At 42.3% G+C, this 57,671-nt stretch carries 48 protein-coding genes, 1 tRNA gene, 1 pseudogene and 1 CRISPR repeat array (1 of these 51 running past the window's edge); of the genes and pseudogenes, 22 read left to right on the forward strand and 28 right to left on the reverse strand.

All coding sequences use genetic code 11. The features are described 5' to 3' along the window. Positions 1-256: 256 nt before the first annotated feature. Positions 257-469, forward strand: a complete 213-nt coding sequence (locus tag A3775_RS17085; protein WP_066383294.1) for a photosystem I reaction center subunit IV — start codon at positions 257-259, stop codon at positions 467-469. A gap of 238 nt (positions 470-707) precedes the next feature. After that, positions 708-1,595: a DNA-formamidopyrimidine glycosylase gene (locus tag A3775_RS17090; protein ID WP_066425979.1), complete on the forward strand. Its 888-nt coding sequence runs from the start codon at positions 708-710 to the stop codon at positions 1,593-1,595. A 103-nt stretch (positions 1,596-1,698) separates the two neighbouring features. Here A3775_RS17090 and A3775_RS17095 read toward each other — a convergent pair whose 3' ends face one another. Both A3775_RS17095 and pruA read right to left on the reverse strand, forming a co-directional pair. Beyond that, complete coding sequence (locus tag A3775_RS17095) at positions 1,699-3,117, reverse strand: diguanylate cyclase domain-containing protein (protein ID WP_066425981.1); 1,419 nt, start codon at positions 3,115-3,117, stop codon at positions 1,699-1,701. A gap of 307 nt (positions 3,118-3,424) precedes the next feature. Next, positions 3,425-6,526: an L-glutamate gamma-semialdehyde dehydrogenase gene (pruA, locus tag A3775_RS17100; protein WP_066425985.1), complete on the reverse strand. Its 3,102-nt coding sequence runs from the start codon at positions 6,524-6,526 to the stop codon at positions 3,425-3,427. A gap of 535 nt (positions 6,527-7,061) precedes the next feature. Here pruA and A3775_RS17105 point away from each other — a divergent pair. Beyond that, entirely contained in the window at positions 7,062-7,427 is a 366-nt protein-coding gene (locus A3775_RS17105; protein ID WP_066383311.1) for a hypothetical protein, read from the forward strand. Positions 7,428-7,624: 197 nt separating this feature from the next. Here A3775_RS17105 and A3775_RS17110 read toward each other — a convergent pair whose 3' ends face one another. The 11 genes from A3775_RS17110 to A3775_RS17160 all read right to left on the reverse strand — a co-directional run bounded on the left by A3775_RS17110 (position 7,625) and on the right by A3775_RS17160 (position 16,569). Beyond that, positions 7,625-8,386, reverse strand: coding sequence for a phycobilisome rod-core linker polypeptide (locus A3775_RS17110; RefSeq protein ID WP_066383313.1), 762 nt, complete (start codon positions 8,384-8,386; stop codon positions 7,625-7,627). A 118-nt stretch (positions 8,387-8,504) separates the two neighbouring features. Beyond that, on the reverse strand, positions 8,505-9,221 hold the full coding sequence (locus A3775_RS17115; RefSeq protein WP_066383315.1) for a phycobilisome rod-core linker polypeptide: 717 nt from the start codon (positions 9,219-9,221) through the stop codon (positions 8,505-8,507). 35 nt (positions 9,222-9,256) lie between these two features. Continuing rightward, positions 9,257-10,000 carry a phycobilisome rod-core linker polypeptide gene (locus tag A3775_RS17120; RefSeq protein WP_066383316.1) on the reverse strand — a complete coding sequence of 248 codons (744 nt, stop codon included), beginning with the start codon at positions 9,998-10,000 and terminating at the stop codon, positions 9,257-9,259. Between the two features lie 139 nt (positions 10,001-10,139). Beyond that, complete coding sequence (locus tag A3775_RS17125; protein ID WP_066383317.1) at positions 10,140-10,979, reverse strand: phycobilisome rod-core linker polypeptide; 840 nt, start codon at positions 10,977-10,979, stop codon at positions 10,140-10,142. Between the two features lie 123 nt (positions 10,980-11,102). Beyond that, positions 11,103-11,705 (reverse strand): HEAT repeat domain-containing protein, encoded by a 603-nt coding sequence (locus A3775_RS17130; RefSeq protein WP_066383318.1) that lies wholly within the window; start codon positions 11,703-11,705, stop codon positions 11,103-11,105. 123 nt (positions 11,706-11,828) lie between these two features. Then, positions 11,829-12,659, reverse strand: a complete 831-nt coding sequence (locus A3775_RS17135) for a HEAT repeat domain-containing protein (protein WP_066383321.1) — start codon at positions 12,657-12,659, stop codon at positions 11,829-11,831. Between the two features lie 10 nt (positions 12,660-12,669). Then, positions 12,670-12,915, reverse strand: a complete 246-nt coding sequence (locus A3775_RS17140; protein WP_066383323.1) for a phycobilisome linker polypeptide — start codon at positions 12,913-12,915, stop codon at positions 12,670-12,672. Positions 12,916-12,951: 36 nt separating this feature from the next. Next, a complete protein-coding gene (locus A3775_RS17145) occupies positions 12,952-13,812 on the reverse strand; it encodes a phycobilisome linker polypeptide (RefSeq protein WP_066383326.1) in 861 nt (286 codons plus the stop codon). A 134-nt stretch (positions 13,813-13,946) separates the two neighbouring features. Continuing rightward, positions 13,947-14,438, reverse strand: a complete 492-nt coding sequence (gene cpcA / locus A3775_RS17150; protein ID WP_066383327.1) for a phycocyanin subunit alpha — start codon at positions 14,436-14,438, stop codon at positions 13,947-13,949. An 86-nt stretch (positions 14,439-14,524) separates the two neighbouring features. Continuing rightward, on the reverse strand, positions 14,525-15,046 hold the full coding sequence (locus A3775_RS17155; RefSeq protein ID WP_066383333.1) for a phycocyanin subunit beta: 522 nt from the start codon (positions 15,044-15,046) through the stop codon (positions 14,525-14,527). Positions 15,047-15,633: 587 nt separating this feature from the next. Further along, positions 15,634-16,569, reverse strand: coding sequence for an RluA family pseudouridine synthase (locus tag A3775_RS17160; protein ID WP_066383335.1), 936 nt, complete (start codon positions 16,567-16,569; stop codon positions 15,634-15,636). A gap of 598 nt (positions 16,570-17,167) precedes the next feature. Here A3775_RS17160 and A3775_RS17165 point away from each other — a divergent pair. After that, a complete protein-coding gene (locus A3775_RS17165) occupies positions 17,168-18,274 on the forward strand; it encodes a response regulator (RefSeq protein WP_066425986.1) in 1,107 nt (368 codons plus the stop codon). Between the two features lie 184 nt (positions 18,275-18,458). After that, complete coding sequence (locus tag A3775_RS17170; RefSeq protein WP_066383339.1) at positions 18,459-18,863, forward strand: response regulator transcription factor; 405 nt, start codon at positions 18,459-18,461, stop codon at positions 18,861-18,863. A gap of 45 nt (positions 18,864-18,908) precedes the next feature. On the opposite strand, the gene A3775_RS17175 is transcribed toward A3775_RS17170, so the two are convergent. From A3775_RS17175 to A3775_RS17195, 5 genes are all read right to left on the reverse strand, one after another. Beyond that, positions 18,909-19,526, reverse strand: a complete 618-nt coding sequence (locus A3775_RS17175) for a class I SAM-dependent methyltransferase (RefSeq protein ID WP_066426059.1) — start codon at positions 19,524-19,526, stop codon at positions 18,909-18,911. A 77-nt stretch (positions 19,527-19,603) separates the two neighbouring features. Next, positions 19,604-20,383 carry a uroporphyrinogen-III C-methyltransferase gene (gene cobA / locus A3775_RS17180; protein WP_066383341.1) on the reverse strand — a complete coding sequence of 260 codons (780 nt, stop codon included), beginning with the start codon at positions 20,381-20,383 and terminating at the stop codon, positions 19,604-19,606. Beyond that, complete coding sequence (locus tag A3775_RS17185; protein WP_066383342.1) at positions 20,380-21,093, reverse strand: sirohydrochlorin chelatase; 714 nt, start codon at positions 21,091-21,093, stop codon at positions 20,380-20,382. Before A3775_RS17185 ends, cobA begins: the two co-directional genes overlap by 4 nt. 138 nt (positions 21,094-21,231) lie before the next feature. Continuing rightward, positions 21,232-22,605: a serine/threonine-protein kinase gene (locus A3775_RS17190; RefSeq protein ID WP_339373730.1), complete on the reverse strand. Its 1,374-nt coding sequence runs from the start codon at positions 22,603-22,605 to the stop codon at positions 21,232-21,234. A 31-nt stretch (positions 22,606-22,636) separates the two neighbouring features. Next, positions 22,637-23,020 carry a DUF4359 domain-containing protein gene (locus A3775_RS17195; protein ID WP_066383343.1) on the reverse strand — a complete coding sequence of 128 codons (384 nt, stop codon included), beginning with the start codon at positions 23,018-23,020 and terminating at the stop codon, positions 22,637-22,639. Between the two features lie 138 nt (positions 23,021-23,158). On the opposite strand from A3775_RS17195, the gene A3775_RS17200 reads away from it, so the two are divergent. The 4 genes from A3775_RS17200 (at position 23,159) to A3775_RS17215 (ending at position 29,832) form a co-directional block, all read left to right on the forward strand. Then, positions 23,159-23,231, forward strand: a tRNA-His gene (locus A3775_RS17200). 581 nt (positions 23,232-23,812) lie between these two features. Continuing rightward, positions 23,813-24,799: a TIGR03885 family FMN-dependent LLM class oxidoreductase gene (locus A3775_RS17205; RefSeq protein WP_066383345.1), complete on the forward strand. Its 987-nt coding sequence runs from the start codon at positions 23,813-23,815 to the stop codon at positions 24,797-24,799. 44 nt (positions 24,800-24,843) lie between these two features. Continuing rightward, on the forward strand, positions 24,844-26,997 hold the full coding sequence (locus tag A3775_RS17210) for a glycogen debranching N-terminal domain-containing protein (RefSeq protein WP_082803775.1): 2,154 nt from the start codon (positions 24,844-24,846) through the stop codon (positions 26,995-26,997). A gap of 96 nt (positions 26,998-27,093) precedes the next feature. After that, positions 27,094-29,832: a cation-transporting P-type ATPase gene (locus A3775_RS17215; RefSeq protein ID WP_066425988.1), complete on the forward strand. Its 2,739-nt coding sequence runs from the start codon at positions 27,094-27,096 to the stop codon at positions 29,830-29,832. A 28-nt stretch (positions 29,833-29,860) separates the two neighbouring features. On the opposite strand, the gene A3775_RS17220 is transcribed toward A3775_RS17215, so the two are convergent. Both A3775_RS17220 and phnD read right to left on the reverse strand, forming a co-directional pair. Then, entirely contained in the window at positions 29,861-31,615 is a 1,755-nt protein-coding gene (locus A3775_RS17220) for an ATP-binding protein (RefSeq protein WP_066425990.1), read from the reverse strand. Beyond that, positions 31,612-32,643: a phosphate/phosphite/phosphonate ABC transporter substrate-binding protein gene (phnD, locus tag A3775_RS17225; RefSeq protein ID WP_066425992.1), complete on the reverse strand. Its 1,032-nt coding sequence runs from the start codon at positions 32,641-32,643 to the stop codon at positions 31,612-31,614. The genes A3775_RS17220 and phnD overlap by 4 nt, the downstream gene beginning before the upstream one ends. Positions 32,644-32,800: 157 nt before the next feature. On the opposite strand from phnD, the gene A3775_RS17230 reads away from it, so the two are divergent. Both A3775_RS17230 and A3775_RS17235 read left to right on the forward strand, forming a co-directional pair. Continuing rightward, the gene (locus tag A3775_RS17230; protein ID WP_066425993.1) at positions 32,801-34,312 is read left to right on the forward strand and encodes an FAD-dependent oxidoreductase; all 1,512 of its coding nucleotides are present in this window, start codon (positions 32,801-32,803) and stop codon (positions 34,310-34,312) included. Positions 34,313-34,556: 244 nt separating this feature from the next. Further along, positions 34,557-36,206: direct repeats of the CRISPR family, unit length 37 nt; unit sequence GTTGCAACATTAACTAATCCCTATTAGGGATTGAAAC. A 302-nt stretch (positions 36,207-36,508) separates the two neighbouring features. Next, positions 36,509-37,726, forward strand: a complete 1,218-nt coding sequence (locus tag A3775_RS17235; RefSeq protein WP_066383361.1) for a murein transglycosylase A — start codon at positions 36,509-36,511, stop codon at positions 37,724-37,726. Between the two features lie 69 nt (positions 37,727-37,795). Here A3775_RS17235 and A3775_RS17240 read toward each other — a convergent pair whose 3' ends face one another. The 5 genes from A3775_RS17240 to A3775_RS17260 form a co-directional block, all read right to left on the reverse strand. Further along, on the reverse strand, positions 37,796-38,236 hold the full coding sequence (locus tag A3775_RS17240; protein WP_066383362.1) for a hypothetical protein: 441 nt from the start codon (positions 38,234-38,236) through the stop codon (positions 37,796-37,798). A 344-nt stretch (positions 38,237-38,580) separates the two neighbouring features. Continuing rightward, complete coding sequence (locus tag A3775_RS17245) at positions 38,581-39,435, reverse strand: DUF72 domain-containing protein (protein ID WP_066383364.1); 855 nt, start codon at positions 39,433-39,435, stop codon at positions 38,581-38,583. Between the two features lie 332 nt (positions 39,436-39,767). Then, positions 39,768-40,436: a dienelactone hydrolase family protein gene (locus tag A3775_RS17250; RefSeq protein WP_066383366.1), complete on the reverse strand. Its 669-nt coding sequence runs from the start codon at positions 40,434-40,436 to the stop codon at positions 39,768-39,770. A gap of 15 nt (positions 40,437-40,451) precedes the next feature. Continuing rightward, complete coding sequence (locus A3775_RS17255) at positions 40,452-41,114, reverse strand: phosphoribosyltransferase (protein ID WP_066383369.1); 663 nt, start codon at positions 41,112-41,114, stop codon at positions 40,452-40,454. 432 nt (positions 41,115-41,546) lie between these two features. After that, positions 41,547-44,432: a zinc-dependent metalloprotease gene (locus tag A3775_RS17260; protein WP_066383371.1), complete on the reverse strand. Its 2,886-nt coding sequence runs from the start codon at positions 44,430-44,432 to the stop codon at positions 41,547-41,549. Positions 44,433-45,052: 620 nt separating this feature from the next. On the opposite strand from A3775_RS17260, the gene A3775_RS17265 reads away from it, so the two are divergent. The 6 genes and pseudogenes from A3775_RS17265 to A3775_RS17290 form a co-directional block, all read left to right on the forward strand. Next, positions 45,053-46,423, forward strand: coding sequence for a nicotinate phosphoribosyltransferase (locus tag A3775_RS17265; protein WP_066383373.1), 1,371 nt, complete (start codon positions 45,053-45,055; stop codon positions 46,421-46,423). A gap of 57 nt (positions 46,424-46,480) precedes the next feature. Further along, the gene (locus A3775_RS17270) at positions 46,481-47,083 is read left to right on the forward strand and encodes a nicotinate-nucleotide adenylyltransferase (RefSeq protein WP_066383576.1); all 603 of its coding nucleotides are present in this window, start codon (positions 46,481-46,483) and stop codon (positions 47,081-47,083) included. Continuing rightward, the gene (locus tag A3775_RS17275) at positions 47,044-47,790 is read left to right on the forward strand and encodes an NrtR DNA-binding winged helix domain-containing protein (RefSeq protein ID WP_066383375.1); all 747 of its coding nucleotides are present in this window, start codon (positions 47,044-47,046) and stop codon (positions 47,788-47,790) included. Before A3775_RS17270 ends, A3775_RS17275 begins: the two co-directional genes overlap by 40 nt. Positions 47,791-47,833: 43 nt before the next feature. Continuing rightward, a complete protein-coding gene (locus A3775_RS17280) occupies positions 47,834-49,573 on the forward strand; it encodes an NAD+ synthase (protein WP_066383377.1) in 1,740 nt (579 codons plus the stop codon). 112 nt (positions 49,574-49,685) lie between these two features. Further along, positions 49,686-49,958, forward strand: coding sequence for an ATP-binding cassette domain-containing protein (locus tag A3775_RS17285; protein WP_066425996.1), 273 nt, complete (start codon positions 49,686-49,688; stop codon positions 49,956-49,958). 439 nt (positions 49,959-50,397) lie between these two features. Beyond that, a pseudogene (locus A3775_RS17290) lies at positions 50,398-50,910 on the forward strand (AAA family ATPase); the annotation flags it as partial. 3 nt (positions 50,911-50,913) lie between these two features. On the opposite strand, the gene A3775_RS17295 reads toward A3775_RS17290, so the two are convergent. Then, positions 50,914-51,579 carry a tetratricopeptide repeat protein gene (locus A3775_RS17295; protein ID WP_369816001.1) on the reverse strand — a complete coding sequence of 222 codons (666 nt, stop codon included), beginning with the start codon at positions 51,577-51,579 and terminating at the stop codon, positions 50,914-50,916. A gap of 626 nt (positions 51,580-52,205) precedes the next feature. On the opposite strand from A3775_RS17295, the gene A3775_RS17300 reads away from it, so the two are divergent. After that, positions 52,206-52,532, forward strand: a complete 327-nt coding sequence (locus tag A3775_RS17300; protein WP_066383380.1) for a YbjQ family protein — start codon at positions 52,206-52,208, stop codon at positions 52,530-52,532. A 406-nt stretch (positions 52,533-52,938) separates the two neighbouring features. Further along, on the forward strand, positions 52,939-53,577 hold the full coding sequence (locus A3775_RS17305; protein ID WP_066383381.1) for a hypothetical protein: 639 nt from the start codon (positions 52,939-52,941) through the stop codon (positions 53,575-53,577). Positions 53,578-53,657: 80 nt separating this feature from the next. Here the strand turns inward: A3775_RS17305 and A3775_RS17310 are convergent, their stop codons facing one another. Both A3775_RS17310 and sufR read right to left on the reverse strand, forming a co-directional pair. Next, on the reverse strand, positions 53,658-53,918 hold the full coding sequence (locus tag A3775_RS17310; protein WP_066383382.1) for a hypothetical protein: 261 nt from the start codon (positions 53,916-53,918) through the stop codon (positions 53,658-53,660). 297 nt (positions 53,919-54,215) lie between these two features. Then, complete coding sequence (sufR, locus tag A3775_RS17315; RefSeq protein ID WP_066383392.1) at positions 54,216-54,881, reverse strand: iron-sulfur cluster biosynthesis transcriptional regulator SufR; 666 nt, start codon at positions 54,879-54,881, stop codon at positions 54,216-54,218. A 246-nt stretch (positions 54,882-55,127) separates the two neighbouring features. Between sufR and sufB the strand changes: the two genes are divergently transcribed. From sufB to sufD, 3 genes are all read left to right on the forward strand, one after another. Further along, positions 55,128-56,567, forward strand: a complete 1,440-nt coding sequence (gene sufB, locus A3775_RS17320; RefSeq protein ID WP_066383395.1) for a Fe-S cluster assembly protein SufB — start codon at positions 55,128-55,130, stop codon at positions 56,565-56,567. Between the two features lie 93 nt (positions 56,568-56,660). Then, on the forward strand, positions 56,661-57,449 hold the full coding sequence (sufC, locus tag A3775_RS17325; RefSeq protein WP_066383399.1) for a Fe-S cluster assembly ATPase SufC: 789 nt from the start codon (positions 56,661-56,663) through the stop codon (positions 57,447-57,449). Continuing rightward, positions 57,449-57,671 carry the 5' portion of a Fe-S cluster assembly protein SufD gene (sufD, locus tag A3775_RS17330; protein WP_066425998.1) on the forward strand. The gene runs 1,121 nt beyond the window's last position, so the window shows 223 of its 1,344 coding nt (coding positions 1-223); the start codon lies at positions 57,449-57,451; its stop codon lies off the right edge, out of view. Before sufC ends, sufD begins: the two co-directional genes overlap by 1 nt.

Consider the following 57,671-nt stretch of genomic DNA (forward strand, 5'->3'; position numbering starts at 1 on the left):
GATTGGGGACTGGGGGCAGGGGATTAGGGGGCAGGGGAAGATGAGGGAGATGGGGGAGATGAGGGGGATGGGGGCAGGGGAGGCAGGGGAGGCAGGGAGAGAAAAACTAATGACCAATGACCAATGACTAATGACTAATGACTGATGACTAATCAGATAAATAACTTAACAAAGACGCTAGTAACGACCTTCAAGTTGTAGAGTGAAATCAATTAGCCCTCATAATGGCGATTGATAAATAAAAGGGAAGATAATCATGGTTCAACGTGGTTCTAAAGTACGTATTCTTCGCCCCGAATCCTACTGGTTCCAAGATGTTGGAACTGTAGCTTCCGTAGACCAAAGTGGCATCAAATACCCCGTAATTGTCCGCTTTGATAAGGTAAATTACGCTGGCATTAACACCAACAACTTCGCTCTTGATGAACTCATCGAGGTAGAAGCACCCAAGCCTAAAGCCAAAAAATAATTAGCCAAGACTTCAGGGATTTATTTCATGGGATGATGAAGTGAAGGGTCAAATATGGATACGGAAGTCTGGAAATGATAATTTTTTCAGGCTTCACACCAGACTACCCTACTAAGTCAGCACTAACCTGCGGGTATTTACGGATGATTTTTTGTAGCTTGGTAGATGGTGGTATCTATATTTTCAATTCAATTTCTGATTCTTATAAGTAAATACAATCGCTTGCTAATCAGCTTAAATGCCTGAACTGCCTGAAGTAGAAACAGTCCGTCGGGGTCTAAATCAATTGACCCTCAATTGGCAAATTACGGGTGGAGATGTGTTGCTTAATCGCACCATCGCCTACCCTTTTTCTGTAGATGAGTTTGTGAATGCGATCGCAGGCAAAGCCATAGTTAATTGGCAACGTCGCGGTAAGTATCTCCTAGCAGAACTTTCTGAATTCAAAATTCAAGACTCCTTGGGAAAAAATCCCCCCAGCACCCCTGCACCCTCCGGCGGTTGGCTGGGTGTGCATCTGCGGATGACTGGACAACTACTATGGTTAAAGCCAGATGAACCATTGCACAAACACACAAGGGTAAGAATCTTCTTTGGGGATCAACAGGAATTGCGATTTGTTGATCAGCGTACTTTCGGACAAATGTGGTGGGTTCCGCCAAGTGTACCTGTAGAAAGTGTGATTACTGGTTTAGGTAAACTAGCTGTTGATCCCTTCTCGCCTGAATTCACTGTGGAGTATTTAGCCGATAAGCTGCATAATCGCCGTCGTCCTATTAAAACTGCACTATTAGATCAATCAGTTGTAGCGGGATTAGGTAACATTTATGCTGATGAAGCTTTGTTTAAGAGTGGAATCTTACCTGAAACTCTGTGTACAGATTTGCAGTTAGAGCAAATAGAGCCTTTAAGAACTGCGATTATTCAAGTTTTAGAAAACAGTATTGCGGCTGGTGGCACAACTTTTAGTAATTTCCTCAATGTTCAGGGTGTCAATGGTAACTATGGTGGTGTTGCCTGGGTTTACAATCGTGCTGGAGAACCCTGTCGGGTTTGTGGTGAGGTGATTCAGAGGATTAAGTTAGCGGGAAGATCCAGTCATTTTTGTCCCCAGTGTCAACATTAGGCTGGTGGCACACTAGGTTAAAAGTTACAGCAGGGAACAGGGAACAGGGAACAGGAAAGATTAGGGAACAAGTTTGAAAGTCTCTTAGCATCAGGCTTTGTTCCTAAAATTTGTACCTCATTTCTTCCAAATCTGTTGTAAATAGCTCATAACGCGCCTTACCCTGTGTTTTAGCTCGGTACATTGCCATATCAGCATCCCTAAGTAAATCTTCTGGTAGGTCATAGTCTAGTGTCGAACTTAAAGCAATACCAATACTTGCACTGATAAATACTTCTTGTCCATCCAGCTTACAGGGATGAGCCAATTCTTGTTGAATTCGTTCAGCAATCTGGATGGCATCTGAGAGATTCTTAATTCCCACAAGCAGGATGACGAATTCGTCTCCTCCCAGTCTTGCTGCTATATCTACTGAGCGTATACAATTAGATAACCTACTAGCAATAGCAACGAGAAGTTGATCACCTTGTAAGTGTCCCAGGCTGTCATTAATCTCTTTAAACCCATCTATATCTAGAAAGAGTACAGCAAATAAATAATCATTTTTTTGTTGAGCTTGTTGTAGCGAATATTTGATGTTCTCTGTAAGCAAAACTCGGTTTGGTAAACCTGTTAAAGAATCGTAAAGCGCATTTTGCTGTAATTTTAACTCTTTCTGTTTGCGCTCGGTAATATCATAAGTAATGCCCAAAATCTGCTGAATTTCACCCTGTATATTTAACATTGGGACATACTGAACAACAATGGTGTAAGGTTCCGTATCGGGTAAAGTAATGGTACATTCACCAGTTTGCTCAGTTTTAGTTTCTATTGCACGCTGTAGAATAGGCAAGTAAGAGGCGGTAACTTCCGGTGGGAAAACCTGATCATCTGTGCGTCCTAGTAAATCTTGTGGCTGTTTTCCACTCAAAGTAAGTCCAGCTTGATTCACGAATTGAAAACGCCGTTGAGCATCATAAATGACAAACACATCAGGGATATGATTAATAGCTAGGCGAAACAACTCTTCACTGTGTCGTAATGCTTCCCTGGCTGTATTTAACAACGCTTGATGTTGCAGTAAGTTTTCAGATGTTACTTCAACAAGAGAATGCTTCCCAGATTGCTGAAGTTTCTGCTGAGTAATATCATAAAAGCTAGTGACAACAGCGTAGGGAGAACTTCGATTAGCTTGAAACAAAGGCTGGGAATTAAGCCGTAACCACACCAACTTACCACTAGGCTGATAAAATCCCATAACTACGTTTAAGCATGGTTTACCTGTTTGTAATGCAACTATTGCTGGGTGCGTCTGATAAGAAACAGAAGATCCATCTTCATGAATCATTTGCCAAGGGAAATCGGTATTACTCCATTGTTGTATTTGTGAGGCAGTATATCCTAAAATGCGTTCAGCACTGGAGTTACAAGCAACCGTAGTTCCATCAGCAAGCTGAAGTAGCATCCCTTCTGCTGTTAATTGTGAAGAGTCACCCGATAGGCTACTTTTACTGGTTACATCAACAGGTAAATCATCAAACATTTATTTATATCAAATTTTTTGATATCTCAATCTTAAAATCAGAAAAACCTCGACCGCACAAAGCTGCGAAGTCATGCCTATCTTAAAATTTTATACATGAATGTTTTCAGTTTGGAAATGGTGTTATTACAGGAATAGGGAGAAGGCGTTTGTAATCAAATATCTCCTATCATCACTTTTTAAATACCTTCTAAGGTGCGTTGATAAAACGTGATGCGTAAATCCCCTGGTTTTAATGCGGCGAGTGTCAAGATACTTTGGTGTTGGTGAAAATAGGTAGGCATTACCCCACCTATTTTTATTTAAGTCAATCTGCGCCTTCTATGGGTGCAAAACCTTGGCGTTGAATGTTTTCGGTGATTGTGCGCGGTTCTAGGAATTGTAGGAGATAATCAGGGCCTCCGGCTTTGGAACCTACACCGGAAAGTTTGAAGCCTCCGAAGGGTTGCCGAGCAACGATCGCTCCTGTAATGGTACGGTTAATATACAAATTCCCGACTTCAAACTCTTGCTGTGCTTTTTGAATGTGGGAAGGTGTGCGGGAATACAGTCCACCCGTCAAGGCGTAGTTGGTATCGTTAGCAACTGCTAAAGCTGTGTCAAAATCTTTGACTTTAATGACTGCTAAGACAGGGCCAAAAATCTCTTGCTGGGCAATTATCCCATTGGGTGGAACTTCACTAAAAATTACTGGCCCGATAAAATAACCCTGTTCAGGTGCGGGTAATTCTAACGCTACTTGTGATTCTGCTTTACCCTTGTGAATATACTCGCGGATGCGATCGCGGGCATTAGCATCAATCACGGGGCCGACTTGGGTACTTGGTAACTCGGCTTCACCAATGTTCAGGGACTTGGTAGCTTCCACCAACCGACGCACAAAGGCATCATAAATTGCTTCTACCACTACTACCCGCGAACAAGCAGAACATTTTTGTCCACTGTAACCAAAGGCTGACTGTACCACACCTACCACAGCTTGGTCTAAATCAGCACTTTCATCAACAATGATGGCATTCTTGCCGCCCATTTCCGCGATTACCCGCTTGAGATGCTTTTGTCGAGGTTTGAGGGTAGCAGCTTCCGCATAAATGCGACAACCGACTTCTTGAGAACCAGTAAAAGCAATCAGATGGGTATCGGGATGACTTACCAAATAAGCACCGACTTGCGAACCCCTACCAGGAACGTATTGAAATACACCTTTAGGGATGCCAGCCTCTACTAAAATCTCTGTCAGTTTGGCAGTAATGACAGAAGAAGTTTCCGCAGGTTTGAGCAAGGTACAATTGCCTGAAACTAAAGCAGCCACAGTCATACCGCAAGCGATCGCCAAGGGAAAATTCCAAGGCGAAATGACCACAGCAATTCCCCGTGGTTGATAAATATAACGATTCGTTTCACCGGCAACATCATAATTTATACCTTGCTCCAGTCGTTCCATCTCATCGGCGTAGTAGCGACAGAAATCTATCGCCTCCGACACCTCCGCGTCTGCTTCCCGAACTGGTTTACCCACCTCCAAAACAATCCAAGCCGAAAGTTCCGCACGACGCTGTTCCATCAAATCAGCCGCCTTCCGCAAAATTCCCGCCCGTTCCTGTACAGGAGTTTTCTTCCAACCAGGGAAAGCCGCCTTAGCCGCCAGCATCGCCTGTTCCGCCTGTTCCACACTAATTAACCCAACCTTCCCAAGCACCTCACTAAAATTAGAAGGATTAACAGAATCAATCACCTCAGCAGTATTAACATACTCCCCATTAATCAAAGGTAAATAACTCCTACCAAATTCCCGACGCACAGCCGCAAAAGCCCGCGCCACCTCCTTCCTTTCCTCCTCCAAAGCATAATCCGTATCCGCCACACCCAAAAACCCTTCTTGTTTCTCTCTGCACGCCAGTTGCTTCTCCTGTCGGAGACGCTCCGCGAACAAGTCGGCAGAGCCGCCCAACGCACTGGCTTGCCTCTGCGCGACGGACACTTTGCTCAAGTCGGCAGAGCCGCCCACGCAAGTGTCCTCCTCTGCGTGAGCCAAATCCATCTTTGGTGGTGCAAGAAGCTCCTCAATCGGCTTATTCTCCAAATTTTGCCGCAAGAAAGAACTATTAGCCGTATTTTCCAACAATCTGCGAATCAGGTAAGCCATCCCCGGCAATAATTCACCATAGGGACAATAAACCCTTACCCGATAACCCCTATCTACTAAAGCCTTAGCCAACTTATCCCCCATACCATAAAGCACCTGCATTTCAAACCGCCGACGGGGGACATTAAGACTTTCAGCTATAGCAATTGCCCGTGCTTGCGATCGCACATTATGACTACCAATAGCAGAATAAACATACTGATGATTTTCCAGCAATAACTGAGTTATCGCCTCAAAATTGGCATCTGTCGCCGCTTTATCATTAAAAACAGGTTGTGGCCAGTGTTTTTGCGCTGCTTTGATAGTTTCCTGATCCCAATATGCACCTTTTACCAAACGAACAGTTAAAGGATAGCCACGCTGTTTTAACCAAGCAATCACATTTTTGGCATCTTGTTCACTATCACGAAGATAAGCTTGGATAGTGATGCCAATATCTGTACGTTGACGGAACTCATCTTCTAATAAGATTTTTTGCAAAATATTCAGAGTCAAGTCTTTATAAGCATACTGTTCCATATCAAAATGGATAGCTGCACCTAACTCTTGAGCATGACGTAAAAGAATCCGAATGCGATCGCTGACTTTTTCCTCACTACCTTTAGCATCTAATGGGTCAAATTGGGAATAAAACGCCGTTAATTTCACAGAAACCTGGACTTTTGGTAGCGTTTCACCATCTGCTTCATCAATAGCCGGAATCTTTGTCCAATTCTTAGATGCTGCTGTTAATTGTGAGATTAATTCTTGATATCTTTCTAGATAAGATTGCGCCTCTGTTTCTGTAATTACCGCCTCACCAAGTAAGTCAATGGTGAAAGCCATTTTTTCTTTTCTTAACCGTTCAACTGTTTTGATGACTTGTTGAATATTTTCCCCAGAAATATATTTATAAGCTAAAGTCTCAACTGCTGTAGAGACAGTAGTTGCAGCCACTTGTCCCGGCATAGAATCAGGGTTAGCGAAGTTGAGCATACCCTTCAAAGCGGCTGGAAGTTCAACAGATTCATCACCTAAATATTCTTGCAGATGGGCAGCAATTTCTGATTTACTCCGCAGTGCTGGCAAAGTATCGATAAACCGAAATAATTGCACCCGTAAACCGGGGTTACTCATCGCCCAAGCTAGTAATTTATCATCCCAACGCATCTGGTCACGCAAGGAAGCTAAAAATGAGCGATTTTCTTTAGTTGCTGCTAAAAGTTGTTTAGCAATTTCTTGAGTTTTCGCTTCGTAGGTGCTGGTTTGTATTTTTAATACCACAGATAGAGAACTCCTGAGTAAACATCAGACTTGCTATATAAAGCCTGTGCTTACTATTGTGGCTCGTGATTTTTTTTGTCACCATGTATAAGAAATTTAAAAGTCAAAAATTAGTTTCTGATTCTTAAAAAATCATTTAATTTGTCACAAATTATCAGGATACCCGCAGTTAGTGCAACCTCTCCGTTAAAAGAAATTATCAACGCAGAAAACAGCCGCGCCTAGTTATGTGTGCGCTGAGTCATGTTGCTGTTTATGTGACAAAAATCATATATGTATAAATTAATTCTTTACAAGATATTGTTTATACTGATGAAGTAATATTAAAAAACTGCCTGATTCCATAAATATTTTATAACTTTTGTTAGATGAATAACTAGCCTATTATTTTTAATATTGAACTGTGCTGTTAGCAGGTAGCTTGCTGATAAAACTAATCTGCTTTGACCGAATTATTGCTAATTAAAATTATTGGCTAACCAATAAAGTTCTGCTAATTTTCCAGTTATTCACATTGAATTAAGGGAGTAAAAAAATGGCAAATTTATTTACCAAAGCAATCAATACTATTAAATCTATATCTCAAAAGTTGGAATTTAAGCGTTTTCTGGCTATGACCTTAGTTGGTTTTTTAGTGCTAGCAACAAGCTTAGATTCTAAGATTGAATCTGGACGTAGCAGCGACTCTGTTACCAGAAGACTGGACAAAGTTGTACAACAGGATGATGCTGATAGACCCAAAACTACAGGAGAATGGAACAAGGAAGCTCGTCAAACAGAAGATGCTCCTGGGGAAAGAGCTAAAAGAATTGCTAAAGAATCTGGTGAAGCTGTCAAACAATGGGGTTCTGTGTACACAGACACAGCTAAGAGAAGTGCTAACGACCTGCAAAACAATTAGTATTGATTAAGCTGTGCTGTCACGGGAGTATTCTAAAACTGGTGGCGGACAACGTACTCAACATCAAACGCCATAAACAACTGGGTCTAGCTTCCACTCAATGTCACAGCTAGCTAACAGAAAAACTGCTAACTTTTCGTCACATCAACGCAAAAACTAGACCCAGTATAAAATTTTCGGCAATCAGATATTAAATCTTAGCGTTTGCCACGGTATGGTACTGCATTGAGGTAATCGATATCAAATGCAGACAGTTTTTGAGCATAGTTGCCACTAGCATCAATGGCGGCTGCCATATCAGCGTATTTGCGTGGATCTCCTTCTGCCAGTCTTTTCTCCTGGAATTTGCGGGTGTAGAATTTCTCCAAGGTAAAACGCCAGTCGGTTTCCACTGTACCGGCTTTTTCTTGGAAGTCTTCGCCGTAGCGAGGAGTTACCAAGTTGTGGGGACGACCTTCTAAACGCTTGCGTTGGTAAGGTACTGTATTGTCGCCAAAGTTTTGGGCGTACTCTTCGCTGTCGATGAGTGCATCTACAAAGCCACCAAAACCTTTAGTAGCAATGACAATTGACCAAGCAATTTGCTCGTCTTTGTTGTAAGAGGAACGACCTAACAGACGTTTGAGGGTAATGTCAACTAGACGGTAGTTGTTGTTAACAGAAACCACTAAACGATAGAAGGCTTCAGACTTAGCTAGACCGCGAATGAAGTCTTTTACAGAGATTGCGCCATAAGACAGTTGAGATTCTAGAGTTTTTTGGCGGTTGAACTTCAGAATCTCATGCTCGCTGAACACTTGGCGGTAAGCAGCCCAAATGATATTTTGCATATCAGTGTATGAGCTGACATCTTCAACGCGATAGATGTATGGTGTATCTTCGTTTTGGTCAGCTACACCAAAGCTGGCTACTCTGTGGTTTTGAGTGGTTGGTTTGTATGAAAGTAATGGCAGTGCCATGCAGAGTCTTCCCCTTATTAACAAATTAAACAGTTAGCTCTGGCAAGTGAAAGAGGTTTGATGACTCAAAATCCTCATTCATACTTGACTTATGCTTTACTTATTTTCCCGCATAAGGTTAATAGCCAGAGTTAATTCCAAACCAATTTAGTATGAGCAGTAAGGCGATGGATATGGTTATTACCACTAATACAGCTTTTACTGCTCCTTTATCAAATCGGTAGTTAAGAGTAGAATACCATTCGGTGCTATACAATCCCTTTCTGACGATACCAGCGCGATCGCGATAATCAGCACCATAGCGCGTTGTAAAGCTGAATGGTCTGTCTGTGGTCATGCGTTTACGCTGATAGGGTACGGTGAAATCACCAAAGTTCTGGTCGTACTCTGTGCTATCGATGAGAGCGTCGATAAATCCACCCCAACCTTTAGTCCCAATGACAATCGACCAAGCAATTTTTTCTTCTTGGTTGTAGGGAGCGCGTCCCAATAAACGCTTGAAGCAAATTTCTACTAATCGATAGTTGTTATTGGGTGCTACAACTAGCTCATAAAATCGCTCTGATTTAGCCAAACCCCGAATAAAATCTTTAACGGTGATTGACCGATTTTTAAGTTGGGTTTCTAAACCAATTTGGCGATTAAATTTGAGAACCTCTTGCTCGTTGAAGATTTGGCGATAAGCTGCCCAAATCATTGCTTCAACTTCGCTTACAGAATTGGCATTTTCTAAACGGTAAATGTAAGGAGTATCATCATTGACATCTGCCGTTCCAAAGCTTTGAACTCTTTGATTTTGAGTTGTGGGTTTGTATGCCAGTAATGGTAATGCCATTATGGAGGTCTCCGTTTGTAGATAAATTGGAAAATTTACCGCACAGGGAAATTGGCACTAGGATTTACAGAGTATGGGATTCCTTCGGGTGTAGAGCTGCGTGTTGTGTCAGGAATTTCGATGTTAGCTGTGCTGACTGGTGTGTAGGAAACAGTCTTAATATTTAGTGATTGAGCTAATTCCAAGAAATTCTTGACCGCACCTGGTTTGTAACGTTCTTCTTCTAGTTTGTCGCGCCAATAGTCGCTGTAGCGTGGTGTGACTAGATTGAAGGGTCTATCTTTATAGCGTCGCCGTTGGTAGGGGACGATGTTCTCGCCAAAGTTGCTTTGATACTCCTCTGAATCTAATAGAGCATCAACAAAACCATCCCAGCCCAAGGTGGCTATTTTGATTGACCAAGCAATTTCTTCATCCTTATTATAAGGTGCGCGACCCAAAAGGCGTTTCAGTGCCAATTCTACAAGGCGGTAGTTCGAGTTACTTTTAATGACTAAACTCTTGAATGCCTCTGATTTGGCTATACCTCGGATGAAGTCGCGGACACTGATGGCTTTGTTCTTGAGTTGGGATTCTAAATTACTCTGGCGGTAGAATTTCAGGATGACGTGTTCGCTGAAAGTTTGGCGATAGGCTGCCCAGATTAAGTCTTGAATGTCGCCATCATCCGCACAGTCTTCTATGCGGTAAATTTTGGGGGTATCTTCGTTAGGAACTTCGTACCCAGGAACACGCTGATTTTGAGAACTCGGTTTGTATGTAAGTAAAGGAATGGCCATAATTTAGTTTTGTTATCAATTGTTGATTTGGGGACTGGGTATTGGGGACTGGGGACTGGGTATTGGGGACTGGGGACTGGGTATTAAGAATAAATTCTCCCTTGTCTCCCTTGTCTTCCTTGTCTCCCCTACACCTGTACTAAGTGGTCTTGATGCCGGGTAGATAACGATAGGGCAGGGCGACAGCTACGGGTTTAACTGTGACTTCGGGGGTGGTGACTTCCCGACTGGTGTCGGGAATTTCCATATCTTTGATTTGGGAGGTAACGGAGGCAATGGTGCGCTGATAGTTCCGTTCCGGTGTGATCATTTTCCCTGCTAGTGCCATGAAGTTGGCGGGGATGGCGCGACGAATGTCTTCTTTGGTTAATGTGCCTGTGGTGCGGGCGTTGTAGAAGGAACGTCCACCGAGGTAAATCAGGGTTTGGCGATCGCGCCAGTAAGCGTTATATCGGGGATTTACTAGGTTAAATGGTCTATCTTGATACCTACGGCGTTGATAGGGAACAATATCATCGCCAAAGTTTTGGATGTACTCATCGCTATCCAATAGGGCATCAATGAAGCCGTGCAATCCTTTGGTAGCAATGACAATTGACCAAGCAATTTCTTCGTCTTTGTTATAAGCTGCGCGTCCTAAAAACCGCTTTAAGGTAATGTCAACTAAGCGGTAGTTAGAGTTGGTATTTGCTACTTGGGTGCGATAAACTTCTGACTTACCTAAGCCCCGGATAAAATCACGGACGCTAATTGCCCGGTGCCGTAATTGTGATTCGAGGAAGGTTTGGCGGTTGCTTTTAATAATTAAATGTTCGCTGAAAATTTGCCGATATGCTGCCCAAATAATGCCATCAATATCGGCATCGTCGATAGCAGCAGACAGGCGATAAATTACTGGGGTATCTTCGTTAGGAACTTCATAACCCTCTACCCGTTGGTTTTGTGTAGTTGGTGAGTATTCCAAAAGTGGTATTGACATTTTTACTTTGACCTTTTTTTATGGGATTGGAAGGGACTGGGGACAAATCAATTCAAAATTCAAAATTCAAAATTCAAAATTCAAAATTAAGAATTTTTTTGTCGGTTTTTTGTTCCCTTTTATCTATTGACTCAAAGCTAATAACACACGCGCACAGACTGCTTTTTCGGTGTCTGTGGCTAGTATTTCTTTGAGTCTAGTTTGGATTGGTTGTTGTAAATCAGGTATTTTTGCTAAACCTTGTAAACCAACTATGGCAGCATAGCGAATCGACCATTCTGGATCTTGGGAGACAAACAGCAAGGTTTCTAAAGCTTGTTGCTGTGCTGTTTGGCTGGCAGGTTGATCTAGTTTGTGCCAATGTAAGCGTCCTAAGCCTTGGGCGGCAGCACGGCGTACACTGGGGGCAAAATCGGTAGCTGCTACGGAGATTAATACATCTAAAGCACGGGGATCTGCGATCGCTGCTAAGGTGCGGATCGAATAAGCCCGTGCGCCATAGTTGTAATCATCTATTTGGGTAAGCAACTCTGGGACTGCCACTTCTCCCAACTCTACCAGGGCGGCAGATGCGATCGCTGCTGCTGTTGGGTTGTTATAGCCAAAGACGGCTATCAAGGTAGGAATTGCAGCGACATCTTTGGCTGTTGCCAAGTTCTGTACTGCTGTCACCAGTTTTGCCGGTGTATCTGCCACAGCAACGGCATGAATTAGTTCATTAGTCATTAGTCATTAGTTATTAGTCAATAGTCAGTAGAGACGCGAGCAATCGTGTCTGTACAATAGTCAATAGTCAACAGTCAACAGTCAATGATTTTTGACTATGGACTATTGACTATGGATGGTTGACTACAACAATGAATCCATGAGGTTCATGACGCGGATGGCATCATCAGATATTGAGAGGGTATCTGACTGTTGTGGCAGTTGATGCTCTAGCAAGCCTTTGAGGGCTATGAGTTTAAAGCTATTTTCGGCTTTGGCGTTGGCGATCGCCTCTGCTGCGGCCAAATATCCAATTGCACCCAAGTCACCTAACGCCACACGGCGCAGGTTGAGGTCGTTACCTTCTAACACTTTCACCAATAGCTCTCCATATCTTGGTTGCTGTGTAAGTTGGTACATGGCTCTAGCTGCGGCACATTGTACCCGTGGGAATGGATGCTCAAGAAATGGCTCAATCAGGGGAATCGCTTCAGTCACACCAATAGCCCCCAAAGCCTCTAAGACTGCTTCGTAGGGTTGGGTGAGATGTGGGCGGCCTGGTACTTGCACGGCCTGGGCTACACCCCCATCTAGTAATCGCATCAGTGCTGTGGCTGCTGTGGCATCTCGTAGCATTTCTAGGGATTGGGCGGCGGCTTCCCGAACATAAAAGTCGGAGCATTCCAAGCATTTTATTAAACCTGGTACAGCTTTGCGATCGCCTAATTTTCCCAAAGCTCTGGCGGCGTTACGTCTGAGAGGATATCCACCTAGTTCGGTTCTGTCGGCTTCATCCTCTAAGGCCGCAATCAGCCCATCTACAGCAGCTGTTTCCTTAACGCGATACTTCCCCAACCACCACGCAGCATAATAGCGGAGACTTAAATCTGATGATTGCAGGTTAGCTATTGCTACTTCTGGCGTTAACTGTGGCCCGTTCTCGGTAGAAAACTCTTCCGCACTCGGTTCGATCATTGCCAGGGTGCTACTCTGCTTCTGCGGCTGTCAATGGCTCAATCTTGACGATTTTGCCACCCAAGCGGGTAATCCGTTGGTATTCTTCGTTCATCCGGCTGTAGGGTACGGTAAGGAATACACTACCACTACGACGAATGTTGTATTTATTTTTGTCGGTTTCTGCGCTCTGACGCAAGCCTACGACTTCGTAACGAAATACTCGACTAGCAGATGAAGAAACGCTACCAGTCCCAAGAGTGGTTTGACCGAACATTCTCTATCTCCTGTTGGTTTTGTTTTTTACTGCGCCTTACGCTGAGGTGACGCTGACGATTTTGCCACCTTGCTTGTGAATTTGCTGTATCTTGTCAGATAACCGCTCGTAAGGTACTATAAATACCGTGCTACTCCGGCGCACACTTGGGTAGCCAGGGTTACGAATTCCGGTGACTTCAATGCGGTAAACGCGATCCCCTTCGCCTACTGCATTCCCTAAGTTCTTCTTAGGAGCAACATCTGCTGAAGCCCGGAAACCCCAATTATCATTAGTTCCAGATGGGCCAATAATTGTAGAGGCACCGTTACTTGCCAACTCTCGCGCTAACCGAGACTTACTACCTTCTACTTGGGCGCGATCGCTGTTAGCATAACCACGATACAAGCGGAACATCCGGTTGAATCCAGAGATTTTCTGACCAGTCTGAGTTTCAAACCCACGATAGTAAGGTACGATGTTATCGCCAAAATTATTCTGATACTCCCAAGAATCAATATAGGAGTCAATTTCAGCGTCGTAACCTTTACTTTGATACAGGTCTAGATGGTAAATAACTTCTGACTCATCGTAGGGAGCGCGACCCAACAAATGTTTATAGTTGAGTTCAATTAGCCGAGTTTGGAAGTTGTTGTAGAAAAATTTCTGTTTGTAGAGTTCTGATTTGGCAACGCTACGTACAAATTCCCGCACTGTCAGATTCCCATCTCTCAACAGAGATTCTGCACTTACCAGGCGTTCTGATGCCAGTATGTAGTCATTGCCCAAAACGTGCCGATATACAGCACGAATCACTAATTCTACTTCTTCTCTGCTAGCTTTGGGGCGCAGTTCTATTTTTGGTGCGTCGCTAAAAGGCTCGGTTCCCAGCCTTGATGCTGCTGCTGTAATCGCCATTTGAATTTCCCCTTTTGTTGCTGGCTGAATAAAGCTTTTATTTTTGCCTACATAAAACGATGCCCGGAACGAGATTCAACTGCTAGGTGACTACTACATCCAGCACTTGTACCCCTTTCCGGGCATGAGGCTATCTAGCTGAGAGCGTTGATAGCGTAGTCAATGTAGGTGTTAGCTTCGTTAGCAGCTTGACCGCCCAAGCCATGATTAGCTTTGATGTATTTCAAAGCTTCAACATACCAGCTAGGAGACAAGTCGAAGGTGCTGTTGATTTCAGCCAAACCAGCAATTAGGTATTCATCCAAGGGGCCAGTACCACCAGCTACCAAGCTGTAGGTGATGATCCGCAGGTAGTGACCAACGTCACGAGCGCACTTGGATTTACCACGGCTGTCAGCAGCGAACTGAGGGCCAGGGGTTTGGGTGGTGTAAGGGAATTTTTGGTAAACAGCTTGGGTTGCACCGTCGATTAAGCGTTGAGCATTAGAGGTTAAACCACGAGCAGCTTCTAAGCTAGCGGCAGCACGCTCATAACGACCACGAGCAGATTGTAATTCGGTGTTGCCTAAGAAACGGCCTTGGGTATCAGCAGCTGCAATAGCTTCGGTGATAGGGGTTTTAACCATGATGTACTATTCTCCTTGGTATTTTCGTAATTTTTGGCCTTGTTACCTAACCATGTAGGTTTGGATGCTGGGCTGTTTTATTGCTATTAAGCAACAGCAGCAGCTGCACGATCAAAGTAGCTAGCTACTTCAGACATTAATGCACTGCAATCACCTTTGGTGATACCGTTGGGATCGTTAGCGATCGCAACAGCAGCATCTTTCATTTTTTGAACGCCAACAGCTACGGAAGAACCAGGAGTACCTAATGCTATGTAGGTTTCGCGCAAGCCGTTCAAGCAACGGTCATCTAAAACGCTAGCATCGCCAGCTAAAATAGCGTAGGTGACGTAACGCAAGATGATTTCCATGTCGCGCAGACAAGCAGCCATGCGACGGTTTGTATAAGCGTTACCACCAGGAGCGATTAATTGGGGTTGCTCTTCAAACAATGCACGAGCAGCGTTGGTAACGATGGAAGAAGCGTTGCTGGTGATGCGGTTAACAACATCTAAACGCTTGTTGCCTTCTTTCACAACGTTTGCCAAAGCATCTAGTTGCTCGTTGCTCAGGAACTCGCCTCTGGAGTCAGCTTGAGAAACCACCTTGGTAAATACGTCTAATGTCATGGACTTTAATCTCCTAATTTTTTGTTTGAGAGATGTCTAAATTAAACTGGCTATGTTTTATCGGTAACGGTTAACCACAGACTAGGGATCAAACTTCTTCTCTTGGTCATCTCAATTTTCTTGGCTCCTGAGTGAACGAGAAAAATGAGAAAGTGGGTTGACTTTATGAGAAGCTGGCAAACTTTATGAATTGATTGCCTTGTTTAACTTTCGTCTGTTAACTAACCCCTCCAGCTTATGTTTATACAATGCTATAGATGCTTATTTTGTTACAAATTATGAATAAATAAGTTACACCAATAAGAACCACCTCAAATCCTTTACATACAAGGGATTTACCTGAGAAATTTGGTTGTTTTTCGTAACGTTACTTCATGATTTTGCGTTTCATAAAGATAAATTATAGTTTTAATATTTTTTTTATATTTACGGAAAGCTATAACAGGCAGTCTTTTACAGAATTATGATGCAACTTGAGCGATCGCCTTTTTTATAAACAAATATGTACTTGATTTTTCTTCACATTGCCAAATTGGCAGATTGTTGCGGGAAAACTGGGGAAAAAAGGCGCGAAAGTTTAAGTTTTGCTAAGAAATTGCGACTCTACGGCGCAACACCTCTAGCAAAGTAGTGAAGCTTTGAGGTGGGGAAGCTGTGACTTCAATCAACTCTTGGGAAACAGGATGCTGTAACCGCAATCGCCAAGCGTGTAATGCTTGACCAGTCAAATTCACACCGACTGAACGCCCAGAACTATAAACGGGGTCGCCAACAATCGGATGACCGATTTTCGCGCTATGCACACGAATTTGATGGGTACGTCCGGTTTCCAGTTGAAAATGGATGAGTGTGTAATTTCCTAATCGTTCTTGGATACGCCAATGGGTAACAGCTGTTCTTCCACCTTGTTCTACAGGGACGATAGCCATTTTTTTGCGGTCTTGGGGATGACGACCGATAGGTAAATCTATCGTTCCACTGTCAGTTTTGGGCGCACCGTAAACCACGCCGAGATATTCCCGACGGGCGGTTTTGGCTTGGAGTTGGGCTTGTAGATGTTGGTAGGCGATGTCTGTTTTAGCGATCGCGATCGCGCCAGTTGTATCTTTATCCAGACGATGCACAATCCCTGGACGCTGCACACCGCCAATACCTGGGAGATGCGGACAATGTGCCAACAAAGCATTTACCAGTGTGCCATCAGCATGACCCGGTGCGGGATGAACTACTAAACCTGCGGGCTTATTGAGAATGAGTAATTGCTCATCCTCATAGAGTATGTCTAAAGGTATATTTTCTGCCTTGAGTTCCAGGGGTTGAACTGCGGGAATTGCTAGGGTGATGCGATCTCCGGCTTTGAGATTGATTTTTTTAGAGGTACAGACTTGGCCATTCAGTTGAACTTGACCCTGTTCAATTAACTGCTGAATCCGAGAACGGGATAAGTCTGGTAACTCTTGAGCCAAGTAACGGTCTAGGCGTGTACTATTTTCTTCAACTTGTAAACAGAATTCGTTAACCATTGAGCGTGAGTAAATAACGACTATAAATTTTAAATTTTGCCGAAATCATCAGTTTTATCAGATTTAAACTGCTTTAAATCCTGGAATTTATCACCAAAAATTTTTCAGCCTGAATATTGATCATCACAAATATCTAATCAACACTCTCGCCTAAATTAAATTTAAAATACTTAATTGTTAAGAGTAATAATTCATACATATATTGTACATCTCAAGCGATGAAAACCTGATATTCAGGTAAATTTGAGTTGAGTAATCATAAAATGTTTGTAAAATTTGCTACTGATGGGTTTGAGCCAATATATCTAATTCAACTAATTGCTGTACTGTGAGATTAGATAGATTAATGAAATATACAAAAAATTAAGCTGATTTATGGAAAAATTTCTCCTGGTTATCAGTGGCATTGTCTCCTGTTTAGCGTGATGATGATATGTATTTAACTGTAAATTCTCAGCTATTTATTTTGATTACTTAGGGTCAAGTCACCAGCAAAAATTAATGTACTGAATCAAATTTGATTGTGCAATTTAGCCATAAAAATATACCACATTTTTGTCAGCCGTTGATATATAAAATTGAACACTGAGTTTCACCCATGAAAACACTGCCTATTAGTCGATACAGATTTTTCCAGAAAATACAACCAGTAACACTGTTAAAGAAAATCACTGGCAAGACTGTAACTGGATGTTTGCAAGTGTTTAGTACATCGGGTGCTTGGTCAATGTATGTAGAGGAAGGTAGGCTAATTTATGCTTGCTATTCAGAAAGAATGTTTGAGCCGCTTTATCGACATTTGCAGAGTTTTAGTCAAGAAATTAATACCATACCCAGAGAAATTAACGACCAACTACGGGCAATATTTGAGACGGGAATGGAAAATCAATCTATTCCCAACCCAGATTATCTAGCTATTTGTTGGTTAGTTAATCAAAAATATCTTAGTGCTTCACAAGCAGCCATCTTGATAGAACAGTTAGCTTTAGAAGTTTTACAGACATTTCTAGTTTTAGAAGAAGGCAGCTATGAGTTTATTCCCGAAAGCTTTTTAGATGATTTGCCTAAGTTTTGTTATTTGAATTTGCGATTATTGGTGGAACAGTGTCAACAACGTGGAAATGTTGACTATGGTTTTAAAACAGAAACAGGTGTTCCAGAAACATCACCATACAAAGAACACACCCAGTCAATAGTTAATAGTAGACCAATCTATTATACCCAGAGTAAACCAAGAACCGAACCAAGATTACCAAAGATAGATACTAAACGCTACCCACCTCGATCTAGCACTGGGAATTATAGCTATCAGCAAATGTCAGCCACATCTGCTGATCGAAAAGTTTATAAAATCTTTTGTATTGATGACAACCCAACAGTATTAAATACTATCAGAAGTTTTTTAGATGAGCAAATATTTTCTGTAATTGGAGTCACAGATTCCTGCAAAGCTTTAATGGAAATTTTGCGAACCAAACCAGACATCATTTTATTAGATGTTGATCTGCCTGATTTAGACGGCTATGAATTATGTTCTCTGTTGCGTAAACATACATATTTTAAAAATACACCCATAATTATGGTAACAGCAAAAGCTGGGCTAATTGATAGAGCTAGGGCTAAGATAGTCAGAGCATCAGGTCATTTAATTAAACCTTTTACTCAAGGAGATTTACTTAAATTAATTTTTCAACATATTGTGTAATCACATTTCAGAATTAACAATTATGGAACTTACGCAATTGTCAAATGAAATATGTCTTTTAGGGTGCGTCAGACTGATTACATGCTATCAATAAATGGTTGTTTGCTATCTGACGTATCCTACTGATACGCTAGGTGAGTCAGCCCTGAATTAAACATTAACAATTTACCCTGGAGATTCAGAATTGAGTATTACTTGGGTGGGGACAATTCTGATTATTAAAAATGGTCTGAGCGAATTAGACTTAATCAGCAGTTATCTAGAAAATCAGGGATATGAAATTATTAAGGCTAACACTGCACAAGAGGCTCTAGAGATAGCTTTAGAGGTGAAACCAGATACAATTATTACTGATGTGGTTATGCCAGGAAGAAGTGGTTTTGAGGTGTGTCGCTTCCTAAAAAATCACCTGCTTAATCACAATATCTCAATTGTGGTTTGCAGTGAAAAACGTCAAGAAATGCACCGGATATGGGCTAGAAAGCAAGGCGCGGACGCTTACTTTACTACACCCTTAAATCTGGATGATTTACTCAGTGTTATTCAATCTTTGACACTCCCACAGTTCAAAGTCAAGATGAAATTGTAGACTGAGTTAGCCAAGAGTAAAGCATTGCATAATCATGGTAGGTGACTAGGTTGCTTTTGTCGCCACACCTTTATATAAATAACCTACAATCTTCGGCAAGCTGTCAGCGTACATTTCTTCTATGATGACATGATCAAACTGTTGCTCAACTAATTGTCTAATATTGCGATTTAAATGACAGCCATCACCTATGACTTTTTGTATGGGTGTTAAGCGATTTTGCCAAGCTTGAATTTGAGAGTCTTTGCTTAATCCATGTTCAATAAAAAAGAATTTGCCTCCTGGTTTTAGTACCCGATAAATTTCTTTCAAGGCGGCTGCTACCTGGGCAATACTACATAATGTGAAGGTACTCACCACACTATCAAATGTATTATCTTTCATTGGGAGACTTTCACCATTTAAAACTCGATAGTCTACGGTAATAGATGAAGCTTGAATCCGTTTTTCAGCTAATTTAGCTACTCCCGGATTAATATCAACTGTGATGAGTTTTTGAAGTTCTTTAGGGTAGTAGGAAAGGTTAACACCTGTACCAAAACCAATTTCTAAAACTTCTCCTTTGACTTGTGCTAAAATTTCTTGACGGTATTTTGCTAGATTGGGGTTAGATAACGACCAATCTAAAAGATAAGGAAGGATTTTTTGTGAATAAAATCCCATTTTGTCCTCCGATAAACTTTTCAGCACCTGATTGCTCAAAATCAGAGGTTGACTTTTGCCAAGTTTTGTGATAATGGTCAAACAGGACGACAGCCAGATAAAAGACTGTGCATATTTACGACTGAACCAATAACTGCGATCGCTGGGGCTTCAAATCCAGTTTTCTCCACTAATTCCACAATAGTTCCCAACTCACCAATTAACTCTTCCTGTTCGGGACGAGTACCCCAACGCACTAAAGCAATGGGTGTTTCTAAACTCAACCCAGCTTGCGTTAACTCTTCCACAATGTAAGACAGATTGTGAATCCCCATGTAAATCACAATCGTTTCTGAACCGTGGGCGATCGCTTGCCAATCCACCTTCGGCTTATACTTACCTGCCGCCTCATGTCCAGTGACAAAAGTCACAGACGAACTATAAAGCCTATGAGTTAAAGGGATACCTGCATAGGCTGGGGCAGCAATCCCCGAAGTAATACCTGGCACAACTTCCACAGGGACACCTGCGGCGACCAAATCAGCCATTTCTTCGCCACCGCGACCAAAAATAAAGGGATCGCCACCCTTAAGTCTAACTACAATGGCATGATCTTGGGCTTTTTCTATGAGTAATTGGGTAGTTTCGTCTTGTAAAAGCGAATGTCTACCGCGACGCTTACCAGCATTGATTTGTTCAGCTTGAGGATTAATCATCGCTAAAATTGCCGGACTTACCAAAGCATCATAGATAACCACATCAGCACATTCCAAAACACTCTTACCTTTAAGAGTCATTAAACCTGGATCACCTGGCCCCGCACCGACCAAATAAACTTTACCTAAACATTTTGCTGCTGCATTGTCTGTGCGGTTCATCTGTGAATTAAATCCCCAATTAAATTAGCTAACTCCTCACTGGCACCTAGAGGTGGAGCCAAAGAAAAACTCACCCCAGGAAATTGTAATTTTAACTCGTCAACGGCATGGGCGATCGCATCAGTTATGCCACCAGAGAATAGAAAGTATGGAAAAATTGCAATTTTCTGGTTGCCAAAACTAATTAACTCCTGTACTCGTGATTCTAGAGTAGGAGAAACAGACCAATAAGCAGTTACCAATCCCAAATTCGCCGCCATAGATGCTACTGAATGTTGCGAACCAGGGCGACGGCTACCATGAGACAACAAAATACCTGCTTCTGCCTGAATGCTAGCTATTTGCTCTTGGAAAAATATCTGTAAACCGGGGTGACTTCCCAAAAATGGTTGTAACTCAATTGTCATACCCTCACCAACAGCCTGACTTGCCAGTGCTACCTCAGAAGGAATATCAGCCATCACATGGACACCTGCTAGCAGAAAGATCGGCATAATTTTCAGGCGATCGCATCCCAACAACACAGCACCTTCAGCGAACCGTTGAATTTGCTCATGTAAAGGAATCGAACTCACTTCTAAACATGCAGTACCTACCAGTTTCTCTGGTACTTGTAACTTCTTAGCCACCATAACAGCTAATTGCTGCATAGCAATTTCTGGACGAGGATCACGACTTCCATGAGATACAAGTAAGTAGGCTGATGACATATCAATTCAAAATTCAAAATTCAAAATTCAAAAACAAGAAATTCTCGTTGACGCTCTACTATCTTACAGATGATTGAGAAACTCTCCGCGTACCTTTGCGCTTACCTTTGCGTACCTCTGCGTTTAAAATTCCACCTCTTAACAACTCCCCAACCTTGCAATCACAGCATTGATATGTCGCCACCACTGAGTACCACCAGCCCACACCCGCGAAGGCAAATGTCCTTGAGGAGATGAGCGATAAAAAGAAAACTGCCAATTGGGAGGAGTATGAGAATTATATAATTTCCAACCAACAGCAGCACAAAACCTGACATAATCACAGTCAACACTTTCGTAGATTTGCTTCTGCACAGTAAAACCGAAACGCCCTTGACTGTACTTCAGCCACAACTGATCAATTATCCGTAAATCCTCACAAGGTAACTGAGCAATATCACTCATAAATAGATAACTACCAACAGGTTTAGAGACAGCCTGACACATCACCGCCCAGGTTTCTTGATCTGCTAATTGCCATTTTTTAGCGGCGAGGAAATCGCGCAGTTGATGGTAGTCAACTCCTGCCTGAGAATATAGGGTATTAACTGGTTGTTGTTGAAGCGTTGGGGGACAGGAATTGAGGGCTTGTAAAACTTCCGTCGCCGATTTGTAGCGTTGAGAAATAGGATTTTGCAGGAGTTTGTCGAGGATATCGCCAAGTTGTGGGCTGATAGTATTCCCTGGTAATAGATAATCACGCCAAACCCAGCGATCGCTAGTCACATCGAACAAATCAAACGGGGAAATCTCAGTTAACAAATGAATACAGGTAACACCTAAACTGTACAAGTCACTCGCTGGTAGTGCTTTTCCCCGTGTTTGTTCAGGAGCCATATATTCTGGACTACCGATAGTAGTACCTGTGTGTAGTAAAGCGGTAGCGGTGATTTGTTTAGCAACGCCAAAGTCAATTAAAACTAAATCGCCTGTGGAGGAACTGCGGATGATATTGGCTGGCTTGATGTCTCGGTGAATGATTTGCTTGTCATGGATAAATTGCAACACTGGTAGTAACTGTTTCAGCAGTTGCTCAATGTTTTGGGCGTTAAAGACTCCATTTTGTTGCAATTCCTCCTGGAGTGTCTGACCTGAAATCCATTCTTCCACTAAATACAGTCGATGTTCCTGTTCAAAAAATCCCAGCAGTTTTGGTATTTGGGGATGTTGCAACTCATTTAAACGTACTGCTTCCTGACGAAACAATCTCACGGCTTGATGGTAGCTTCTACCATATTGGACGGGAAAGCTAAATTGTTTGATCACACACCTGGGTTTAGAGGGTAGATGCTCATCTACTGCTAAGAATGTTATCCCAAAGCCACCATGACCAATCAGACGCAGTAAGTGATAACGCTGATTGAGCAATAATTTTTCACTGCATTTGAGACAAACCTGAGCATGATCCGGGTTTTGGGCATATAAACAGCTAGTATTGGCACAGAGTTTCATCACCAGAGGTTTTTCTAGCACTTATCCTTAATGATTCCCAATTCTCCATGCCCTATTGTTGTTCTGCGGTGTAAGTATAAAAGTTATTAAATACGCCTACGGTTTCAAATCTGTAAGACGGTATCCAGTTACTCACTTTTAATTCTGTCCGGTAGACACTAAAAAAAATTAAATCTTGTCTTTCAGTAGTCGCTGAGAGGATTTGGCGAATTTGGGGGTTAGCAGAGTCTATGAGTTTGTCACAGTTGGTATTGATTAACCGTTCTATCAGCTTCGATGTTTGATTACACACATCTTTTTTTAGATATGATGTCAATCGCTGCACAGCATACTCTTCATATTCAGGTTGCTGAGGATTTGTGTTTGCCATCCCTACCCCCAACACAGCTGTTAATCCCATTGCGCCTGCATATACCAAAATATTCCAGAATTTCATATTTCCTAGCTTAATTTCCCTAGATATTCATTAGAGTCTCCAGACACGGAATTAATCAAGTCCGTTCCTCTAAAAAAAAATTTTGGCTCATTTCTAGATCAATTCCAAAAAATAGTGCTATAATCAGGAATGTGAATGGCGAGCGTAGCCAAGTGGTTAAGGCAGTGGATTGTGGTTCCACCACTCGTGGGTTCGAGTCCCATCGTTCGCCCTGTAGCAAAGTTAGCAGTAAATTCTTTTTTTCAGAACTACTACTGGATAACCCAACTAATTACCGAAAAATTGGTTTATTCCATTAGTGTAATGTGGTCAGCAACGAAAATTTATCTCTAATTAGGGATGCAGATACACTGAAATCAGGGAAAAATCATCTTAATACATTCCTCTAGACAGAAAGGTTGCGGTTGATTGAATTTTCCCACCTAAGAGAAGTTGCTGTACACGTTTGGTCTTTTGTATATCACTTATTATATCGACTATTGAGATAGCCTGACGGATTTGTAGGAGATTTTCTACTGGATTTATCTTGCTGATTTGGTGATTGATGCCGCCGATCGCTTTGTAGAAAATCCCTGTAGATTATCAAAAATATTACGTACTTCGGTCATTCATAACGTAGAAAAGTTGAGCTAAGGAGTATTGCATGAGTCAATCAATTGGATGTACTTGTTGGGCGAGCCTCCCAAAGGGAGGAGCTTCGCTAACGCAGAAGGTGTAACACGCCCCAGAAGATTCTCAAGATTTTACTCTCTTGAACTACGACTCAGATCGCAATCCCAGAGGAGGAGAGTTATGGCAAAGTTTGGTTATCATGCTTCCCATGAACAATTTAAGCCGAGTCAGCTATTGCAATTTGCACAAACTGCCTACCATGCAGGTTTTGAGCGTGTATCTTGCTCAGATCACTTTCATCCGTGGAGTGTGCGCCAAGGAGAAAGCGGTTTTGCTTGGTCTTGGCTAGGTGCAGCTATGCAAGCAGTACCCCTTAACTTTGGGGTAGTTTGCGCCCCTGGACAACGTTATCATCCCGCTATTATTGCTCAAGCAGCAGCTACTTTGGGGGAGATGTTTCCCCATCGGTTTTGGTTAGCCTTGGGAAGTGGTCAAGCCTTGAATGAAAATATCACAGGCGATCGCTGGCCTGGAAAAGTTGAACGTAATGTCCGCCTCAAGGAATGCGCTGAGATCATTCGCACCCTTTGGACAGGGGAAACTTTAACTTATCATGGTTTAGTAAAAGTACAAGAAGCAAAACTTTACACACGTCCAGAAGTTCCACCTCTAATTATTGGGGCAGCGATTACACCAGAAACCGCCGAGTGGCTAGGGGGATGGGCAGACGGACTAATTACCATTTCTCATCCTTACGAGAAATTAAAACAAGTAGTAGATGCTTTCCGTAGAGGCGGCGGCAAAAATAAGCCGATGTACCTGAAAGTACAACTTTCCTACGCTGAAGATGAAGAAACGGCTTTAAGAGGTGCTTACGAACAATGGCGCACAAACATTTTTAGCAGCCCAGTATTAACAGAACTCCATAATCCTCAGCAATTTGATGCGGTGGCAAAATTTGTCAAGCCAGAGGATATGTATGAATATGTGCGGATTTCATCTGTATCCCAAAGACATATCGAATGGTTGCAACAAGACGTAGAACTAGGTTTTGAGGAAATTTACCTGCACAATGTCAACAAAGAACAGCAACGATTTATTGAAGTTTTTGGGGAACAAATTCTGCCCGCATTGGTGAGTGAAAGACAAATATCTTTGCAAGCTTAGTTTTATCCAAATGTGATGGTAAGCAAGGATTCATGGAGTAACAGATGAGAATAAATGTAGGGCCTCCCAATTTAACCATCAATCATGGTAGAACCTTTATGGTGTCTGATTTATGGGGCAATATTCACCCTGAAACTTCACAAGGAATTTTTTCAGATGATACTCGGTTTTTGAGTTACTATGCCTGTTATATCAACGGTAAAACCTGGATACGTCTGACCTCTACAACCACCTCTTATTATGCAGCTCGTATTTATCTGATCAATCCAGTATTTACAACCGATGATGGGTTATACGCTCAAGGAACTCTATCACTAATTATTAGTCGGGTTGCTAGCGAAGGTATCAGGGAAGAGTTGCAAATCACCAATTATGGACAGAAGAAGGTGCATTTCAATTTAGAAATAGCCCTACGTTCAGACTTTGCTGATATTTTTGAAGTTGAGTCACAAAATATTGTACGTCGCGGTCGCATCGAAACGCGATGGGATAAAGAACAAAGTGAACTGGTAACAACCTATAGCAATGATGATTTTTTCCGTTGTCTTAGTTATCGTTTAGCCAACTGTCCAGTACAGCCGCATTATGGCAATGGGCGGATGATTTTTGAGATTACCTTAGAACCTGGGGCAACTTGGAATACTTGTTGTGTTTACACCTTGGCAGATAACGAATATGTTCGTCGCCCAGTAGACTTGTCTTATCAGCAAGCCATTGAAACAGGGTTAGACAAAGTTCAACAACAATGGCAAGACAATGTTACTAATATTAGCTCTGCTGATGAAGATATTAATCGACTTTACCGCCAATCTATAGAAGATTTGGGGGCTTTGCGTTTGTATGACTACAAATTTAGTGGCGATACTTGGATACCTGCGGCTGGTGTCCCCAAGTTTGTGACTTTATTTGGTCGTGATAGTTTGATTATTAGTCTGCAAAATATGATTGTGCATCCTGGTTTTGTCAGGGGTACATTGCAGAAACTGGCAGAATTTCAGGCGCAGGTTCATAATGATTGGCGAGATGCTCAACCGGGAAAGATTCTGCACGAAATACGCATGGGTGAACTGGCGTATTTTAATAAAATACCACACTCTCCCTATTATGGTGCTGCCGATACTGCCTCTTTATTCTTGATTGCATTACATGAGGCTTGGAGATGGTTAGGTGATGAGTCGCTGTTGCGAGACTATCGGGATGTAGCTCGACGTTGCTTAGAGTGGATTGAGCGGTATGGCGACTTTGATGGGGATGGGTTGCAAGAATATCAAATGCGTTCCTCAGATGGACTAGAAAATCAAAGTTGGAAAGATTCCGGTGATGCGATCGCTTATCCTGATGGTAGTCAAGTAGATGCTCCCAAAGCCTTGTGTGAACTGCAAGGCTATGCTTTTGATGCCTATATGCGAATGGCAGAAGTGTTTACTGTGTTGGGAGAAAGTAACTACGCTAGTGAATTACGTCATCAAGCAGCCAAACTACAAGCAAAATTTGAGGCACAGTTTTGGTGTGAAGATTTAGGCTTTTATGCCTTAACCCTCGATCCTGATCAACAACCCGTGCGTACTGTGGCTTCCAATCCTGGTCATTGCCTGTGGAGTGGTATAATTAGTCCTGAACGCGCAAAGCGTGTAGTGCAACGCTTAATGCAACCAGATATGTGGAGTGGTTGGGGTATTCGCACAATATCCAGTCAAAATCCTGCATACAATCCCTTTTCTTACCACTTAGGTTCAGTTTGGCCTCACGATAACGGTATGATTGCCATGGGATTTAAACGTTATGGTTTTGCTCAAGAAGCAGCACAGGTGGCTGAAGGTATTTTTGATGCTGCTAGGTATTTTGCTAGTTACCGTTTACCAGAACTCTACGCTGGTATTGAGCGACAACCAGGAACATTTCCAGTTCCCTATCTAGAAGCTAATGTACCCCAAGCATGGGCAGCTGCATCGGTTTTTCATCTCCTACAAGCGATGCTCGGTTTACAAGCAGATGCACCCAATGGCCTGCTTTACGTTGATCCATACTTACCAGAATGGTTGCCTCACATCACCCTGCGTCAGTTGGAAATTAATCATGCGCTAGTAGATATACAGTTTTGGCGTGAGGGTGAAACAACGCGTTGGGATGCTGTTGTGATTCAGGGTAATATTCAAGTGAAACAGCAAGCTTGGCAACCTTGGCGTATTCCACAATAAGCGTAATGGCTGGAGTGGGGAGTAGGGGGGAACCAATTCCTGAATTGGTGGTGTCGAATTTCATATATTGCCTATGGGAAATATGAGGCTAATCAAATGACAGCAACAGATAAAATTGCTATGCAGTCACAGCAATGGCATAATTTGCCTACATCTAGGGTGGCTCAAGAGTTAGACACAAATCTTGATACCGGTTTGACTGCTGAGGAAGTGACAAACCGTCGCTCACGTTTTGGTGCTAATGAACTGAAGGCGAAACCTGGAAAAAGTCCATTAGTGAGGTTTTTGTTGCAGTTTAACCAGCCGTTGCTGTACATTTTGCTAATTGCAGGTGCAATTAAGGCTTTTATTGGACAGTGGGTAAATGCTTGGGTAATTTGGGGTGTCACCCTGATTAATGCCATTATTGGATTTATTCAAGAATCAAAAGCAGAAAGTGCGATCGCCGCTTTAGCTTCTTCAGTCCAAACCAATGCAACTATCATCCGCAACCATCAAAAGGTACAAGTTTCCTCAACTGAGTTAGTACCAGGGGATATTGTCTTACTCGCTTCTGGTGATAAAGTCCCCGCAGATTTGCGTCTGGTACAATCTCGCAATCTGCAAGTCAATGAATCAGCACTCACCGGGGAATCAGTGGCGGTGGAAAAAAACACCCCACCCCTGAGTTTAGATGCACCCTTAGCAGAACGTACCAATATGGCTTATGCTGGTAGTTTTGTGACTTTCGGTACTGGTAAAGGTATTGTAGTGGCGATTGGTGAAGCCACAGAAACCGGGCGGATTTCTCAACTGATGGAGCAAGGCACGAGCCTGAAAACTCCCCTGACTCGGAAATTTGATAAATTTAGCCGTACTTTACTATACATCATTCTCGGTATAGCCACGCTGACGTTTGCTGTCGGGTTGGGATATGGCAATTCCTGGGCAGATATGTTTGAAGCGGCGGTTGCCTTTGCTGTGAGTGCGATTCCTGAAGGTTTACCTGCTGTAGTGACGGTGACATTAGCAATAGGTGTTTCCCGGATGGCACGCCGTCATGCGATCGTGCGAAAGTTGCCAGCCGTGGAAACTCTGGGCGGTGCGACAGTCATCTGTTCTGATAAAACCGGGACACTCACCGAGAACCAAATGACTGTACAAGAAATTTATGCAGGTGGGAAAAAATATCAGGTAACTGGTACGGGATATGCTCCCGAAGGCAAAATTTTATTAGATGAACAAGCCATAAATTGGGATGATTCTCCGGTGTTGGCAGAATGTCTCAAAGCAGGGTTGTTATGTAATGACTCTCATTTAGAACAAAAGGAAGGGCAATGGCAGGTTGTCGGTGATCCCACAGAGGGAGCATTAATAGTTGTGGCTAATAAAGTGGAACTGTATCGCCGTCATGTAGAACAAGAAATGCCCAGACTAGATGTGATTCCCTTTGAGTCTGAGTTTCAATACATGGCAACTTTGCATGAAGATGGGAGTGGGAACAATGCTTCAGGTGGGAGAACTATCTATGTTAAGGGTTCGGTAGAAGCGATTGTCAAACGTTGTCGGCAAATGTTAGACGCTGGGGGGAATCTAACTGCTATAGTTCCAGAAACCATACATCAAGAAGTTGATGCTATGGCTCATCAGGGTTTACGGGTGCTAGCTTTTGCGAAAAAATCTGTTTCACCTGCTCAAGATGCAGTTGATCATGCAGATATTGAAGAAGATTTAGTTTTCTTGGGATTGCAAGGTATGATTGATCCTCCCAGGAAGGAAGCGATCGCCGCCGTAGCTGCCTGTCAAAATGCTGGCATCCAAGTGAAAATGATTACAGGTGATCATGCGGTAACTGCACGAGCGATCGCCGAACGTATGGGCTTTAATCAACATGGTGAAGTTCTGGCTTTCACTGGTAGCCAACTCGCCCAAATGGATAAATCCCAACTGGCTACAGCAATAGAAGATGGTTCAGTGTTTGCCCGTGTGGCACCAGAACAAAAACTTCGCATTGTGGAAGCCCTGCAATCTCAAGGCGAAATTGTGGCGATGACTGGGGATGGTGTCAACGATGCACCAGCTTTAAAACAAGCAGAAATTGGGATTGCAATGGGGGGCGCGGGTACGGAGGTGGCAAAAGAAGCCGCAGACATGATTTTGACTGATGATAACTTCGCCTCTATCGAAGCGGCGGTAGAAGAAGGGCGGACTGTATATCGTAATTTATTGAAAGCGATCGCCTTTATCTTACCTGTTAATGGCGGTGAATCGATGACAATTTTAATCAGTGTGCTACTAGCTAGAGTATTACCGATTTTGTCTTTACAAGTGCTGTGGCTCAATATGGTGAATTCCATCGCCATGACAGTACCCTTAGCCTTTGAGCCTAAGTCAGAGCGAGTCATGCAACAACCGCCACGCAGTCCCCGCGAACCCTTACTTTCCCGCAGTTTAATCAAGCGTATTTTTACAATTTCTATCTTTAACTGGATTTTGATTTTTGGTGTATTTGAATGGATACGACAAACCACAGGCAATGTTGCTTTAGCCCGCACAATGGCAATTCAGGCGTTAGTAGCGGGGAGATTATTTTATCTATTAAGTATTAGTCAATTAGGAATGGCAATAATTAATCGACTGCGGGGAATCAGACAAACATTCAATGATGCCTCAGTCATGGGAATTGGCATTGGTTGTGCAGTAATTTTACAGATTATATTCAGTCAATGGAACTTGATGAATATCTTATTTTATACTGCTCCTCTAAATTTATCTCAATGGTTAATTTGTTTGCTCGTAGGCTTACCAATGATTCCACTAGCGATTTTACTGAATCGTGTTGATCCTTTGGACTGATGAATTGCTAAAATTTCCTTTGGGGTTACTAGGCGATCGCTTGCTGTGTTCCCAGCGTCTTTTTGACTACTACTGATTTTGCTTGCTGACGTAACGGAATTTCAATCCAAAACTCACATCCTTCACCCAGTGCTGACTCACACCGCAACACCCCAGAGTGCTTTTCTACAATAATTTGGTAACTAATTGACAAGCCTAACCCCGTACCTTTACCTACAGGTTTGGTGGTGAAAAAGGGGTCAAATATCTTTTGTCGCACTTGTTCGGACATTCCTGGGCCATTGTCGCTAATTCTCACTACTACTCGGTCATGATTCATCAGTTCGGTACGAATTTTAATCTGACTAGGATTCGCCTTAATCTCTGACTGGGAACGTTGGGAATTATAACTATTGAGCGCATCAATGGCATTATTAATAATATTCAAAAATACCTGATTTAACTGCCCGGCATGACATTCTACCAAAGGTAACTGTCCGTACTCCTTAATAATCTCAATTTTGGCTTGGTCTGGTTTCGCTTTGAAGCAATTTTGTAAAATCAACAATGTACTATCAATACCTTCGTGAATATCCACCTCTTTCATCTCAGCTTCATCCAGACGGGAGAAATTGCGTAAAGACAAGACAATTTGCTGAATGCGCTGAGAACCCATTTTCATCGAATCGAGAATTTTCGGTAAATCTTCTTGGATAAATTCCAAATCCATATCCTCAGCTTTGAACTGAATGCTTTCCCCTGCCATGGGAAACTCTTCTTGATAGAGATTGACTAACTCTAAGAGATTTTGAGTATATTCACTAGCATGAATTACATTGCCATAAATAAAATTTACCGGGTTATTAATTTCATGTGCTATTCCAGCTACCAACTGACCGATACTAGACATTTTTTCGGTTTGAATTAGTTGGGCTTGTGTACTTTGTAATTCTTCTAAAGCTTTTTGTAATTCTAACTCAGCTTGTTTGCGTTCAGCAATTTCTAACTCTAAACGTTGGTTGATGTCAGTTAATTCTGTATTTTTTAGCAATGTTTCACGCGATTTAGCCAACTTAACCGCCATTTGGTTAAATGCTTCAGCCAATTCAGTAATTTCATCATTTGTGCGAATTTGCAACCGATAATTGAAGTTACCTTTGGCAATCTCATCTGTTCCTAATTGTAAACTGTACAAAGCCTTAATTGTTGGCTGCCAAATCAGCACCAATGTAGCAGCAAAGACAATCAAAATCACCGCCACAACCACAAAGGCAATAATTCGCTGTACTTGTTGCAGGTTTTCCAAATCTTGTTCTAATAATAATCTTTGCTGTTCCGCACGTTCAATTAAAGGGTTAAGAAATAACTCAATATCTCGATTAAAGGAATTGATGGCGCGAAAATATTGTTGCGAATCTGCCAGTTGATTGTTTTGAGGATTTTGTTGAATTAATTGATTTGCCATGAGGTGTAGAGACTGATGGCGGCGACGAATTACAGCAATTTCTGGCGCATTGGGCATGAAGCTTTCTAATTGATTCAGAGACTCTATAAACTGATGGCGAGCATTTTTAATGTCTTGCTCTTGATTCTGCAACAAAACAGCATTTTTGAGCAGCAAAATTTCTGACTTTAAGGCATTGTCTGCTTGTACAGCAGCTTTCAGGGTTTTTGTACTTTCATAACTTTTATCTAGGATAGTGCGCTTAATTTGCTGAACCACTATCATATTGCCCATAAGGATAGCTATTACCAGTCCAACAGATACAGCAGCACTTGTGAGTAACTTGGTATAAATTTTCATGATTGCGCGGGAGATATTAATTTTAATTCTTGGCGGAGTTTTTGAATAGGAGTATAGTCGGCAGGAACAACAAGAGTATATCCAGATGATTCCCTGTCTCCCAGATTCTCTAGAGTATCTAGACTACTCACAAATGCTTGCTTGAGTTGATGTATTAACTCAGGGGGTAGTTTGTTGGATGCGACTATGGGAAAATTGGTGATGGGGGTAGATTCCCAAATAATTTTGAAGTTTTGCGGTGTGAGTTTACCAGTTTTTTGCTGCTGACGGTAGAAGGAAATATGAGTGGCGGCAGCATCAACAATACCAGCTTCTAGTGCTGCCAGACTCTGACTATAATTCTCAGTGTAAATGACTTGGGCAAAATCACGCTCAGGATTAATTCCCTGTTTTGTCAGTTGAGCTAATGGTACAAGATAGCCAAAAGTAGATGGTTTCTTCACAAAAGCAACGCGCTTACCTTTGAGGTCTTGTAAACTGTTGATGGTGCTGTTGGCTTTGACAACTATACCAGACCGAGACCAAGGTTGTGCTGTATGTTTGTCTATTGCAGTTACTAAAGGTTGAATTTGGGCTTGCTTTTCTAGTGCTTCCAGATAGGTGAAAGGCTCTAAATAAGCCATATCTATCCGGTTTTGCATCAACCAATCAATAATTTCTGGTTCATCCTGGGCAATTTTGATCTCAACTTTTCGTCTTAGGTATTTTTCCAAGTAATCTTTTAAGGGTTTGATTATTAGTTCGGGTGCGGTTTGACTGGGGATAGGTTGTAATCCTATGGTCAATTGGGGTAGATTTTCTAGGGGACTAGCTGAGACAGTATAACTTTTATAAATTGTTCCCTGCCTTTCCCTTGCCCTTCTGGATACTCTATTGCCGTTGATTGGCGATGGATTGGGGTTGGGATTGACGATTGGCTGATGAGTAGTACAGCCCATCAGCAGGTGCGATGCGATCGCCACTAAAATGAAAATCTGGCTTTGGAATAAACTGCGTTTGCCAATCAGCCAAGATACGGCTGTTTTCATAGGGTAAGCTGCAAATATCTACCTAAAATTAGTCAGATATATTTTTCCCCAAATGAGTGTCAAGTTAACAGCCTTCAATTTAGCCTGGATGAGCGAGGGAACATTGAACCCAACATCAGATAAATTAGTTGATGGGGTGTAACCATTGGATGGTAAAATGATACAGGAAGCACAATCAAAGAAAGTAGTAGTTGTAGGTGCAGGTTGGGCTGGTTTAGGTGCAACCTACCATTTAGCAAAACAAGGTTATGATGTAACGCTTCTAGAAGCAGGCCCCTATCCCGGTGGACTGGTAGCGGGTTGGCAAACAACCGGCGGTAAATCTGTAGAAGCAGGTATTCACGGCTTTTGGTATCCCTACAGAAACATTTTTTCCCTCATCAACGAATTAGAAATTAATCCCTTCACTACCTGGACTCGTTCCGCCCAATATTCCCCGGCGGGTTTGGAAGTAGAATCACCAATTTTTCAAGACTTACCCAGACTACCCACACCATTGGGTACTTTCATCTATACCCAATTTCAACGGTTGCCATTAATCGACCGTCTCAGTGCATTACCATTACTTTACTCTGTAGTTGACTTTGATAATTCTGATGCAGCTTGGCGGCGTTATGATTTTGTCACCGCACGGGAATTATTTAAAGATTTTGGTGTGTCGGCGCGACTGTATAAAGAAGCATTTGAACCGATGTTATTAGTAGGTTTATTTGCTCCTGGTGAACAATGTTCAGCCGCCGCAACTTTAGGAATGTTGTACTTTTTTATTTTAGCTCATCAAGCGGATTTTGATGTAGTTTGGTGTCGGGGAACTGTGGGCGAAAAAATCTTTCGTCCCTGGGTGGAAAAAATCGAAAAAGCTGGCGCGAAAGTATTACCTAAACATCGGGTTACAGATTTAATTATTGATAGTAATAATCAAGCTACTGGTGTAGTTTGTGGTGATGAAGTATTTGAAGCGGATGCTGTGATTTTTGCGGTGGGTGTGACTGGGATGAAAAAAATTGTCGCCAGTAGTCCCAGTTTACAAAGTCGCCCAGAGTTTCGCAATTTGCAAAACTTAGGGGCGATTGATGTCTTAGCGACTCGGCTATGGTTTGACCGCAAAGTTGAGATTAAACGTCCTTCTAATGCTTGTTTTGGTTTTGATGATACTACAGGCTGGACTTTCTTTGATTTAAATGCTTTACATGATGAATATAAACAAGAAGAAGGAACTGTAATTGAGGCTGATTTTTATCACGCTAATCAGTTTTTAACTTGGAGTGATGAGGAAATTGTGGGGACGGTGCAGCGATATTTAACTACTTGTGTGCCTGGGTTTAGAGAAGCAAAGGTAATTGATAGTAGTATAATTCGCTTACCCCAGGCTGTGACTCACTTTGCACCGGGTAGTTATCGTTATATGTTACCTGCTCAGACCAGTTTTGCTAATGTATTCATGAGTGGAGATTGGATAGTTAACAGACATGGTTCTTGGTCACAGGAGAAAGCTTATGTTACAGGTTTAGAAGCGGCAAATTTAGTCATTTCTAATTTGGCAAGCGGTACACCTGCTGAGATTTTACCCGTTGAGCCAGACGAAGCCCATATACAAGTGGCTAGAAAAGTTAATCAAACAGTGCGAGAATTAGGTAAATCTATTCTGCCTGATTTTTGGTTGCCGTAGGGGCGGAAAGTATTCAATTGCGCGGATGGGTAGGTGTAAAAATTTGGTGTTAAAGCAAAATGGCTGTATTCCTTGTGTCACAAGCTTTTGCAGAAAAATTTATTTAAAACCATCCGCGCACCTTATACAGCAAGGGTTTCAGCGATTTGTATAAATCAACTGACATTTTCCTCGTGTTATGATAGACCCATCCGCGAATCTGAACCTTGAAAACCTCATATACATTAGCTTTCCGGTTGCCGCAGTTGCAACATTAACTAATCCCTATTAGGGATTGAAACAGAAATTATGAACTTGGAGAATTTTAATTTTGCTGTTGCAACATTAACTAATCCCTATTAGGGATTGAAACAAGTATTTGAATTTACGATAGAAGCGCAAGACGTTGCAACATTAACTAATCCCTATTAGGGATTGAAACTTAAAATTAGTTCTTGACTTCTGAGATTTGATTTGTTGCAACATTAACTAATCCCTATTAGGGATTGAAACAAGAAATCGCTACAAACTTATCTGGCACGGATTGGCAGTTGCAACATTAACTAATCCCTATTAGGGATTGAAACTGACACCTTTGCTACCGAAACGGTGACATCACTAGGGTTGCAACATTAACTAATCCCTATTAGGGATTGAAACATAGCGCAGCTTGCAACGCCGCAAAAAGGCGATCTATAGTTGCAACATTAACTAATCCCTATTAGGGATTGAAACTAAAAATACTCTCAATGATGCTATAATAAAAAAAGTGTTGCAACATTAACTAATCCCTATTAGGGATTGAAACTTGTGAACGCTAACGGGATCGTGATAAACATTCCGTTGCAACATTAACTAATCCCTATTAGGGATTGAAACATCTACACCCGACCAACGCCAGTGGGCGATCGCACTCGGTTGCAACATTAACTAATCCCTATTAGGGATTGAAACGCTGCTTCTACAGCGATACGATGTGATGACGACGGTTGCAACATTAACTAATCCCTATTAGGGATTGAAACGGGTGGTCGTAGAAGGGGCAATGCAGATTCAATATCTGGAAGGTTGCAACATTAACTAATCCCTATTAGGGATTGAAACAGTAAACTTCCAGAAGATGCTCAAGAAAGAATACAGTTGCAACATTAACTAATCCCTATTAGGGATTGAAACTATGTCCTCGCAAAATTGCTGTAAAGCTTTTTTGCCGTTGCAACATTAACTAATCCCTATTAGGGATTGAAACCATGGCGATCGCGCTCAGGAAATCGTTGACCAATGGTTGCAACATTAACTAATCCCTATTAGGGATTGAAACGCCAGAAAGAAGCGGCAAGAGATAAGATAACTAGGTTGCAACATTAACTAATCCCTATTAGGGATTGAAACAAAAATGCTATTGCCTCATAAGCTAAATAAACAGTTGCAACATTAACTAATCCCTATTAGGGATTGAAACCTGTCGGTGCTATTGGTCTTTTTCAATGATCTTGTTGCAACATTAACTAATCCCTATTAGGGATTGAAACAACAATGGCTGAATACCAGCTTAAGTATGACTACATAGTTGCAACATTAACTAATCCCTATTAGGGATTGAAACATCTCAATGAAACAGGGTAGGCGTTTAACCTACCGTTGCAACATTAACTAATCCCTATTAGGGATTGAAACTCACTGAACAGATGGACGCAATGACAACACGCGCACAGGCGTTGCAACATTAACTAATCCCTATTAGGGATTGAAACTCGAATTCACGTCTAATAATGCGTTTGACTTCCGATGGTTTGTCGTTGCAACATTAACTAATCCCTATTAGGGATTGAAACATCTGCCCTCAAAAAGCATGGGTATAAGTTTGGAAGTGGGAAGTTGCAACATTAACTAATCCCTATTAGGGATTGAAACAGGCGATATATTCGGGGCGGGCAGGATGCCCAACACCACTTGCTACAAGTCGGCACAGCCGCCCAACGCAGTGGCTCCCCCACAAGATTGATAATTGATTTTCGGGAAAGCCCTAAGCGCAGCACAACCCAACTCAGATATTGGTGTTGGGTTTCCTCCGTCAACCCAACCTACAATTTTTTGGCATCACTTTAGCTGTGTGAGTCTACTACAGTGATGAAAGACGGAAACTAAAGCTAGAAGGAAAAGTCTTAGTGTGTGTTAAAAAACATCTCGAAGATGTGAAGCTGAGATGAGTGACAAATGAAAAAAACACTGGCTTTATTTTCCTTGGGTTTGGGAATTACCCTATTTCAGCCGTTACCGATAGCTGTTAGTCAGGTGTCGCCAACGGCACCCACGACACCAACCGCAGCACCAGCACCTTTAAAACTGATTGATATTGGCACTTGTACACCCCGAAGTGCTTGTTTAGGTTGGGATGAACAGTTATTTTTCGGACATGGTGGTTTAGGACGCGATCGCCAATCTCTATTAAAATCAATTGACAATAGCCTCAGTTATTTAAACTCAGACAGGGCTATCAACGCTTATAACAATTACCCTATCAAAGAAATTACCCGCGATAGAGTACGCCGCAGTTTACAACGTTTCCGCCAATTGGTAGCTACGGCTAAGACTCCTGCACAACTGCAAGCAAATGTCAAGCGGGAATTTGCTTTTTATAAGTCTGTGGGTGATGATGGTAAGGGTAGGGTGAAGTTTACGGCTTACTATGCACCAATTTATCAAGCTAGTCGCACACCGACGGCAGAATATAAGTATCCCATTTATCGCGTACCGTCAGACTTTGACCAATGGACGAAACCCCACCCCAAACGGGAGGAATTAGAAGGGGTAGACGGCTTGTTGGGGAATAAAAGCCGATTAAAGGGTTTAGAGATGTTTTGGTTACGCGATCGCTTTCAAGCATACATGATTCATATCCAAGGTTCAGCCAAGCTACGGCTAACTGATGGCACTGAAACGAGTGTAGGTTTTGCGCGTGGAACTGATTACCCCTGGACAAGTATTGGTAGATTGCTGTTTCAAGATGGTAAACTCTCGAAAGAACAGCTAAATATGCCGGGAATTATTAGCTATTTCCAGAAAAATCCCCAATCGATGGATAACTATTTACCACGCTGGGAACGCTTCATATTTTTTAAGGAAACTAACGGCGAACCCGCTACAGGTAGTACAGGCGTGCCGCTAGTTCCAGAACGTTCCATAGCGACAGATAAAGCTTTATTGCCTCCTGGTGCTTTAGCTGTAATAAATGGCACGTTTCCTTATCCTAACCGCCGTGGGCAATTAGTCAACCGGAGAGTTAGCCGCTTTGTGCTAGATCAAGATACAGGTAGTGCCATCAAAGGGCCTGGCAGGGTAGATTATTTCTTAGGTTATGGAGATGTAGCAGGCGATCGCGCTGGTATTACAGTCAGCACGGGTTCTATATATTACCTGCTGCTGAAGGAATGAGGGATTAGGCATTGATGCACAGGGCATGGGATTTTCCCCCTCTGCCTTCTGCACCCTGCCCCCTGCTTCCTACATCACCCTCTGGCGTAGATATTGCTCATCAACTCCTTGTTGAACCCATGTGAGACAGTCATATTTAGATGTAAATAATTTGGGCGCAGCAATGTTATTTAACAACTCTGGGAGATAATGGTCGTAGAAATGTTTACCGTGACTTTCAAAGAGAATAATTAAATTTTGGCGGTAAACATAGCGAGATTGAAAGCTGTCGCCTTGACTGATAAAATCTGCATTTTGGTCGATATGTTCTTTGGCAATCTCTATAATATTGCTGATGCTATTACCGTAAATTTCCGCCGGATTATCTGCTTGATGAAATTGACTTTTCCTACCTATTTCTGACAGGAGTTTATACGAATAAATTTCGTATTGGTCTGCTTTGCCAAAAACAAATGGGATGATGAGATATCCTTTGTATGAAACCGCACTTTCATAAAGAAGACGACTCATCTAAACCTCCTTGGGTATAACAGCTTAAACAACTATCGCTTCAACAAAATGACTTTTCTGGTTTGTTGAACCGTGTTGGATGAATTTTTGCAAGAGGGGCATCACCCCTTTTTTTAAAACAAATACGAGTGAATAAGTTTTTATCAACAAAGTATTATGATAACTATTATCGCGTGTTTTGATATTAGTATTGAACCAATATCAGACAAAAGTTAAAAATTCATGAGTTTAGTTTGTATAATTTCTCAGCCATTAGACAGAAATTACTATATAGTCATTAGTTATTAGTGATTAGTTATTAGTGGTTCTCCCCTGCTGCCTCTGCTGCCTCCGATTTCCCAGTTTTACCAGAGGCTTAGTTGATTAGGTGGAGAGTCTAGTTGATTCCAGGGGAGGGGCGGAACTGCTACACCATGCTGTTCTAATAGCTGTTGAAAATAACGGGCGGTGTGAGGCGATCGCTCTTCTAAGGGACAATGAATAAAGAAATAAATTTTGACTCCAGAATGCAACCATTGTTGAATCTGTTTAACCCACTCTTCCATAAACGGCTGATTGACTGACAACTGAGGATGACAAATCAACCGAATTAGACTAAAAGGTGCTGTAACGCTGAATTGTAAGGGTACTTTAGGCTTGCGTCGTTCTGATTTAAACTGGGGGTCATCTTTGCCAGTATAGATGGGACGCGAATCTAGTAACACCCTGCCCACGCCTAAATTTTCTAAAAGCTGTGTCAATTTACTGGTGTGAGGTTCCTTAAACCAGTCAGGATGTCTGACTTCTAATGCTAATGGTGATGCTTGACGCGGCCAAGCTTCTAAAAACTTAGCCAAATCATCAATTAATACTGGGCTATAACTGGGCGGTAACTGGGCAAATATGGGGCCGAGATGTGTACCTAAAGGCTGCATCCCTGCTAAAAATTCTAAAGCAGCAGGTATGTAAGGTGTGAGTAAGCCTTTATGGGTAATTTCCCGTGGTAATTTTAAACAAAATTCAAAGCCTGGAGGTGTTTCAGCCGCCCATCGGCTGATAGTCTCTTGGTTAGGAACTGCATAAAAGGTAGTATTACCTTCTACAGCAGAAAAACGACGGCTGTAGAGATAGAGAAAATCTGTAGCACGAGTATCTGGGGGATACAGTTCCCCCACCCAACCTTTATATGCCCAAACAGCACAACCAATTAAGAAGTTCACAAGCCATGACACAAATAACTTCTAGAACGACTCATCCTGATATCAATCTCTGAGTGTTCTTACTTAATTGTATAGGTAGCTTCCAGAAATATCTGGAATCTGGAAGTTTATTTGTTGTTATCTACTGTAGAGATGTTGCATGCAACGTCTCTACATTTGACTTTTCACGGGATATGGAAAACCCCTCTCCAAACCTCTCCCCTGCCAGGAGAGAGGCTTTGAGTTTTCCCCATTCCCTAGTAGGGAAGGGGGTTAGGGGGTGAGGTTTCACGTTAGCTTTTCCACATAACGTGAAAAGTCAGCTCTACATCCATCACTGATTGGATGCAACTTCATTTGAGATAACTTGTGAACCACTCACTCGCCAGTTGTGCCACAGCTTCTAATTTGCCGGGTTCTTCAAATAAGTGAGTAGCTTGAGGCACAATCTTCAAGCTTTTTTCTGCGCGCAACTGTGCTAAAGCACTCTCATTCATGGCAATTACTGGCGTATCATAACCCCCGACAATTAATAATGTCGGTGCTTTGACTTGCGGTAATGCAGAGGTGGCTAAATCAGGCCGTCCCCCACGAGAAACAACAGCTTTGACAACATCTGGACGGGCTGCGGCTGCTACTAAAGCTGCACCTGCGCCTGTACTTGCGCCAAAGTAACCAATGTTTAAATTATGCGTCTCTGGATGTTGAGCCAGCCAATCTGTTGCCCCTACTAGCCGGGATGCTAATAACCCAATATCAAAGCGTAAATGTCTGGTGTGGATGTCAATGGCTTCTTCTTCAGCCGTGAGCAAGTCAATTAATAAAGTAGCCAGTCCCGCCTGTTGTAAAACTCCGGCTACATAGCGATTGCGGGGACTATGGCGACTGCTACCACTGCCATGAGCAAATAAAACTATGCCTGTGGCACCTTCTGGGATGAATAAGTTGCCTTCTAGGTTGACCTCACCTGCTGAGACTGATACTATATACTCGTGGGGATGTTGTGTCAATATCGGATTCATAAACTCAACCTCCTGTTATGAGCCGTTAGCAATCAACTGTTTTTGCCTGGCGAGTAGGTGACAAACTTCTGCATCAGTTGTTTGGGAAAAATCTTCGTACCAGATACCAATGGCAGATAAATGTTCTGGCATCAATACACAGACAAGTTTATCTAATGCTGGGGCTAGTTCCTCATAGGTGGATGTGCCAACTACGGGAACGGCTAAAACTAATTCGCGGGGTTGTTGTTGTTTGATTGTGGCGATCGCTGCCCGGATAGTGGCACCTGTGGCAATGCCATCATCAATTAAAATGATGGTGCGATTGGTGATGTTTGGTAAGGGGCGATCGCCTCGATAAAGTTGATTGCGGCGTTGTAATTCATGGGTTTCTCTGGCTGCTACAGCGTCTATAATTTCTTGGGGAATTCGCAACCAATCAACAACATTCTCATTAATCACACGTACCCCACCTGTAGAAATTGCACCCATCGCTAATTCTTCATGTCCTGGTACGCCGAGTTTCCGCACCAAGCAAACATCTAAAGGTGCATCCAGATTTTTAGCTACTTCGTAAGCTACAGGTACACCCCCACGGGGAAGTGCCAAAACCAGAACATCGTCCCGATGGGCATATTCTGACAACTTAGCAGCTAATAGCTGTCCGGCTTCTGTCCGATGAGAAAATTTTTGCAGCATATTGTTACACCTGGTTTATGAAAAAAGTTCTTTTTGTGACTGTTTTACAAGATGAGTAATTCCGTGTGTAATCAAAACTCCTTGTAAATACTACCAGTCGGGTTTCTGTGAGATTATCTTATGAGTCAAAAACGATACTTTAGGAATCTTGTAGGGTGCGTCAGACTGTTTAAATGCTGTCAATAAACGTATTTTTGGTATCTGACGCACCCTAGTAATATGCCAGTTGTGTGAATTCTGTACTTGAGACTTGACGGAGGTTTCTGTGCAACCCAACTGACTATCAGGAGGCAATACACGCGATTACACAAGAATCGCTATCTTAAGGTTAGACAAAAAATGTGAGGAAATTGTGAGGACAGTGGGAAGGCGATCGCACTACTCACGTAGGAGTTGCAATTACATCAAAATTACATCTGTCTTCAAGGGTGATTAATTCCCCTGCAACGGTGCATTTAAAGCTTTCTCAATGCGATCGCGGGTTTCCAAAATGTGGGCTTTGGTGTATGCGTCGCGGGTGTTTACTTGCTGGAGTTTGCTATGCAATTGTCTAAGTTTATACCATGCTAGCGAGCGTGCATCTTCTGGTACGTATTCTTGCCGTAATACCATACGAATTAAAATGTCTAAATATTCTCTTTGCAATCCTCTGCGGAAACTGGTAATTTTGAGTTTTCCGCCTTTTGGTTGTAGTACCTCTGTCCAAATTCCGGTTTGCAATGTATCAAACAGTTCTGGTAACGTCAGTGATTTTTCTGGTGGGTTTTTCAGTTCCAAATCCTTAAGTTGGGAGAGGCGATCGCCTGCTAGCAATTCCCGCAAAACAGCACCCTGCAAGAGCAATACTAAATCATGAATGGGATAATCTAACCGCCCCATCTGCGGAAAACTACGCCAGTGTAGCCACCGTGAAGGTGCTAATTTATTCAGCAATTCCGGGGGAAAATTTAGAGCCTTCTCATCAAATACATATTTTTGTAGTGTGTTTAATGCTTGTCGTTGCTTTTCTAGGGGGACTGATTCAAATGGTAATCGCTGTTTAGTAGATACTCTTTCCCTACCATGCAGTCGGTAAAATGATTGTCCACCTATATATTTAGTAGTGTAGAAGATGTTGCGAAAATAGTTATTCAAAATTGTATTAAAGCGATCGCTGACATCACTATAACTATCACCCGCTAACGGAAAACGTTTATTCAGACGTTCCCACATCAACCGCGAATTATCTAGTTGCCACTGTGAATAAACTAGGACGTTGCTGCTATAATCCCAGGCATCGGCAGTTGGATCAAGACCATAGACATCTTCATCTGTAGCATAACTCAACTCCGGTTTCTCAGATTGGTTAGCGATCGCTTGCAGCATCGGCTTTTCTGCTATGGGGTTGGCGGCTAGAATTGGGGTATAACCATACTGAATTGCCCACTCATCATAAACCCCGACGATGCTGGGGAAAAAATCTCCCTGCTTTGTGCCTGGGGGTGCAATGTTGGGAGGAATATAATCCATCACCGAAGTTGTCATACCTCTAGTGCTGGTAATCTCCTGATTATTCATCGCTTCTGGTGGTAGGAAAGTGCTACCCCGGAAGTTGTGACGCAAACCGAGAGTATGACCCACTTCGTGGGCGATAATTAAACGTAAATATTCATGGATGTATTGTTGTATTTGTTTTTGGCTGGGTACGTTGTCTTGTAGTAATGACATCGCCATCGAACCAAAAGCAAATTGATTAGCTGCTTCGATGCCGTAGCACACATCATACTTGCTGCTTAATTGGGCTAACCGTTGCAAAAATTTATTTGGCTCAGTTGTGCTGTTGTCTTTGGTAGTTCTACCATAATTACAAAGCTGGCGATCGCGGATTAATCCTGATAAAGAAGTGCGAGTTTTGCTTTGACTTGGTTGGATGAGTTGACGATAGTTACCCTTGAGATAGCGGATAAAGCCGGCATCTACTAAGATATCTGCATCTAAAATTTCCCCAGTTAAAGGATTAATGCGAGATGGCCCCATCGCAAAATAACCATCCACTGTGTTAATCCAGCGAATCGTATTATAGCGGATGTCTGCCGGATGCCAGGTAACATGATCTGGCATTTGCTTGGCTACAATCGCATCTTTAAATCCCGCTTTCAAAAAGGCTTTGTTCCACATTAGTATGCCTTCTTTAATCGCATCGCGATATTCTAAAGGCACAGCGTTGTCAATCCAAAAGACAATCGGTTTTTTTGGTGGAGATATCGGTGCGTTGGGATTTTCTTTTTCTAAATGCCAGCGATTAATATAACGGATAAACGGTTCATCGCGTTCATGTTCAGATAAATCGTGGTAGGCAGTGATAAAATAACCCACACGTTCGTCAGCTAATCGGGGACGATAATTGTTGTTTGGTAATTGCGAGAGACTGTAGTGAACCCGCAAAGTAAAGCCACGGCTATCAGGCAGGGCTGTAAAACCCTGCATTGGATTTGCTTGATTACTACTACCTGAGAAAGTCAAAATTGTTTCCACCTCTAAGTTTTGGGGAAAAACTTTTGCATCACCAAAATAGGATTGATCTGTGTTGGCACTCATACCTATACTCAGAGCTAATCCTGATAAGTCTGTCAGTAGTAAGTCACCCAAATCAATCAGTAAACTTTGGCGTTGGGGATGAATACTTTTAATCGGCAAAGCATAGAGAACCGAATCACTAAAGGAACGGGCGAGCGATCGCACTTGTGGATCACCTTCCCGTGTGCGAAAATTCACATTCCGCACTACAAAATATAAGTTTTTATCTACCCGTTGGAAATAAAATAAAAAGTCCTGTAATGGCAATCCACTATAAATTCCCTCTTCACCAATCCCAGATTCCAAGGTTGCAGTCGCTAAATAATTTTTATTGAGTTGTTCTGGTTTTACTTCCAGATAAATTTTATTCTTTTCTTGATGATGATATATAGTAAATAATCCTGCTGATTTCTCCGTATCTTTAATTACTGTATCAAATTCTTCCCCATCATCTTTTTTCTCTGGTTTAGTTGCGCTCTCAGGTTTCTTTACCGGATTATCTGTCGGTTTACCCACTTTTAATAATGGTTGTTCCCCTGATTTTTTAGTATCTTTAACTACCCAAAAAAACGGTTTATTTTGTACCTGTTGATTTGGCTCAATTACCCACAGTTGTTTATTTGTATTTTTTGCTACATTTGTTTTTTGGTTGTTATCAACCATTTTCTGGACTACACCATGAGGTAATGATTGAGCATTTGCAGATGTGATGCCTAAAAATAAACCCTGTAACACTATTACATAAAAGGACAGCCTATTCATCCCATTCATCCCTGATAACGCTAGTTAATGTTTAATTATGATTTTTAGTCTGGTTTTGCTGTAGTAATTTTTTCCTTTGATAGTTTGTCTTAAACAATACGTATTATTTTTACATTAATTTAGTAAAATTACAGAAGAAAACATCAGAACTTAACTAAATTTGCTGATAAGTTTGTATTTTGATGTTAAATATTTAATTTCCGTAAATATCAATCTCTCATCTGGCAGATTTTCCGATGACGCACCCTACTAATGTGTCAGTTGCGTCAATCCTGGGTGATTTTGGTTATTTTCTTTTTAATGAAATTAACCATTAAAAAAAGTTAATTAATGGTTTGATGACATATTGCCGACAAAGTTACGAGTCCAGGCCGGATGCAGCCTAACAAAACAATCCTGACGACGAGGGCTAAGTGTAGTGTAGGGTGCGTCAGCCGCGATAATTGGGTAAAAACACAGATGTTTAACATCTGACACACCCTACTAATGTGCTGCGGTCGAGGGAACAGGAAGGATCAGGGAATAGTTAGGGTTTTGCTGTTTATAATTTTTATACTTGACAGACCTTATGGTAAATTCTACCATAATACAAGCAACCATTTTTGTAAGGAAGCTCTGGTATGTCACCTTTCCCGGTCTGGGATAGCCACCAGAAACCAAAATTAGATATCTCTGCGGCAGAATACAGCCTTCTCACAGACCTTTATCAGTTAACAATGGCAGCTTGTTATACTGGTGAAGGTGTGGAACAACGACGGGCTTGCTTTGAGTTATTCGTCAGGCGTGTGCCAGAGGGTTTTGGCTATTTAATTGCAATGGGTTTGGCGCAAGCGTTGGAATATTTAGAAAACCTGCGCTTTAGTCCCGAACAGATAGCCGCATTACAAGCAACAGGGATTTTTGCCCAAGCTAGCCCTCGCTTTTGGTCATTGTTGGCTGAAGGACGGTTTACTGGGGATGTGTGGGCAGTACCAGAAGGAACAGCAGTCTTTGCCAATGAGCCATTATTGCGTGTAGAAGCACCTTTATGGCAAGCGCAATTAGTTGAAACTTATCTATTAAATACCCTCAACTACCAAACCCTGATAGCAACCAGGGCGGCACGTCTGCGGGATGTCGCAGGTGAGAAGGCTAGACTTTTAGAATTCGGCACGAGACGGGCATTTAGTCCCCAAGCTTCATTGTGGGCAGCCAGGGCAGCTTTAGCCGGGGGTTTAGATGCCACCTCCAATGTGTTAGCCGCGCTACAACTGGGTGAACAGCCTAGTGGTACGATGGCTCATGCCTTGGTTATGGCGTTATCCGCGATGGAAGGCAGTGAAGAGCAAGCTTTTACAGCATTCCATCGTTATTTTCCTGGTGCGCCATTGTTAATTGATACTTATGATACTGTCGCGGCGGCAGAACATTTAGCCGTAAAAGTGAATGCGGGAGAGATGGAGTTAACAGGAGTCAGGTTAGACTCTGGAGACTTAATCACTTTATCTCAACAGGTGCGATCGCTCCTTCCCAACGTGACAATTTTTGCTAGCGGTGACTTAGACGAATGGGAAATTGCCAGACTCCAAGCCGCAGGTGCAGCAATTGATGGCTATGGACTAGGAACGAAATTAGTTACCGGTTCACCTGTGAATGGAGTGTATAAACTCGTAGAAATTGACGGTATCCCGGTAATGAAAAAGTCCACGGGTAAAGTCACCTATCCCGGACGTAAGCAAATTTTTCGGACATTTGCCGACAATCAAATTACAGCCGACAGACTAGGATTAATCAGCGAAACTCCCCTACCTGGAGAACAACCCCTATTGCAATTAGTAGTCAAACAAGGTCAACGACTGCAACCACTAGAAACCCTAGCCGAAATTCGCCAACGTACCACCGCTTCCGTAGCCAGTTTACCAGAAAAAACCAGACAACTAAATCATCCTATGACCTTAACAGTAGAGATTTCCCCCACACTGGCAGAGTTAATCAGGGGAGTGGGGAGATGAGGGAGAAAAACTAATAACTAATAACTAATGACTAATGACTAATAACTAATAACTATGATGCAAAAAATTGCTTTATTTGGTACTAGCGCAGATCCACCAACAGCAGGACATCAAAAAATTCTGCGGTGGTTGTCTGAGCGTTATGATTGGGTAGCAGTGTGGGCGGCTGATAATCCATTTAAATCTCATCAGACACCATTACCCCATCGGGCGGCAATGCTGCATTTGTTGATTACGGATATCGAAGCACCCCACAAGAATATAGCTTTAGAACAGGAATTAAGTAGTTTTAGAACCTTGGAAACCTTAGATAAAGCTAAATCACGTTGGGGTGATGATGCCGAATTCACCTTAGTAATTGGTTCAGATTTATTGCATCAGCTACCGCGCTGGTATCGAATTGAAGAATTATTACAGCAAGTGCAATTGTTGATTGTACCGCGACCGGGATATGAGATAGATGAATCTAGCTTAGAAGCCGTAAAAGCACTGGGAGGCAAAATTGCGATCGCCAGTTTAACTGGTTTAGATGTCTCCTCTACAGCGTATCGTGAACATGGAAACACCGCAGCCCTAATTCCCCCTATAGCTGCTTATATCAATCAACAGCGTTTGTACAAATGCCCGCCCGCAATCACAAAAAAAGTTCAAATTTGTTAAATCAACAACCTTTGGCTGATTTTAAAGTAGGTGTTGATAATGTAATTTTCTCTGTAGATACTGTTCAGAATCGTCTGTTAGTTCTGTTAGTAATGCGGCAGCAAGAACCATTTTCAAATCAATGGAGTCTGCCCGGTACTTTAGTCCGTCAAGGAGAGTCTTTAGAAGATGCTGCTTATCGCATTATGGCAGAGAAAATTAGAGTCAATAATCTTTATTTAGAACAGTTATACACCTTTGGCGGCCCAAAACGTGACCCCAGAGAAGCCACTGGTAGTTATGGTGTGCGTTATCTATCAGTTAGTTATTTTGCCCTAGTCAGATTTGAAGAAGCAGAACTAATCGCTGATGGCGTGACAGGTATTGCTTGGTATCCAGTCAAGCAAGTGCCAAAATTAGCCTTTGATCATCAGGAAATTTTGGCTTATGGACATAGAAGGTTACGCAATAAATTAGAATACAGTCCGGTAGCTTTTGAAGTCTTACCGGAAATGTTTACTTTAAATGATTTATATCAATTATACACCACAGTTTTAGGGGATAATTTCGCTGATTATTCTAATTTTCGCGCCCGTCTCTTGAAGTTAGGCTTCTTATCTGATACAGGTATCAAAGTATCAAGAGGTGCTGGTCGTCCCGCCACTTTATATAAATTTGATGCTGACGCTTTTGCCCCATTTAAAGATAAGCCTTTAGTGTTTATTTAGCACAGGGAGCAGAGGAGAAAAACTAATAACTAATAACTAAACTATGAAAATTGCGATCGCTCAACTTAATCCTATAATTGGTGACTTGTCAGGTAATGCTCAAAAAATTCTGGAAATAGCACAGCAAGCTGTGGCAACAGGGGCGCGGTTGTTGTTAACTCCAGAACTTTCTTTATGTGGCTATCCCCCCAGGGATTTATTATTAAATCCCAGTTTTGTCGCAGCTATGAATGTTACTTTACAGCAATTAGCGAGAGATTTACCCGCTAATTTAGCTGTGTTAGTTGGGACTGTCGCCCAAAATTTAAAAGCCCATGTTACAGGCGGAAAAACTTTATTTAATAGTATCGCTTTGTTAGAAAATGGACAAATTAAGCAATATTTCCATAAGCGACTCTTACCAACTTATGACGTATTTGACGAAAATCGTTACTTTGAACCAGGACTAGAAGCTAACTATTTCACCTTAGATAATATTGATATTGGTGTAACAGTTTGCGAAGATTTATGGAACGATGAAGAATTTTGGGGTAAACGGCATTATGCAGCTAATCCCGTCGCTGACTTATCAATTTTAGGTGTGGATTTGATTGTCAATTTATCAGCCTCACCCTACACAGTCGGTAAGCAACGCAGTCGAGAAGCAATGCTCAAACATAGTGCTGTGCGTTTCCAACAACCGATCATTTATACTAACCAAGTTGGCGGTAACGACGACTTAATTTTTGATGGTTTTAGTTTTGCTTTAAATCGTCAAGGTGAAGTAATTTGTCGTGCGCCTGGTTTTACCAGCGATTTAGTGACGGTAGAATTTGACGCAGCGCAACGGGATTTAAAATTAAGTTCTGTTGTCCCAGAATACACCTCAGAAGATGAAGAAATTTGGCACGCTTTAGTTTTGGGGGTGCGAGATTATGCCCAAAAGTGCCGTTTTTCTAAAGCCGTCTTGGGTTTGAGTGGTGGGATAGATTCCTCATTGGTAGCGGCGATCGCCACGGCCGCCCTTGGTAAAGAAAATGTCTTAGGTGTACTGATGCCTTCCCCCTACAGTTCCGAACATTCCATCAGTGATGCTTTAGCATTAGCCAAAAATTTGGGGATACAAACACAAGTTATACCCATAGGCGAATTAATGCAAGGTTTTGATCACAGCTTGGCTGATTTGTTTGCCGGGACAGAATTTGGTATTGCTGAGGAAAATATTCAATCCCGAATTCGGGGTAACTTATTAATGGCGATCGCCAATAAATTTGGCTATGTATTATTATCTACCGGCAACAAGTCAGAAATGGCAGTGGGTTACTGTACCCTCTACGGTGACATGAATGGCGGGTTAGCCGTAATTGCTGATGTTCCCAAAACTCGCGTTTATTCCCTCTGTAACTGGCTAAACTCTCAACACTCAACAGTCATCCCTCAAAACGTGATCACCAAAGCACCAAGCGCGGAACTCAAACCCGGTCAAGTTGATCAAGACTCTCTACCACCCTACGAAATTTTAGACGATATTTTGCAACGCTTAATTAATCAACATCAATCAGTAGGGCAAATAGTCGCCGCCGGTCATGATTCTGTAGTTGTAGACAGAATTATCCAAATGTTAGCACGGGCTGAGTTCAAACGCCGACAAGCACCACCAGGATTAAAAATTACTGACCGCGCCTTTGGTACAGGCTGGCGAATGCCAATTGCTAGTAGTTGGAGTGCGTTGAAAAACACATATCACACTGAAACCTCTAGTTCCAGTGTTTCTTGTTGGGAGAATCAAGAATTACAAGCATAATTAAACGCAAAGTGGCGCAAAGTTGACGCAGAGAAACGCAGAGTTTTTTTACTGAGGGTTTGTAGTCAAAAATGGTAGTCTATAGTAATGAAACTGTGTAATCAATGTCTTCATGTCTGCTGCTGTTCTGCTAGAAAACGTCTACAAGTTTTATAACCAAGTGCCTGTAGTAAATGACCTGTCATTTAGCATCGAGGCTGGAGAAATATTTGCTCTGCTTGGCCCTAATGGCGCAGGTAAATCCACTAAAATTCGGATGTTGACGACACTGACTGTCTGGGAAAACATGGAATTGCACGGCAGACTACATCATATAGCTAACTCACAACGACAACGATTAATTAATCAATGGTTGGAGTATGTTGAAGTGAAGTACCCCAACTAAGCTGACGCTATAGTTGCGGCTTCGCGTCTCATTCGCCATTGCCTCCTTGTACAAGTACAGATTGGTCTTACACAGCGTTTCTGGTATTGCTACCTTTATCTTCTCAAGGAAGAACCCGCGCCGCCATCCCACTTCCTGGGACAGTTTGATTGCTTTTCGTCTTACTCGCCTTGGATTTACGACAATGGTCAACCAGCTAGGTTTTCAGATTCCCCGATCTACCGATTTATCTGCGGCAAGGTTCGTACACCTACTTTGAAGTTAGCCTGTCTGTTCAATACGGTCGGGTGGGTTGTCAACCATCTGTATTCTACCGTAGATTTGACGACTTCTCATACATCTTTGACAGTCTTTCCTACGGAAAAATTGCTCAAAGATGCTATCGTCGTCGTCCGACTTATATCCCCACATTCCATTCTTATAGGTGGGGACTTACGCCGATTTTGTTAAAACCTTGTCTGGGGGTATGAAACGGCGGTTACAAATAGCTAGGGCTTTGTTACATCAACCGCGAATTTTATTTTTAGATGAACCAACGGTAGGATTAGATCCCCAGACTCGGCGACGACTATGGGAAATTATTCGAGATTTGAACCGCCAAGGAATGACGATACTATTAACTACTCATTATATGGATGAGGTGGAATTTCTCTGTGATGCTTTTGGCTCGACTCAACCAGGACGCATCGGGATTATGGATGGTGGTAAACTGATTTCTTTAGGCACGCTACAACAATTACGCTCTATACATGGTGAAGGTTTGGTCATGAAACAATTGGATGTTACCAACGCAGCAGGTGATAGGGCGCGCCAATGGGAATATTTGTTTTTCCCGTCTTTGGAAGCAGCAAACAATTATCTGAATCAACAGACTAATAAAACTGGGATGATGGTACGTCCTTCTAATTTAGAAGATATTTTTGTAGAATTGACTGGACGGCAGTTAAATTAATTTTTAGCCGCCTAATTCTTGTAGCATCGCTTCTACTCTGGCTACACCATCCGAGTCATTGCGCCGGCGATATAAGTCACGGGCTTTCTGTAATAAATTAGTGGCTTGCTTGGGTAGACGACGCTGTTTATACATTACAGCCATAAATTCGTAGGTTTGACCGTTGTTCCTATCCAGTTTAATGGCTTCCTCAAACGCCCAGTTAGCTGCTTTGTAGTCTCCTAGGCGAGATTGGGTGATACCTAATCCTATATAGGCGTTAATATTACCTCTATTGAGTTGTATGGCACGACGGTAAGCTTCTTTCGCTCCAGCCGTATCACCCATATTACCTTTGATGAAACCTACAGCATAGTAAAAATCACTATTGTTGGGGTTGAGTGCGATCGCCCGCCGGTATGCTGCTAGTGCCGCTTGAAAATTCCCTTGTTGTGCATACAGGTAGCCGATACCCGAATGGATTCTCGCATTCCTATTATCTAGGGCTGCTGCTCGTTGGTAAACAGCGATCGCCCCATTATAATCACCCGCGTCTACTAGCTGTTTACCCTGCTCCAAAAGTTCTTTCAATTCTGGTTTACTAGCTTGCGCTACTATAGTTTGAGCCTGTGCCACTGTTGGGATGCTAGCAACACTGCTTCCTAACAACAAAACACCCAATATTAACATTATGCGTTTGTACACAGTAAATTTCCTGAAATTATAATCAACTTTTTGCTTGTACATTAAAACAAAAATATCAATTTTTGCAACCTGTAGTTTGCCTGACTTTATAAAATATTAATAATCCGTAAATACCTTCACCTCGTTTCACAGGGAACTTTTAGGTTTCATTTGGAATCAAGCAACTATTACAGCATTGGGCAATTAGGCAAGCTATCAGTATAATTCATTCACCGCCGTCCACCATCAATGCAACTTTAGCTCATGAAGATGAAAATCGCTATAGTACAAATTCAACATCATTTCTCAGTTCGATTATCCCTTGTAACTCAGTGAGATTATTTGGTCAGTATTTTGTCTGCTAACTATTACTAGAAAAAGTTTAAATGCTATGTATATAGGGACTTGATGATTTACTAATGTTCTGGGAATACACAAATTCATCCTTGCTCAAATATATAGCGAATTTTTCTATCAATGTCTCCAAAAATATTCATGTTTTCTTGTCTATTTTTTCGTTAAAATCAAGCTAAACTCCCAAAATTTACTTGATTGACCACACAATTCGCTAGAAAACACTGACAGCAATTATACATAAGCATGAGCTAATCCGCAATTTGTGAGGATAAATTATGATTTTAACCACAACTGATGTGATTCAAGGTGCAGTCATCGAATCATATTTGGGCATTGTCACGGCAGAAGTTGTCTATGGTAGCAATTTCCTGCGGGATTTTTTAGCTGGGATTCGGGATGTGATTGGTGGACGCACTGGTAGTTATGAGCGTTTATTTGAGCAGGGACAAAAAAAAGCCATCGAAGAATTAGAACAACGTGCATTGCGTTTAGGTGCTAACGCTGTTATTGGTATCGAAATTGACACGGGGACGATTAATGTTGACCAATCAGGAGTTTTGTTACTGATTACTGCCACAGGTACTGCTGTGAAATTGCGTTAGTTTTTGTCTCTGTATTTATATATCTTTGGTTATAGCTGTGAAGAATTTTTGATGAGTAATATTGTGGTCAGTATCACTCATCATCTATGACCAAAAATTTAAATTATTTATGAAAAACTAATTATGATTCCTTATTGAAAGTATTGAAAAATTTACAAAACAGAATTGAGTAAGTTTTGAGAAAAAGTGAATAATACCAAATAAGATAGCCTAATTTGGCAAAATTCAATTATTTGAAAATAGTTAAATAGACTGATTTCTTACGACTCTTGATAGAGTGAATAACTCTTTCTGCTGATAGATATTAAAATCTATAATTCGCCATTTAATTTTAAACGTAAGCATAAATATAACTAACTTGAAAAAAACTTTACTTGAGTAAAGTAGCAATGGAGAAAATAGACTTATGTCATACGTAAATCGAGTAGGTGACGATGTTATACAACCGGAAAGTGCGATCGCTGGCAGAGTAGCCGAGTATCATGATCGTGTGCGCTGGGGCCCGATAATTTCCGGTGTATTAGTTGCTTTAGCTACGCAATTGATTTTAAGTTCGGCATTTGCCGCCATTGGCGCGGGAAGCATTGCCGGCTCCGGTGCGCCTCGTAGCATTGCACCTGGCGTTGCTGGTAATGTCGGGATTTGGTCAACCATTGCGCTATTAATTTCCCTATTCGTTGGCGGTTGGATTACAACCCGTGCTTGTGGCCCCATGAATCGCAATACCGCACTGCTCAACGGTGCGATTTTATGGGCTACCACTTTAGCACTTAGCTCCTGGCTATTAGCAAGTGGCGTGTCTGGTGCTTTTGGTGTTGCAGCTTATAACGCTGGGGAAGTAATCAACCAAGTACAACAACCAGGAGGCGTAGTTTTACCACAGAATATACCTAACGTCACTCCCGAACAAGCTCGCGATATTGCGGCGGCGACTTCTAGGGCGTTATGGTGGTTTGTCTTCGGTTCTTTATTAGGTTTAGTGGCAGCGTTGATCGGTGCGGCTGTAGGTGTTCGCAGTCCTCGCTCCCACAGTTATCAAAGTTAGTGCAGAAGTTCTACATATTCCGCCCTGCCCAAATCCCCGACTTCTTTGAGAAGTCGGGGATTTATGTCATGTTGATTTAATTACCATTTTAAATAAGCCGCTTCTATTCCTTCCTCTCTCCTAATTTTGCCGTCTTTTTCAAACCAAGCTATTACTTGCTGTGTTGTTAAATCTTCCATAGCAACACCATACTCTTGGGCAATATGTTTTAACAGTTTGAGAGAAGAAATAGTTAATCTTGTTAAAAACTTTTCAGGAGAAGACAACAAAGCCGCGTCTACTTTCGCTGATTCTTCTAAAGTGAGAAATTGAGTTGATGGTTGTTGTGATGATAAATCCATAAACAATTCAAAATTCAAAAGTTAAAAGTTAACTTTCGCTAATATAGCGTTTTCTAGTCTCATGATGTATCAATTTATCTGCGTATCCTGCGGGTGAATCCTACGGATACGCTGCGCGAGCGCGGTAGCGTCTCGTAAGAGAAGCAAGCTATATCTGCGTCCATCTGCGTTTAATTCTGACTGATCTTCACTTGATTGTGAATTGCTATATTAGCCGATAATTGGTAAAACCCTTGACCAATTGACGATGATTGATAACTTAAACTGAAAATAACAACCAATTTACATATCTTATTCTTATTTGCGGGCTTGCACGAGATAGCCACAACGATGTTCACCGTTGATCAGCCAATGGGTACGCTCAACTGTACAATCTGGCAGCACCGCCGCAAACATTTCTAATTCGTGTCCGCAAACAGTGGGAAATGACTCAGCGACATTAGAAATTGCACAATTATGTTCCATGAAAATAAACTGTTCTGCCTGTGTTGAGTCAGGAGAATCTACAGGGTGATATTCCGCCATGAAACCTTCAGCTTTTCGCAGTTCTACTAACTTCGCTACCCGTTCTCGCAATGCGCCGTTACCTACGCGATCGCGATATTCTTGGGCTTTGCGTTCCCACTGTTTTTGTAAAATTGTCTTAAATTGGTCTTGTCCTACCGTTGCGGCTAAGGTATCCAGCAACGACACGGCAAAATCACCATGGCGATCGCTCACTCCTTTGTGTAGGCGATCGCGCCCTTGACGACTCAACTGATAAACGTGCTGTGGTCGCCCCATCCCCACCTGTATTGAGGAATAAACAATTAACTCCTCCGCCTCCAAATCTTTGAGATGACGACGAATTGCTTGCGGGCTAACATCTAAAACTTCTGCGAGGTCGAACGCCGTCGCCTGGGAGTTTTTTAGGAGATATTCTAGGATCTCTTGCTTGGTTGAGGACTGTTGAGTGGTCGCCATCTTCTCTACAAGACGCTCCGCGAACGTCCAAAAAAATTTTTTCAGAAAATTTGACTAAAACAACATTGTTGTTGTTAATCTAGCGTACAATAAGATTATATTAAACAACAAGCTTGTTGTTTTAGTCTATATTTTAATTGTAACAGCCGCTTAACCACTAGGCTAAATCAGATGGGAAGCAACCCAATACTCCCCGTCTTCCATCTTTAAAGAGAACCACACACAGAACACAAGAGACCACTAGCGATGAGTGCTACTGTCAAAACCTTAGTCAACCAGCCCTACAAGTACGGTTTCATAACGGATATCGAAACCGACACGATTCCGCGTGGACTAAACGAAGACGTTATCCGCTTAATCTCCGCCAAAAAGAATGAACCGGAGTTCATGTTGGAGTTCCGTCTCAGAGCTTACCGCCAGTGGCTGAAAATGACCGAGCCAACCTGGCCGAGCGTCACATATCCACCAATTAATTATCAGGATATCATCTACTACTCCGCACCTAAGCAAAAAAAAGAAAAACTCAACAGCTTAGAAGAAGTAGATCCTACCCTGCTAGAAACCTTCGAGAAACTAGGTATTCCCCTATCTGAGCAGAAACGACTCGCCAACGTCGCCGTAGACGCGATTTTTGATAGCGTTTCCGTCGCCACCACCTTCAAAGAAACACTTGCCAAAGACGGCGTTATTTTCTGCTCAATTTCCGAAGCACTGCGGGAACACCCAGAACTCGTGCAGAAATATTTGGGTAGCGTTGTCCCCATTGCTGACAACTACTTCGCCGCCCTCAACTCGGCGGTATTTAGTGACGGTTCCTTTGTCTACATTCCCAAAGGCGTGAAATGTCCAATGGAATTGTCTACCTACTTCCGCATCAACTCCGGCGATACAGGACAATTTGAACGGACTTTGATTGTCGCAGAAGAAGGTAGCTATGTTTCCTACTTGGAAGGTTGCACCGCACCAATGTACGACAGCAACCAACTGCACGCGGCGGTAGTTGAACTCGTCGCCCTCGACAATGCGGAAATTAAATACTCCACCGTTCAAAACTGGTACGCCGGCGACGCTAACGGTAAAGGTGGTATTTACAACTTCGTCACCAAGCGCGGTTTGTGTCAAGGTGTAAATTCTAAAATTTCTTGGACACAAGTCGAAACTGGTTCGGCAATTACTTGGAAGTATCCCAGTTGTGTGTTAGTCGGTGATAACTCTGTCGGGGAATTCTACTCGGTGGCGTTGACTAACAATATGCAGCAAGCCGACACCGGAACGAAAATGATTCATGTCGGGAAAAATACCCGCAGCACTATCATTTCTAAGGGTATCTCCGCAGGTAATTCTAGTAATAGTTACCGGGGTTTGGTGAAGATTAATCCCAAGGCTGAAGGGGCGCGAAATTATTCTCAGTGTGACTCGATGTTAATTGGGGATAATGCTCAGGCGAATACTTTCCCTTATATTCAGGTACAGAATCATACGGGAAAGGTGGAACATGAGGCTTCTACTTCTAAGATTGGGGAAGATCAACTGTTTTACTTTGCTCAACGTGGTATTTCTGCGGAAGATGCTATTTCTATGATGATTAGCGGTTTCTGCAAGGATGTGTTTAATCAGCTACCTATGGAGTTTGCTGTTGAGGCTGATAAGTTGTTGAGTCTGAAGTTGGAAGGTAGTGTTGGTTAGTACCTGTTTTTAAACGCGGAGGGGCGCGGAGGAAACGCGGAGGTACGCGGAGAGAAGAGAGAAGAGAGAGAAGAGAGAGAAGAGAGAGAGAACATGATTGTTGAAAATAGTGAAGTTGTTTTGTCGGTACGTGATTTGACGGCTGAGGTTGATGGTACTCCGATTTTGAAGGGTGTGAATCTTGAGGTGCGTTATGGTGAGATTCATGCCATCATGGGGCCGAATGGTTCTGGTAAGAGTACGTTTTCTAAGGTGTTGTCAGGACATCCAGCTTACACTGTGACTGGTGGTGAGGTGATTTTCCAGGGGCAGAATTTACTGGAAATGGAGCCGGAAGAACGGGCTAGGGCTGGTGTGTTTTTGGCGTTTCAATATCCTTTGGAAATTCCTGGCGTGAGCAATTTGGATTTCTTACGGGTGGCTTATAATTCCCGTCGTAAGGCTCAAGGTTTGGAAGAGTTAGATGCTTTCGATTTTGATGATTTGATTGAGGAAAAGTTGGAGGTGGTGAAGATGAATCCCGCTTTCCTCAGTCGTAGTGTGAATGAAGGTTTTTCTGGCGGTGAGAAGAAGCGCAATGAAATTCTACAAATGGCGTTGTTAGAACCAAAGTTGGCAATTTTGGATGAGACTGACTCTGGTTTAGATATTGATGCGCTGAAAATTGTGGCTCATGGTGTTAATCAATTGACTAGCCCGGAAAATGCCACGATTATGATTACTCACTACCAACGCTTACTTGATTATATTGTTCCTGATTTTGTCCACGTGATGGCACGGGGTCAAATTATTACCAGTGGTGGTAAGGAATTGGCTCTGGAATTAGAATCTCGTGGTTATGACTGGCTGTTAGAAGAATCTGCTGTTGGGGTGGGTGTGTAATGACTATACAAGTTTCTCCTAGTGCCATTCCTAACTCGGATGCTGTCAGTGTGACATCTACTCTGTTAGATAGAGATGCTTATTTGGTTGGGTTGTTAAATCAGGTAACTGTACCAGCAAGTGAGGGGTGGTTACAAGAATTACGTGATCGCGCGGCAAATTGGGTGCGTCATTCTACTATCCCTACTACCCGTGAGGAGGAATGGCGGTTTACTGATTTGT

It is taken from the genome of Anabaena sp. 4-3, assembly GCF_001597745.1.
In the GTDB taxonomy this organism is placed as follows: Bacteria; Cyanobacteriota; Cyanobacteriia; order Cyanobacteriales; family Nostocaceae; genus Trichormus.

What these genes read in the sequence shown, in the direction of transcription:
- A3775_RS17085 (WP_066383294.1), top strand. Translation starts at nt 257, where the DNA reads ATGGTTCAACGTGGTTCTAAAGTACGTATTCTTCGCCCCGAATCCTAC.
- A3775_RS17090 (WP_066425979.1), top strand. Translation starts at nt 708, where the DNA reads ATGCCTGAACTGCCTGAAGTAGAAACAGTCCGTCGGGGTCTAAATCAA.
- A3775_RS17095 (WP_066425981.1), bottom strand. Translation starts at nt 3,117, where the DNA reads ATGTTTGATGATTTACCTGTTGATGTAACCAGTAAAAGTAGCCTATCG.
- A3775_RS17105 (WP_066383311.1), top strand. Translation starts at nt 7,062, where the DNA reads ATGGCAAATTTATTTACCAAAGCAATCAATACTATTAAATCTATATCT.
- A3775_RS17110 (WP_066383313.1), bottom strand. Translation starts at nt 8,386, where the DNA reads ATGGCACTGCCATTACTTTCATACAAACCAACCACTCAAAACCACAGA.
- A3775_RS17115 (WP_066383315.1), bottom strand. Translation starts at nt 9,221, where the DNA reads ATGGCATTACCATTACTGGCATACAAACCCACAACTCAAAATCAAAGA.
- A3775_RS17120 (WP_066383316.1), bottom strand. Translation starts at nt 10,000, where the DNA reads ATGGCCATTCCTTTACTTACATACAAACCGAGTTCTCAAAATCAGCGT.
- A3775_RS17125 (WP_066383317.1), bottom strand. Translation starts at nt 10,979, where the DNA reads ATGTCAATACCACTTTTGGAATACTCACCAACTACACAAAACCAACGG.
- A3775_RS17130 (WP_066383318.1), bottom strand. Translation starts at nt 11,705, where the DNA reads ATGACTAATGAACTAATTCATGCCGTTGCTGTGGCAGATACACCGGCA.
- A3775_RS17135 (WP_066383321.1), bottom strand. Translation starts at nt 12,659, where the DNA reads ATGATCGAACCGAGTGCGGAAGAGTTTTCTACCGAGAACGGGCCACAG.
- A3775_RS17140 (WP_066383323.1), bottom strand. Translation starts at nt 12,915, where the DNA reads ATGTTCGGTCAAACCACTCTTGGGACTGGTAGCGTTTCTTCATCTGCT.
- A3775_RS17145 (WP_066383326.1), bottom strand. Translation starts at nt 13,812, where the DNA reads ATGGCGATTACAGCAGCAGCATCAAGGCTGGGAACCGAGCCTTTTAGC.
- cpcA (WP_066383327.1), bottom strand. Translation starts at nt 14,438, where the DNA reads ATGGTTAAAACCCCTATCACCGAAGCTATTGCAGCTGCTGATACCCAA.
- A3775_RS17155 (WP_066383333.1), bottom strand. Translation starts at nt 15,046, where the DNA reads ATGACATTAGACGTATTTACCAAGGTGGTTTCTCAAGCTGACTCCAGA.
- A3775_RS17160 (WP_066383335.1), bottom strand. Translation starts at nt 16,569, where the DNA reads ATGGTTAACGAATTCTGTTTACAAGTTGAAGAAAATAGTACACGCCTA.
- A3775_RS17165 (WP_066425986.1), top strand. Translation starts at nt 17,168, where the DNA reads ATGAAAACACTGCCTATTAGTCGATACAGATTTTTCCAGAAAATACAA.
- A3775_RS17175 (WP_066426059.1), bottom strand. Translation starts at nt 19,526, where the DNA reads ATGGGATTTTATTCACAAAAAATCCTTCCTTATCTTTTAGATTGGTCG.
- cobA (WP_066383341.1), bottom strand. Translation starts at nt 20,383, where the DNA reads ATGAACCGCACAGACAATGCAGCAGCAAAATGTTTAGGTAAAGTTTAT.
- A3775_RS17185 (WP_066383342.1), bottom strand. Translation starts at nt 21,093, where the DNA reads ATGTCATCAGCCTACTTACTTGTATCTCATGGAAGTCGTGATCCTCGT.
- A3775_RS17195 (WP_066383343.1), bottom strand. Translation starts at nt 23,020, where the DNA reads ATGAAATTCTGGAATATTTTGGTATATGCAGGCGCAATGGGATTAACA.
- A3775_RS17205 (WP_066383345.1), top strand. Translation starts at nt 23,813, where the DNA reads ATGGCAAAGTTTGGTTATCATGCTTCCCATGAACAATTTAAGCCGAGT.
- A3775_RS17210 (WP_082803775.1), top strand. Translation starts at nt 24,844, where the DNA reads ATGAGAATAAATGTAGGGCCTCCCAATTTAACCATCAATCATGGTAGA.
- A3775_RS17215 (WP_066425988.1), top strand. Translation starts at nt 27,094, where the DNA reads ATGACAGCAACAGATAAAATTGCTATGCAGTCACAGCAATGGCATAAT.
- A3775_RS17220 (WP_066425990.1), bottom strand. Translation starts at nt 31,615, where the DNA reads ATGAAAATTTATACCAAGTTACTCACAAGTGCTGCTGTATCTGTTGGA.
- phnD (WP_066425992.1), bottom strand. Translation starts at nt 32,643, where the DNA reads ATGAAAACAGCCGTATCTTGGCTGATTGGCAAACGCAGTTTATTCCAA.
- A3775_RS17230 (WP_066425993.1), top strand. Translation starts at nt 32,801, where the DNA reads ATGATACAGGAAGCACAATCAAAGAAAGTAGTAGTTGTAGGTGCAGGT.
- A3775_RS17235 (WP_066383361.1), top strand. Translation starts at nt 36,509, where the DNA reads ATGAAAAAAACACTGGCTTTATTTTCCTTGGGTTTGGGAATTACCCTA.
- A3775_RS17240 (WP_066383362.1), bottom strand. Translation starts at nt 38,236, where the DNA reads ATGAGTCGTCTTCTTTATGAAAGTGCGGTTTCATACAAAGGATATCTC.
- A3775_RS17250 (WP_066383366.1), bottom strand. Translation starts at nt 40,436, where the DNA reads ATGAATCCGATATTGACACAACATCCCCACGAGTATATAGTATCAGTC.
- A3775_RS17255 (WP_066383369.1), bottom strand. Translation starts at nt 41,114, where the DNA reads ATGCTGCAAAAATTTTCTCATCGGACAGAAGCCGGACAGCTATTAGCT.
- A3775_RS17260 (WP_066383371.1), bottom strand. Translation starts at nt 44,432, where the DNA reads ATGAATAGGCTGTCCTTTTATGTAATAGTGTTACAGGGTTTATTTTTA.
- A3775_RS17265 (WP_066383373.1), top strand. Translation starts at nt 45,053, where the DNA reads ATGTCACCTTTCCCGGTCTGGGATAGCCACCAGAAACCAAAATTAGAT.
- A3775_RS17270 (WP_066383576.1), top strand. Translation starts at nt 46,481, where the DNA reads ATGCAAAAAATTGCTTTATTTGGTACTAGCGCAGATCCACCAACAGCA.
- A3775_RS17275 (WP_066383375.1), top strand. Translation starts at nt 47,044, where the DNA reads ATGCCCGCCCGCAATCACAAAAAAAGTTCAAATTTGTTAAATCAACAA.
- A3775_RS17280 (WP_066383377.1), top strand. Translation starts at nt 47,834, where the DNA reads ATGAAAATTGCGATCGCTCAACTTAATCCTATAATTGGTGACTTGTCA.
- A3775_RS17285 (WP_066425996.1), top strand. Translation starts at nt 49,686, where the DNA reads ATGTCTGCTGCTGTTCTGCTAGAAAACGTCTACAAGTTTTATAACCAA.
- A3775_RS17295 (WP_369816001.1), bottom strand. Translation starts at nt 51,579, where the DNA reads ATGTTAATATTGGGTGTTTTGTTGTTAGGAAGCAGTGTTGCTAGCATC.
- A3775_RS17300 (WP_066383380.1), top strand. Translation starts at nt 52,206, where the DNA reads ATGATTTTAACCACAACTGATGTGATTCAAGGTGCAGTCATCGAATCA.
- A3775_RS17305 (WP_066383381.1), top strand. Translation starts at nt 52,939, where the DNA reads ATGTCATACGTAAATCGAGTAGGTGACGATGTTATACAACCGGAAAGT.
- A3775_RS17310 (WP_066383382.1), bottom strand. Translation starts at nt 53,918, where the DNA reads ATGGATTTATCATCACAACAACCATCAACTCAATTTCTCACTTTAGAA.
- sufR (WP_066383392.1), bottom strand. Translation starts at nt 54,881, where the DNA reads ATGGCGACCACTCAACAGTCCTCAACCAAGCAAGAGATCCTAGAATAT.
- sufB (WP_066383395.1), top strand. Translation starts at nt 55,128, where the DNA reads ATGAGTGCTACTGTCAAAACCTTAGTCAACCAGCCCTACAAGTACGGT.
- sufC (WP_066383399.1), top strand. Translation starts at nt 56,661, where the DNA reads ATGATTGTTGAAAATAGTGAAGTTGTTTTGTCGGTACGTGATTTGACG.